53 protein-coding genes and 1 pseudogene (2 of these 54 running past the window's edge) are annotated in these 56,932 nt (G+C 59.5%); 20 read left to right on the plus strand and 34 right to left on the minus strand.

What is annotated here, in order from left to right; translation table 11 throughout:
• Positions 1-514 carry the beginning of an ABC transporter permease gene (locus tag THS5294_RS16135; protein WP_058124540.1) on the minus strand. It extends 1,118 nt beyond the left edge of the window, so the window shows 514 of its 1,632 coding nt (coding positions 1-514); the start codon lies at positions 512-514; its stop codon lies off the left edge, out of view.
• A gap of 116 nt (positions 515-630) precedes the next feature.
• Positions 631-2,829 carry a catalase/peroxidase HPI gene (katG, locus tag THS5294_RS16140; protein ID WP_058124541.1) on the minus strand — a complete coding sequence of 733 codons (2,199 nt, stop codon included), beginning with the start codon at positions 2,827-2,829 and terminating at the stop codon, positions 631-633.
• A gap of 131 nt (positions 2,830-2,960) precedes the next feature.
• On the opposite strand from katG, the gene THS5294_RS16145 reads away from it, so the two are divergent.
• A complete protein-coding gene (locus THS5294_RS16145) occupies positions 2,961-3,851 on the plus strand; it encodes a hydrogen peroxide-inducible genes activator (RefSeq protein WP_058124542.1) in 891 nt (296 codons plus the stop codon).
• Here THS5294_RS16145 and THS5294_RS16150 read toward each other — a convergent pair.
• From THS5294_RS16150 to THS5294_RS16160, 3 genes are read right to left on the minus strand one after another with little or no spacing between them, the layout of a single operon-like run.
• Positions 3,848-5,215, minus strand: a complete 1,368-nt coding sequence (locus tag THS5294_RS16150) for an MATE family efflux transporter (RefSeq protein WP_058124543.1) — start codon at positions 5,213-5,215, stop codon at positions 3,848-3,850. The two genes, THS5294_RS16145 and THS5294_RS16150, sit on opposite strands and share 4 nt — an antisense overlap.
• Entirely contained in the window at positions 5,212-5,949 is a 738-nt protein-coding gene (locus THS5294_RS16155) for an amino acid ABC transporter permease (protein WP_038004530.1), read from the minus strand. Before THS5294_RS16155 ends, THS5294_RS16150 begins: the two co-directional genes overlap by 4 nt.
• Positions 5,950-5,958: 9 nt before the next feature.
• Complete coding sequence (locus THS5294_RS16160; RefSeq protein ID WP_058124544.1) at positions 5,959-6,705, minus strand: amino acid ABC transporter ATP-binding protein; 747 nt, start codon at positions 6,703-6,705, stop codon at positions 5,959-5,961.
• Between the two features lie 125 nt (positions 6,706-6,830).
• Between THS5294_RS16160 and THS5294_RS16165 the strand changes: the two genes are divergently transcribed.
• Both THS5294_RS16165 and THS5294_RS16170 read left to right on the plus strand, forming a co-directional pair.
• On the plus strand, positions 6,831-7,610 hold the full coding sequence (locus tag THS5294_RS16165) for a transporter substrate-binding domain-containing protein (RefSeq protein ID WP_058124791.1): 780 nt from the start codon (positions 6,831-6,833) through the stop codon (positions 7,608-7,610).
• 133 nt (positions 7,611-7,743) lie between these two features.
• On the plus strand, positions 7,744-8,388 hold the full coding sequence (locus THS5294_RS16170; protein ID WP_058124545.1) for a glutathione S-transferase family protein: 645 nt from the start codon (positions 7,744-7,746) through the stop codon (positions 8,386-8,388).
• Between the two features lie 72 nt (positions 8,389-8,460).
• On the opposite strand, the gene THS5294_RS16175 is transcribed toward THS5294_RS16170, so the two are convergent.
• Positions 8,461-10,866 carry a heavy metal translocating P-type ATPase gene (locus THS5294_RS16175; protein WP_058124546.1) on the minus strand — a complete coding sequence of 802 codons (2,406 nt, stop codon included), beginning with the start codon at positions 10,864-10,866 and terminating at the stop codon, positions 8,461-8,463.
• 71 nt (positions 10,867-10,937) lie between these two features.
• On the minus strand, positions 10,938-12,044 hold the full coding sequence (locus THS5294_RS16180; protein WP_058124547.1) for a THUMP domain-containing class I SAM-dependent RNA methyltransferase: 1,107 nt from the start codon (positions 12,042-12,044) through the stop codon (positions 10,938-10,940).
• Positions 12,045-12,187: 143 nt separating this feature from the next.
• Between THS5294_RS16180 and THS5294_RS16185 the strand changes: the two genes are divergently transcribed.
• Both THS5294_RS16185 and THS5294_RS16190 read left to right on the plus strand, forming a co-directional pair.
• Entirely contained in the window at positions 12,188-13,198 is a 1,011-nt protein-coding gene (locus tag THS5294_RS16185) for a TAXI family TRAP transporter solute-binding subunit (RefSeq protein ID WP_038004542.1), read from the plus strand.
• 61 nt (positions 13,199-13,259) lie between these two features.
• A complete protein-coding gene (locus THS5294_RS16190; RefSeq protein ID WP_058124548.1) occupies positions 13,260-15,359 on the plus strand; it encodes a TRAP transporter permease in 2,100 nt (699 codons plus the stop codon).
• On the opposite strand, the gene THS5294_RS16195 is transcribed toward THS5294_RS16190, so the two are convergent.
• Both THS5294_RS16195 and THS5294_RS16200 read right to left on the minus strand, forming a co-directional pair.
• The gene (locus THS5294_RS16195; RefSeq protein WP_058124549.1) at positions 15,316-15,828 is read right to left on the minus strand and encodes a DUF2478 domain-containing protein; all 513 of its coding nucleotides are present in this window, start codon (positions 15,826-15,828) and stop codon (positions 15,316-15,318) included. The two genes, THS5294_RS16190 and THS5294_RS16195, sit on opposite strands and share 44 nt — an antisense overlap.
• A gap of 25 nt (positions 15,829-15,853) precedes the next feature.
• A complete protein-coding gene (locus tag THS5294_RS16200; protein ID WP_058124550.1) occupies positions 15,854-16,495 on the minus strand; it encodes a DUF3047 domain-containing protein in 642 nt (213 codons plus the stop codon).
• Between the two features lie 281 nt (positions 16,496-16,776).
• On the opposite strand from THS5294_RS16200, the gene THS5294_RS16205 reads away from it, so the two are divergent.
• Genes THS5294_RS16205 through THS5294_RS16220 form a run of 4 tightly spaced genes read left to right on the plus strand, consistent with a single transcriptional unit; the run spans position 16,777 to position 19,397 of the window.
• A complete protein-coding gene (locus THS5294_RS16205; protein WP_038004549.1) occupies positions 16,777-17,280 on the plus strand; it encodes a type III secretion system chaperone family protein in 504 nt (167 codons plus the stop codon).
• A 27-nt stretch (positions 17,281-17,307) separates the two neighbouring features.
• Entirely contained in the window at positions 17,308-18,102 is a 795-nt protein-coding gene (gene proC / locus THS5294_RS16210; RefSeq protein WP_058124551.1) for a pyrroline-5-carboxylate reductase, read from the plus strand.
• 3 nt (positions 18,103-18,105) lie between these two features.
• On the plus strand, positions 18,106-18,444 hold the full coding sequence (locus tag THS5294_RS16215) for a tRNA-binding protein (protein WP_038004554.1): 339 nt from the start codon (positions 18,106-18,108) through the stop codon (positions 18,442-18,444).
• Positions 18,444-19,397 carry a 2-hydroxyacid dehydrogenase gene (locus tag THS5294_RS16220; RefSeq protein ID WP_058124552.1) on the plus strand — a complete coding sequence of 318 codons (954 nt, stop codon included), beginning with the start codon at positions 18,444-18,446 and terminating at the stop codon, positions 19,395-19,397. The genes THS5294_RS16215 and THS5294_RS16220 overlap by 1 nt, the downstream gene beginning before the upstream one ends.
• Here THS5294_RS16220 and THS5294_RS16225 read toward each other — a convergent pair.
• From THS5294_RS16225 to bchE, 6 genes and pseudogenes are all read right to left on the minus strand, one after another.
• Positions 19,394-19,975 carry a thymidine kinase gene (locus THS5294_RS16225; protein ID WP_058124553.1) on the minus strand — a complete coding sequence of 194 codons (582 nt, stop codon included), beginning with the start codon at positions 19,973-19,975 and terminating at the stop codon, positions 19,394-19,396. The genes THS5294_RS16220 and THS5294_RS16225 overlap by 4 nt on opposite strands.
• Positions 19,976-20,052: 77 nt before the next feature.
• Complete coding sequence (locus THS5294_RS16230; protein ID WP_058124554.1) at positions 20,053-21,162, minus strand: beta-ketoacyl-ACP synthase III; 1,110 nt, start codon at positions 21,160-21,162, stop codon at positions 20,053-20,055.
• Positions 21,163-21,321: 159 nt separating this feature from the next.
• Entirely contained in the window at positions 21,322-24,645 is a 3,324-nt protein-coding gene (gene carB / locus THS5294_RS16235) for a carbamoyl-phosphate synthase large subunit (protein WP_058124555.1), read from the minus strand.
• Between the two features lie 131 nt (positions 24,646-24,776).
• A complete protein-coding gene (locus THS5294_RS16240; RefSeq protein ID WP_058124556.1) occupies positions 24,777-25,673 on the minus strand; it encodes a YihY/virulence factor BrkB family protein in 897 nt (298 codons plus the stop codon).
• 37 nt (positions 25,674-25,710) lie between these two features.
• Positions 25,711-26,307, minus strand: coding sequence for a bacteriochlorophyll 4-vinyl reductase (gene bchJ / locus THS5294_RS16245; RefSeq protein WP_058124557.1), 597 nt, complete (start codon positions 26,305-26,307; stop codon positions 25,711-25,713).
• Positions 26,307-27,926, minus strand: a pseudogene (bchE, locus tag THS5294_RS16250) (magnesium-protoporphyrin IX monomethyl ester anaerobic oxidative cyclase). Before bchE ends, bchJ begins: the two are co-directional and overlap by 1 nt.
• Before the next feature lie 240 nt (positions 27,927-28,166).
• On the opposite strand from bchE, the gene aspS reads away from it, so the two are divergent.
• Entirely contained in the window at positions 28,167-29,942 is a 1,776-nt protein-coding gene (gene aspS / locus THS5294_RS16255; protein WP_058124558.1) for an aspartate--tRNA ligase, read from the plus strand.
• A gap of 69 nt (positions 29,943-30,011) precedes the next feature.
• On the opposite strand, the gene THS5294_RS16260 is transcribed toward aspS, so the two are convergent.
• Positions 30,012-30,710, minus strand: a complete 699-nt coding sequence (locus tag THS5294_RS16260; protein ID WP_058124559.1) for a response regulator — start codon at positions 30,708-30,710, stop codon at positions 30,012-30,014.
• 154 nt (positions 30,711-30,864) lie between these two features.
• Between THS5294_RS16260 and mce the strand changes: the two genes are divergently transcribed.
• Together mce and THS5294_RS16270 are read left to right on the plus strand one after the other, a co-directional pair.
• Positions 30,865-31,269 carry a methylmalonyl-CoA epimerase gene (gene mce / locus THS5294_RS16265; protein ID WP_058124560.1) on the plus strand — a complete coding sequence of 135 codons (405 nt, stop codon included), beginning with the start codon at positions 30,865-30,867 and terminating at the stop codon, positions 31,267-31,269.
• A complete protein-coding gene (locus THS5294_RS16270; RefSeq protein WP_058124561.1) occupies positions 31,269-31,565 on the plus strand; it encodes a DUF1467 family protein in 297 nt (98 codons plus the stop codon). The genes mce and THS5294_RS16270 overlap by 1 nt, the downstream gene beginning before the upstream one ends.
• Here THS5294_RS16270 and THS5294_RS16275 read toward each other — a convergent pair.
• From THS5294_RS16275 to THS5294_RS16295, 5 genes are all read right to left on the minus strand, one after another.
• Positions 31,519-32,217, minus strand: a complete 699-nt coding sequence (locus tag THS5294_RS16275) for an EI24 domain-containing protein (protein WP_058124562.1) — start codon at positions 32,215-32,217, stop codon at positions 31,519-31,521. The genes THS5294_RS16270 and THS5294_RS16275 overlap by 47 nt on opposite strands.
• Complete coding sequence (locus THS5294_RS16280) at positions 32,214-32,810, minus strand: nitroreductase family protein (RefSeq protein WP_058124563.1); 597 nt, start codon at positions 32,808-32,810, stop codon at positions 32,214-32,216. The genes THS5294_RS16275 and THS5294_RS16280 overlap by 4 nt, the downstream gene beginning before the upstream one ends.
• Before the next feature lie 18 nt (positions 32,811-32,828).
• Entirely contained in the window at positions 32,829-34,181 is a 1,353-nt protein-coding gene (locus tag THS5294_RS16285; protein WP_072936593.1) for an MATE family efflux transporter, read from the minus strand.
• 168 nt (positions 34,182-34,349) lie between these two features.
• Positions 34,350-36,980, minus strand: coding sequence for a type I DNA topoisomerase (gene topA / locus THS5294_RS16290; RefSeq protein WP_058124565.1), 2,631 nt, complete (start codon positions 36,978-36,980; stop codon positions 34,350-34,352).
• A 77-nt stretch (positions 36,981-37,057) separates the two neighbouring features.
• Complete coding sequence (locus THS5294_RS16295; protein ID WP_058124566.1) at positions 37,058-38,644, minus strand: SulP family inorganic anion transporter; 1,587 nt, start codon at positions 38,642-38,644, stop codon at positions 37,058-37,060.
• 169 nt (positions 38,645-38,813) lie between these two features.
• On the opposite strand from THS5294_RS16295, the gene THS5294_RS16300 reads away from it, so the two are divergent.
• Genes THS5294_RS16300 through THS5294_RS16310 form a run of 3 tightly spaced genes read left to right on the plus strand, consistent with a single transcriptional unit; the run spans position 38,814 to position 40,945 of the window.
• A complete protein-coding gene (locus THS5294_RS16300; protein ID WP_370736588.1) occupies positions 38,814-39,725 on the plus strand; it encodes an S-methyl-5'-thioadenosine phosphorylase in 912 nt (303 codons plus the stop codon).
• The gene (locus tag THS5294_RS16305; protein ID WP_038004590.1) at positions 39,722-40,393 is read left to right on the plus strand and encodes a DUF2927 domain-containing protein; all 672 of its coding nucleotides are present in this window, start codon (positions 39,722-39,724) and stop codon (positions 40,391-40,393) included. The genes THS5294_RS16300 and THS5294_RS16305 overlap by 4 nt, the downstream gene beginning before the upstream one ends.
• Positions 40,394-40,405: 12 nt before the next feature.
• Entirely contained in the window at positions 40,406-40,945 is a 540-nt protein-coding gene (locus tag THS5294_RS16310) for an adenine phosphoribosyltransferase (protein WP_058124567.1), read from the plus strand.
• A gap of 182 nt (positions 40,946-41,127) precedes the next feature.
• On the opposite strand, the gene THS5294_RS16315 is transcribed toward THS5294_RS16310, so the two are convergent.
• The 11 genes from THS5294_RS16315 to coxB all read right to left on the minus strand — a co-directional run bounded on the left by THS5294_RS16315 (position 41,128) and on the right by coxB (position 50,995).
• Complete coding sequence (locus THS5294_RS16315) at positions 41,128-42,543, minus strand: FAD-binding oxidoreductase (RefSeq protein WP_058124568.1); 1,416 nt, start codon at positions 42,541-42,543, stop codon at positions 41,128-41,130.
• A gap of 41 nt (positions 42,544-42,584) precedes the next feature.
• Complete coding sequence (locus THS5294_RS16320) at positions 42,585-43,427, minus strand: MBL fold metallo-hydrolase (RefSeq protein WP_058124569.1); 843 nt, start codon at positions 43,425-43,427, stop codon at positions 42,585-42,587.
• 63 nt (positions 43,428-43,490) lie between these two features.
• Positions 43,491-44,075, minus strand: coding sequence for a GNAT family N-acetyltransferase (locus THS5294_RS16325; RefSeq protein WP_038004598.1), 585 nt, complete (start codon positions 44,073-44,075; stop codon positions 43,491-43,493).
• Complete coding sequence (locus THS5294_RS16330; RefSeq protein ID WP_058124570.1) at positions 44,075-45,337, minus strand: M16 family metallopeptidase; 1,263 nt, start codon at positions 45,335-45,337, stop codon at positions 44,075-44,077. The genes THS5294_RS16325 and THS5294_RS16330 overlap by 1 nt, the downstream gene beginning before the upstream one ends.
• A complete protein-coding gene (thrC, locus tag THS5294_RS16335) occupies positions 45,334-46,731 on the minus strand; it encodes a threonine synthase (RefSeq protein WP_058124571.1) in 1,398 nt (465 codons plus the stop codon). The genes THS5294_RS16330 and thrC overlap by 4 nt, the downstream gene beginning before the upstream one ends.
• 16 nt (positions 46,732-46,747) lie before the next feature.
• A complete protein-coding gene (locus THS5294_RS16340; protein ID WP_058124572.1) occupies positions 46,748-47,413 on the minus strand; it encodes an SURF1 family protein in 666 nt (221 codons plus the stop codon).
• A 75-nt stretch (positions 47,414-47,488) separates the two neighbouring features.
• On the minus strand, positions 47,489-48,292 hold the full coding sequence (locus tag THS5294_RS16345; RefSeq protein ID WP_038004606.1) for a cytochrome c oxidase subunit 3: 804 nt from the start codon (positions 48,290-48,292) through the stop codon (positions 47,489-47,491).
• Positions 48,293-48,313: 21 nt separating this feature from the next.
• Positions 48,314-48,910 carry a cytochrome c oxidase assembly protein gene (locus tag THS5294_RS16350; RefSeq protein WP_072936591.1) on the minus strand — a complete coding sequence of 199 codons (597 nt, stop codon included), beginning with the start codon at positions 48,908-48,910 and terminating at the stop codon, positions 48,314-48,316.
• Complete coding sequence (locus THS5294_RS16355; RefSeq protein ID WP_038004607.1) at positions 48,907-49,095, minus strand: cytochrome c oxidase system small membrane protein; 189 nt, start codon at positions 49,093-49,095, stop codon at positions 48,907-48,909. The genes THS5294_RS16350 and THS5294_RS16355 overlap by 4 nt, the downstream gene beginning before the upstream one ends.
• Positions 49,096-49,099: 4 nt before the next feature.
• On the minus strand, positions 49,100-50,038 hold the full coding sequence (gene cyoE, locus THS5294_RS16360; protein ID WP_058124573.1) for a heme o synthase: 939 nt from the start codon (positions 50,036-50,038) through the stop codon (positions 49,100-49,102).
• 63 nt (positions 50,039-50,101) lie between these two features.
• On the minus strand, positions 50,102-50,995 hold the full coding sequence (gene coxB / locus THS5294_RS16365; protein ID WP_058124574.1) for a cytochrome c oxidase subunit II: 894 nt from the start codon (positions 50,993-50,995) through the stop codon (positions 50,102-50,104).
• Between the two features lie 168 nt (positions 50,996-51,163).
• Between coxB and tldD the strand changes: the two genes are divergently transcribed.
• Positions 51,164-52,594 carry a metalloprotease TldD gene (gene tldD / locus THS5294_RS16370; protein WP_058124575.1) on the plus strand — a complete coding sequence of 477 codons (1,431 nt, stop codon included), beginning with the start codon at positions 51,164-51,166 and terminating at the stop codon, positions 52,592-52,594.
• Between the two features lie 128 nt (positions 52,595-52,722).
• Positions 52,723-53,892 (plus strand): DNA-processing protein DprA, encoded by a 1,170-nt coding sequence (gene dprA / locus THS5294_RS16375; RefSeq protein ID WP_082645062.1) that lies wholly within the window; start codon positions 52,723-52,725, stop codon positions 53,890-53,892.
• A 3-nt stretch (positions 53,893-53,895) separates the two neighbouring features.
• Here the strand turns inward: dprA and THS5294_RS16380 are convergent, their stop codons facing one another.
• Positions 53,896-54,501 (minus strand): flavin reductase family protein, encoded by a 606-nt coding sequence (locus tag THS5294_RS16380; protein WP_058124576.1) that lies wholly within the window; start codon positions 54,499-54,501, stop codon positions 53,896-53,898.
• 76 nt (positions 54,502-54,577) lie between these two features.
• On the opposite strand from THS5294_RS16380, the gene THS5294_RS16385 reads away from it, so the two are divergent.
• Genes THS5294_RS16385 through THS5294_RS16395 form a run of 3 tightly spaced genes read left to right on the plus strand, consistent with a single transcriptional unit; the run spans position 54,578 to position 56,099 of the window.
• Positions 54,578-55,048, plus strand: a complete 471-nt coding sequence (locus THS5294_RS16385; RefSeq protein ID WP_058124577.1) for a GNAT family N-acetyltransferase — start codon at positions 54,578-54,580, stop codon at positions 55,046-55,048.
• A 43-nt stretch (positions 55,049-55,091) separates the two neighbouring features.
• Positions 55,092-55,850: an EcsC family protein gene (locus THS5294_RS16390; RefSeq protein WP_058124578.1), complete on the plus strand. Its 759-nt coding sequence runs from the start codon at positions 55,092-55,094 to the stop codon at positions 55,848-55,850.
• A complete protein-coding gene (locus tag THS5294_RS16395) occupies positions 55,851-56,099 on the plus strand; it encodes a hypothetical protein (protein WP_058124579.1) in 249 nt (82 codons plus the stop codon).
• Here THS5294_RS16395 and ptsP read toward each other — a convergent pair.
• On the minus strand, positions 56,083-56,932 hold the 3' portion of the coding sequence (gene ptsP / locus THS5294_RS16400; protein ID WP_058124580.1) for a phosphoenolpyruvate--protein phosphotransferase. 1,391 nt of this gene lie beyond the right edge of the window; 850 of the gene's 2,241 nt are visible here — the last part of the coding sequence; the start codon falls outside the window, past its right edge; the stop codon is at positions 56,083-56,085. The genes THS5294_RS16395 and ptsP overlap by 17 nt on opposite strands.

The raw sequence follows: 56,932 nt of genomic DNA on the forward strand, positions 1-56,932 counted from the left end.
GGAATGTCGTTGCACTTTGGCCCATGAACGACGCGCGCGCCAAAAGGTAGACATAGGGGTATAGCACCAGTGTCAGCATCATCGCCGCCCCGCCAATAGAGCGGATTTCGGGGAACCAATAATCCCGTGGGCCCCAGCCAAACATGGTCCGTAGGGTGGTTTGCACGATGCCCGGGTGATCAAGGATATGGGTGTAGGCGTACGCAAGGACATAGGCCGGAAAGGCCAGCGGGATCACCAGTGCGATTTCGCATAAACGACGTCCGGGGAAGTCCGTCATTGTGACCAGCCACGCCGCGCCTGCGCCCAAACAGGCCGTGCCGAATGCCACGCACACAACCAGTATCAGGGTTGCGGATGCGTAGCGCCCCAACACCGTATTGCTGAGCTGTTCCAGCGTGTCGAATGAGCCTGAGAAAGCCGCGAGCAAGACCGCGACGTGCGGCAAGAGGCACAAAAGCGCGATCACACTGGCGGTGATGACAAAGAAGCGTCCGGATAGGAAAGCGGCCAAGGCGGGCTCCGTCAGATTGGGTTGTGGGGTTGATACCCCGATGCTGCCTGACAGAAAAGCTAAGAAAAAGGGCCGCCCCCAGAAGGGACGGCCCAAAAGCGTGGGATGTGGGCTGCTTAGACCAGGTCGAAGCGATCCGCGTTCATGACTTTGGTCCATGCGGCGACAAAGTCGGCGACCAGTTTAGGCTCACCATCGCTGGCGCCATAAACCTCGGCCACGGCCCGCAGTTGCGAGTTGGAGCCAAAGACCAGATCGACGGCTGTGCCGGTCCATTTGGCGGCGCCGGTTGCGCGGTCTTTGCCTGCGTAGGCGGTGTCACCGGTTTTGGTCCACTCAGTGCCCATGTCGAGGACGTTGACGAAGTAGTCGTTCGTCAGCTGACCTTTGCGGGTGGTGAACACGCCGTGATCGGAGCCGTCGTAGTTGGCGCCAATCGCACGCATCCCGCCGACCAGTGCGGTCAGCTCGGGCGCGTTCAGGCCCAGCAGTTGCGCGCGGTCCACCATCAGCTCCGCAGGGGCGCGGGTCTGGCTGGCGGCGACGTAGTTGCGCATCGCATCCGAGCGCGGCTCAAGCCAGCCGTAGCTGTGCGTGTCCGTCATCTCTTGGGTGGCGTCGGTGCGGCCCGGTGTGAAGGGCACGGTGACGTCGTGGCCCGCGTCCTTGGCGGCTTTTTCCACGGCGGCGGAACCGGCCAGTACGATCAGGTCAGCCATGGACACCTTGGTGTCGCCCTTGGCATCAAAGTCCGCTTTGATCCCTTCGAGGACGTCCAAAACCTTGGACAACTCAGCAGGATTGTTGACTTCCCAATCCTTGGCAGGTGCCAAACGGATACGTGCGCCATTGGCCCCACCCCGTTTGTCTGACCCGCGGAAGGTCGCGGCCGAGGCCCACGCCACACGGGTCATTTCCTGTACGCTCAGACCGGATGCCAGCAACGCGGACTTGAGGTCTGCGACGTCCGCGTCCGATACCAAGGGGTGCGTGACGGCGGGAACTGGGTCCTGCCATGGCTGTGGCTCGGCGGGTACAAGGGGGCCAAGGCCGCACTCATAGGGGCCCATGTCGCGGTGGGTCAGCTTGTACCAAGCGCGGGCAAAGGCGTCCGCAAATGCGGCTGGGTCCTTGTGGAACCGCTCCGAGATTTCGCGATAGGCGGGATCGGTACGCAGAGCCAAGTCAGCGGTGGTCATGATCGGCGCGTGACGCTGTGCGGCGTCGTGTGCGTCGGGCACGATGTCACCGGCGGCTGGGTCTGTTGGGATCCACTGATGTGCGCCAGCGGGTGAGGACGACAGTTTCCACTCATACCCGAGCAGAATGTCGAAGTAGTCGTTGTCCCACACGATGGGGTTCCGCGTCCAAGCACCCTCGATGCCGGAGGTGATTGTGTGCACGCCCTTGCCGCTCTCGTAAGAGTTTGCCCAGCCGGTCGCCATGGCTTCAAGGGGGGCACCCTCAGGCTCTGCGCCAACGTATTGGCCGGGATCGGCGGCGCCGTGGGCTTTGCCGAAGGTGTGACCACCTGCAACCAAGGCGACGGTTTCTTCGTCGTTCATGGCCATTTTCAGGAATGTCTCACGCACATCGTGGGCCGATGCCTGTGGGTCCGGGTTGCCCATGGGGCCTTCGGGGTTCACGTAGATCAGGCCCATTTGCACGGCACCCAACGCACCGATCAGTTCGCGTGGGTCGTTGTAACGCTCGGTGTCGTCGCCCAGCCATTCGGTCTCGGGGCCCCAGTAGATGTCTTCCTCAGGCTCCCAGATGTCTGCGCGGCCACCGGCGAAACCAAAGGTTTCAAACCCCATGGATTCCAGCGCGACGTTGCCTGTCAGGATCATCAGGTCGGCCCAGCTGAGGCTTGCGCCGTACTTTTGCTTGATCGGCCACAGGAGGCGGCGGGCTTTGTCGAGGTTACCGTTGTCGGGCCACGAGTTCAGCGGTGCGAACCGCAAGTTGCCTGCCCCCGCGCCACCGCGACCATCGCCGACACGGTAGGTCCCGGCAGAGTGCCATGCCATTCGGATAAAGAAGGGGCCGTAATGGCCGTAGTCTGCGGGCCACCATTCTTGGCTGTCGGTCATCAACGCGTGCAGATCGGCGCGAACGGCGTCCAGATCAAGCGTTTTGAACGCTTCGGCGTAGTTGAAATCTGCGCCCATGGGATCGGGCGTTTTGCCCTGCTGGTGCAGCACTTTGAGGTTCAACTGGTTTGGCCACCAATGCTGGTTCGCGGTCGAACCGGTGGCGCTTGTGTTATGCATCACCGGGCATTTGCCGGCGCTGTCTACGGGGGCTCCATCCATGGAAACTCTCCAAATCTGTTGGTTAAGGGTGACGGCGTACGTGCAGCAAACATGCCGTCTTGGAATTATTCTAACATCCGAGTTAAATCAGGGGAACTTGTTTTATCTGATAGTGATGATAAGAATTTCTGATGATGAATTTGACACTCAAACAACTCAGATATCTGGATGCCCTCGCCGCACAGGGGCATTTTGGCCGCGCCGCTTCGATCTGCGCGGTGTCACAGCCCGCGCTGTCTATGCAGATCAAGGAGTTGGAGGGTAGCCTTGGCCTTGCACTAGTGGAACGCGGCGGGCGGCAGGTACGATTGACGGAATTTGGGGCGCGGTTTGTGGCCAAAGCCCGCGAAGTGCTCGCACAGGTCGAAGACATGGGTGAGATGGCGCGCGCTGCCCAAGACCAACTGATGGGCCGTTTGCGGCTGGGCGTGATTCCCACCATCGCGCCATATCTGTTACCGCAGGTCATGACCGCGCTGGGCCGTAGTCATGCTGGGCTGGACCTGCATGTACGCGAAACGCAAACGCATCGGCTGTTGGCGGACGTTGAGGCTGGGTTGCTAGAGGCGGCGATTGTCGCCCTGCCAGTGTCTGAGCCGGGGCTGACAGAAGTCGCGTTGTTCGATGAGCCCTTTGTTCTTGTGCGACCCGGGTCTGAGGCAGGTCGCCCTGTGCCGGACGCCCGCGCTATGGCAGAAATGCGGCTGCTGCTGTTGGAAGAGGGGCATTGTTTCCGCGACCAAGCGCTTGAGTTTTGTGGCCTCAGTGGTGTGGGGCGTGAGGCGTTGGACGCCTCATCGCTGTCGACGTTGGTGCAAATGGTGGATGCCGGAATTGGTGTGACGCTTTTGCCGGAAATGGCGGTGCGGTTGGAAACGCGCTCCACGCAGGTGGACGTCACGGCCTTTGCGGGTGCGCAGCCACCGACCCGGACCGTCGGGATGGTCTGGCGCCGGTCCAGCCCGCTTGCCGCGCAGCTGCATGACATTGCGCAGGTGGTGCGCGCTGCAGCCCTAAGCTAGCTGCGCGCAGGCACGCCGAACAATCCGCCCATATGCTGGGCTGCGACCCGTTGCACCACGATCAACGCGATCACCCAGCCTGAGGCGACCGCCGTCGCGATGCCGAACCACACACCCCAGACATCAAAACCCATGACACCCACGAACAACCAGATGAATGCGGCGACGCCAAACCCCTGGCGGTAAAGGCTGATCCACAGCGTGTAGACCGGTTGTTTTAGCGCCTGAAGGATCGAGTTGATGGAAAACAGCATCATGTAGATGGGGAACAGGATCGCATCGACTTTCAGGTAACTTGCGCCGACCGCGATGACCTGTGGATCGTCCGAAAACAGGGATACAAAGTAGGCCCCGCCAAACCACAGCGTCGGCGTGGCGATGACGGTCATCGCAAAGCCCAGCTTCCAGCAGTAGAACAACGCGTCGCGGACGCGGTTGTGGTGTCCGCCGCCAAAGTTTTGCCCGGCGATGGGCAAGAGCGCGCCGGTCATGCCCAAAACAGGTAAGAGCAGGATCTGTTCAATCCGCAGGCCGACGCCATAGGCCGCAATCGCGCTTTCGCCAAAGCCCTTGAGCGCGAATTGCACAACGAAGCCTGAGATGAACATCACCATCATCGCGGTGGAGGAGGGCAAAAGCTGCGCTGTGATCGCCCGAAAACGGCCCATATCGGGGGCAAAGGCTGCGCGGGTGATGCCTTCGAAAATCTCAAGCTGTGAGACGCGGTAGAGGATCCAGACCATCACGCCGGTTTGGCTGAGCACGGTCGCAATCGCGATGCCGTTAAATCCAAAGCCCAGTGTGAACATCAGCAGCGGGTTGAGGACGATGTTTGCCACGAAGGCGACCATCAACGCCCGCTGCATCGAGACCGTATCGCCATGCGCCTGAAGGATGCCGTTCGCCCCATAGGACATGAAAAACCCGGGCAGCGAAAAAATCAGCACGTAGAAATAGCCCATTGCCGCATCGCGGTAGCCGCCCGGTTCGGACACGATCGTGATTAGGGCGGGACCTATGAAATAGGCAACGCCCATCAAGATCGCGGTGGCGATGATCCCGTAGGTAATGCCTTGCGCGGCGGTGGCGCGGGCGTCTTCCGTATTCTTGGCGCCCTTCGCGTTTGAGACAAGCGCGCTCATGGCGGAGCTGAGGCCAAAGCCGATGGCCATAAAGATGAAAAACGCTTGGAAGCCGATGGCCAAACCGGCCTGCGCTTCGGTCGAAAGCATCCCCGCGTAAAACACGTCCACCACGTTATAAAGCGTGGCAAACAGCATCCCCATGGCCGCAGGCACCGCCAACCGCCAAAAGTGGCCCGACATGGGGCCCTCGGTCAGGTCGTATTCGCGACGGTTCTTCATTGCTCGGCTGCTTGCATTTTACGCTCAAGCCAGCGGACACCCGCAGAGACGATGAGGATCAAAATCAAATACTCCACCACAAGGATCGTATAAATTTCGAGCGGTCGATAGACGCTCACGGACAACTCATTCGCCTTGCGGGTCAGTTCCTGCATGCCAATGACCGACACAAGCGACGACATTTTGATCATATAGACGAATTGATTGCCCAAGGCGGGCAGGATGCGGCGGATGGCTTGGGGCAAGATCACATAGCGCATCGTATCGCGGTAGTTGAGCGAGATGGACTGCGCGGCCTCATACTGGCCCCGCGCAACGGACTGGATGCCCGCGCGGAAAATCTCGGCTTGAAAGGCGCTGTCTGATAGGGCGAGCGCGAGGACCCCGGCCCAAAAGATCGTCAGGTTGATGCCCGACACGACAGGCAGCCCATACCAAACCCACAAGATAAGCACGAGGATCGGAACGGCACGGACCAGCTCGACATAGGTGCGATTGACCCCGCGCCAGCCGCGGTGTTTCGACAGGCCGGGCAGGGCAATCAAAAGCCCTATGACCACGGAAAAGCAGATCGCCGTCAGCGAAAGGGCGATGGTCCAATACGCGCCAGACGCCAGGAATTTGAGGTTGTTCCAACCGGTCGTCGTGGTCGGATCAATGATGTACCAGCCCCAGTTGGCGCCACCACACCCGGTCAGCAACAGCAGGGGAACGAGTAGGAAAATACGGTTCATGACGCGCCCCTAATGGTTGAGAATTTGATTGAGGAAGGTGGCAAAGCGCGCGGATTTTGGTGCCTTGAATACCTGCTCTGGGGGGCCGATCTCAACGATCTCGCCCTTGTCCATAAACACCATGGTGTCGGCGACTTTGCGGGCAAAGCCCATTTCGTGGGTTACCACGATCATCGTCATGCCAGAACGGGCCAGCTCAACCATCACATCCAAGACTTCCGCGATCATTTCCGGGTCTAACGCAGAGGTCGGCTCATCGAAGAGCAAAATGCGCGGCTCCATGCACAGGGAGCGGGCAATAGCCACGCGCTGTTGCTGGCCGCCCGACAGTTGGCGGGGCAGTTTGTTGGCCTGATCAGGGATGCGCACACGTTCAAGGTACAGCATGGCGCGGGCCTCGGCCTCTTCCTCGCTGAGCCCTAATGCGCGCCGTGGCCCTAACGTGAGGTTTTCGAGCACGGTCAGGTGCGGGAACAGGTTGAACTGCTGAAACACCATGCCCACGGTGCCGCGAATGTGATCGAGTGTTTTGTCGCTCAGCGTCACACCATCCACCACGATATCGCCGGCTTCATGTGCCTCAAGGCGGTTGATGCAGCGGATCAATGTGGATTTGCCCGACCCTGAGGGGCCACAAACCACCACCCGCTCGCCTTCCTTTACGCAAAGCGAGACGTCCTTGAGCGCTTGAAACTCATCAAAAAACTTGGAAACGCCCTGCATCGAAATGAGGGGCGCCGTGTCGGCATCGGGCATGGAAGGTCTTTCTGGCTAGTGTCAGATTTTTACAAACTATAGTGTCATAAAAATTAGACACCACTGGGCATTTCTTTCCTCGAATGGCAAACTATGTCCCAATCATCAAACAGGAAGGTATCCCGATGACTTTTTTCAAAACCACCGCGACGATTGTCGCACTGGCCGCGAGCACCGTGGCCGCGCACGCACAATCCGTCTTGCAGGAAATCCTGTCGGAGGGCGTGCTAAAGGTCGGCACAACGGGTGACTGGAACCCGATGACCATGCGTGACGTCGCCACCAACAGCTACACGGGTTACGACATCGACGTGATGACCCAGCTCGCCGCCGATTTGGGCGTTGAGGTCGAATTCGTGCCCACCGATTGGAAAACACTGGTCGCTGGTGTGACCGCCGGTCAGTACCACATCACGGGCTCCGCGTCCGTATCGCCCGCCCGCGCCAAGGCGGCAGGCTACTCCAACAGCTATTTCTCGCTGGCGACTGTGCCGCTGACGCTCAAAGAAAACGCCGGCCGTTTTTCTGAGTGGGAAGATCTCAATCAGGCAGACGTCAAAGTTGCGGCGACCTTGGGCACCACCCAAGAGCAGCAGGTCAAAGCCTTCTTCCCGAATGCTGAGCACCGCATCGTTGAGGCCCCTGCACGCGACTTCCAAGAAGTCCTCGCAGGCCGCGCTGACGCCAACATCACGTCCAACGTTGAGGCTAACAAGCTGGTCGCACAATACGAGCAGCTGATGATCGTGCCCGTGTCCCAAGGCCGCGCGCCCACACCCATCGCGATGCTGATGCCACAGGCTGATCAGGTCTGGATCAACTACGTCAACACATGGATCACGCTCAAGCAAGAGCAGGGTTTCTTTGACGAACTGGGCGTGAAATGGCAGCTTCTGGCTGAGTAATGCACGACCAACCGCATAAAAAGGCCGTCCTTTGGGGCGGCCTTTTTTGTGCAATCTACTGTAACGACATCGCCCACGCTGGGACGCGGGCAAAACCGCGCTAACTCTGCCCAAACACAGGCCCGGAGGCTCCATGCTCACAATTTATAATGTCCCCGTTTCGACCTACACCGCCAAGCTGCGGGTCACGCTGCGCCACAAAGGCCTTGCGTGGGAAGAACTGCCACCACCCGGCGGCTACGGGTCGGCAGAATACAAAGCCATCGTACCCTCTGGTAACATCCCCGCCATGGTGCATGAGGGCTTTATGCTCGCCGATAGCGAAGCTATCGCAGAATACCTCAACGAAGCCTTTCCAGAGATCCCAATGCTGCCCACTGATCTGCGCCAACGCGCCAAAGCGCGCGAATTCGGACGGCTGCACGACACGCGGCTCGAACCCAATGTGCGGGCGCTTTTCCCGCAGGTTGCCTATGCCACGCGCGACATGGACGCGGTCCAAACCTGCGGCGCGGCCCTCAGTCAAAGCCTCAAAGCACTCGACCTTTTGCTCAGCCACTCCCAACTACCCACGGATCAATTGTGGCTGTGCGATGCAGGCTTCGCCATTACGTTCGCATGGATTGATGCAATGGAAACCGCGCTTGGCGTACCCGTCGATTGGCCCGCCCCAGTGCGCGCTTACCAAACGCGCCTAAAGGGGTTCAGCGCCGTCTCAGATGAGTTGGAATTTTACCGCCCCGCAATGGACGATTACCTCCAAAAAGCACGGCCCTGAACTCGGGCAAAACACTCTTTGGTTTCCAAATATCCCGGGGGAGGCGCGGCAGCGACGGGGGCAGCGCCCCCTTCACGCCCGGCGCAATCTCAGCGCGTTGGTCGCCACAAAGACAGAGCTTAACGCCATCGCGCCACCCGCCAACATCGGCGACAGCATCACGCCCCAAACGGGGTAGAGTGCCCCCATCGCCACTGGTATTAGCGCAGTGTTGTAGGCGAACGCCCAAAACAGGTTTTGCCGAATGTTGCGCATGGTTGCTCGGCTTATGGCCACGGCACGTGCCACCCCGCCCAAATCGCCAGACATCAAGACGACATCCGCAGCTTCCATCGCGATATCCGTCCCGGTCCCGATGGCAAGGCCCACGTCCGCCAAGGCGAGGGCCGGTGCATCGTTGATCCCATCGCCTACAAAGGCCAATGGCCCGTCCGCGCGCAACCGCTCTAATGCAGCGGTCTTGTCTGCGGGCAGGCACTCTGACACCACAGTGTCGATCCCAAGCGTCGCGGCAACCGCATCCGCGGTAGAGGCTGCGTCGCCGGTGATCATTGCAACCCGTAACCCCATCGCTCGCAATGACGCGATTGCGGCTGGTGTGCTGTCTTTGATGCGGTCCGACACTCCGATCGCTGCCACCAATTGGCCATCTATAGCTGCATAAAGGGGCGTTTCTGCGGGGCTGAACTGCGCGTCAATATCTAGTGGTATGCCTAGTTCAGCCATAAAGCGCGCCGCACCCACATGCATTGTTTTTCCGTCGACCAAGGCGCTCGCGCCCATGCCGGGGGTGGCTTTGAACTCAGTTGCTCCAAGCAGGGGCAAATCATCCGCTGCGCGGCAGATCGCTTGTGCAATGGGATGCTCGGATTGGCTCTCTACGGCGGCGATCTGGGCCAAAATCGCGCCTCGGTCCAGCCCCTCACGTAGGGTGAGGGTCGTCAACTCCGGGCGGCCCTCCGTCAGGGTGCCGGTCTTGTCAAAGGCAATCGTCTTCACCGTCTCAAGGCGTTGCAGCGCCTCGCCCTTACGAAACAAAACTCCCAGATCTGCGGCGCGGCCCGACCCGACCATGATGGATGTCGGCGTGGCCAGTCCCATGGCGCAAGGGCAGGCGATGATCAGGACCGATACACCCGACACGAGCGCCAGCCCCAGCGCAGGATCCGGGCCGAACATCAGCCATATCCACACGGTCAACGCCGCCAACCCCATTACTACGGGCACGAATACCCCTGTGACCCGGTCCACCAAGGCTTGCACTGGCAGTTTCGCGCCTTGGGCGGTTTGGACCATGTCGATGACCTGTGCCAATACGGTGTCGCGTCCCACGGCGCGAGCCTCCATCACCAATGCGCCGGTGCCGTTGACCGTGCCGCCAATGACCTGCGCGCCGGGTGTTGCGTGCACTGGCACCGGCTCGCCTGAGATCATGCTTTGATCCACAAAGCTGTCGCCCGATACAACGATGCCGTCCACGGGCACGCGCTCTCCGGGGCGGATGTGCAAATGGTCGCCGACTATGACGTCCGCAAGGGGGCGTTCAACGGGGCCTGCGTCGGTCTCGACCCGGGCGGTTGCCGGGCGCAGGCCAATCAGCCGGGTGATAGCCGCTCCGGTGCGGCCCTTGGCGCGAGCCTCTAGGGTGCGGCCCAACAGGATCAGGGTGCAGATCACCGCCGCTGCCTCAAAATAGACGGCTTGTGTCCCCTCCGGCAGGACGCTCGGCGCGAACAGGGCCACGGTGGAAAACCCCCACGCCGATGCGGTGCCAAGGGCGACAAGCGCGTTCATCTCGGGGGCGCCGCGCAACAGGCTGGGCACGCCCAGTCGAAAGAACACTGAGCCGGGGCCGGCCAACACAGCTGTCGTCAGCACGAATTGGATGAACCAACTGGTGCGCATGCCGATGGTTGTGTGAATCCAGTGATGAAAGGCGGGTGATAGGTGACTGCCCATTTCGAGGATGAATACCGGCAGGGTCAAAATGCCTGCGATTAAAGTGGCGCGTTGCAGTGCGGTGCTTTCGGCGGCTTTCCTATCAATCTGGGGGATTGCATCGTTTGCGACCTCGGCCGCGTATCCAGCATCCGTCACCGCTTGGGCCAATTGGGCGGGTGTTGCAACGCCCTCTGCATAGGTGACCTGTGCGGTTTCGGACGCAAGGTTGACGCTTGCCTGTGTGACGCCAGGGACCGCGCGCAACGCGATCTCAGCACGACCAACGCATGAGGCGCAATGCAATCCCGTGATCGTAAGCTTGGCCTGCGATGTGGCCGCAGGATAGCCCGCCGTTTCGAGGGCGGCGTGTGCGGCTTGGATCGCATCAAGCCCCGCGACTTGCATGTGTGCAGTTTCGGAGGCGAGGTTCACCTGCGCCGACGTGACACCCGGAACTGCCGCTAATGCGGCCTCAGCGCGCCCCACGCAAGACGCGCAATGCAGGCCGGTGACGGAAAATGTGACAGTGTGGGACATGGGTGCTCCTCCCCATTCAGATAGGAACAAAACCCTCTATTTGCCAAGGCCCGCCGCGTGCGGCGAAAGCGTCAGGGCAGGGGATCTGTGCGGTACAGTTGCACCTTGAGGCCGCCGTGCGCGATCGGCCCCTCGGTCGGTAAGAGCGGCAGACCAGTTGCCTTTGCCAAGCCACCGTCAGAGGTGATGATGCCAACCCGCCAGCCGCTAAACCGTTCCAACAGAGTTTTGCCAAGCGCCCCATAGAGCGAGAACAGCAGTTTGCGTTCACCGATGCGCGCACCATAGGGCGGGTTGACGATCACAAGGCCGGGGGGCGTGTCGGGCGGGGTCAGGTCGCTGACAGCGGCACGCGTGAACGTCACGCCGACGCCTGCGCGCGCGGCATTGTCTGTGGCCATCTTGATAGCGCCTGCATCCCGGTCGGAGCCGCAGAATAGCGTGTCGGGGTCGGCTTTATGGTCTTGGGCCTTTGCGCGCATCGCGGCCCACGTTGCGGCGTCAAAGGTGGCAAGCTGTTCAAAGGCAAAAGTACGACTGCGCCCCGGTGCGATACCTGCCGCAATCTCGGCGGCTTCAATCACAAAGGTGCCGGAGCCGCACATAGGGTCCACCACGGCCTCACTGCCCGTGAACCCACATTGCCACAAAAACGCCGCCGCCATGTTTTCGCGCATGGGGGCCTTGCCCACGCCGGCCTTGTGGCCGCGTTTGTGCAGGCTTTCACCGGAGGTATCGATGCTGATAGTGCATAGGTCGTCAAAGATGCGGACCTTGAGCACGACCTCAGCCTCAGCCGAGAGGGTGACGCCCGCGCTTTCGGTCAAGGCGCGCTCGACCCGCTGTCGTGCGGCATTATCGTGATAGATCTTGGATTTGCGGCAGGTCACTTCGACGCGCACAGGCACATCGGTGCGCAAAAATGCCGCCCAATCGAATTTGCGTGCACGTTTGTCCAACTGCGCAAGGTGGAATGCCCGAAAGCTGCCCACTCGCGCCAAAACCCGGCCCGCGCTGCGCAGCCACAGGTTAGCCCGCCATACATCGGGCCAGCTGCCCTCAAACGTGACGCCGCCCGGAACGATCTGCGCCCCGGTAAAGCCCAATTCGGCCACTTCGGCGCACAAAGTGTGTTCTAGCCCCGGTGTGGTCGTCGCAAAGATTTCAAAATTGCCCATCCCGCGTCCCTAGCGCCAAATGCCCGCCGCAGCGAGCCGAAAAAATATAGGCCCATGTCGGTATGTTGTGGGAATTTCTGTCGGAACGTTTATCTTTTCGGGACCCCCACGACGAGGGTGGGGCAAAAAATGGGAGAGATCTGATGAAGATGTTTACGAAAGCGGCCTTCGCGGCGGCTGTTTTGGCCGTCGGTGCCATGGGAACAGCAAAAGCCGAAGAAGCCAACTATGTGCTGTCGACTGCCTCCACCGGTGGCACCTACTATCCCGTCGGCGTGGCCCTTTCCACGCTGGTGAAGGTCAAGCTGCAGCCAAAGCAAAAAATCGGCATGTCCGCGATTTCGTCGGCAGGTTCGGGCGAAAACGTCCGTCTGATCCGCGAAGGCGAAGCACAGTTCGGCATTTTGCAGGGTCTGTTTGGCTACTACGCGGCAACGGGCACCGGCCCGCTGGCAGAAGTCGGTCCCCAAGAACATCTGCGCTCGGTTTCGATGCTGTGGCAGAACGTTGAGCAATTCATCATCGCCGCTGATGCGGCTGAGAGCGGTACGCTGTCGGATGTGACGAAACTGTCGGGCGCGTCCATGGCTCTGGGGCGTCAAAACTCCGGCACCATCGGTTCCAACGCCGCTCTGATGGCCGGCTTGGGCATCGACATCAACGAAGCGTTCGATCTGGTGTACGCAGGCTACGGCCCTTCGGCTGAGGCGCTGCAAAACGGTCAGGTCAAAGGTATTTCGACACCCGCAGGCGTGCCCACTGGCGCCGTCAGCCAGCTTATGGCATCCGCAGGTGACAGCGTGAAATTCCTGAACGTGACACCCGAGGAATTGGCCGCCGCAGACGGCGGTCGTAACCTTTGGACGCCCTACACCATCGCGGCTGGCACCTACCCCGGTCAGACCGAGGACATCCAGACCATGGCGCAGCCTAACTTCTTGGCCACGCATGCCGATCTGCCCGAAGAGCACGTCTACATGATCACCAAGACCATGTACGAAAACCTGCCCTTCTTGCAGGCGATCCACCCTGCGACCAAAGCGATGGCAATTGAATCCGCCATCGCCGGTCTGCCAGTGCCGCTGCACCCCGGTGCGCAGCGCTACTACGAAGAAGTCGGGATCGAAATCCCAGCGCGCCTGATCGCGCAATAAGCGACCTTGGGGCCAGCGAAACGAACCGCTGGCCCTTTTTCTATTCCGGGGAGGGGATACGATGGCTGACGCAACACCAGTGGACCGCGAAGAGGGCGGTTTGACACGGGAATATACCGGCTTTGCAGGCGTGCTTTTGGGGGTTCTATGCGCAGGCATCGCATTGGTTCACCTGTATGTGGCGCTTGATCCCTTTATCTCGGAGTTGCAACGCAACGCCTTTCACTATGCGGGCTTTGGGTTCTTGGCCTGTCTGTTGTACCCGCTGGCGTCCAACCCAGTCGTTCGTGCGCTGGATATCCTGTTCGGCGTCCTGATCGCAGCCTCTGCCATTTATTTATCCCTCGCGGAGAACGCGATTTATGACCGTGGGGTTAAGCTCATCACGTTGGATTGGATCGCGATTGGCATCTGCGTCGCGGGCGCGGTTGAACTGACGCGTCGCCTGACAGGGATGATCATCCCCACGCTGATCGTGCTCGCGCTGACCTATGTCGGCTGGTGGGGCTCACTTATTGGGGGGGTCTTTTCGTTTCCGGGGCTCAGCTGGGAAACAGTCGCGTTCCGCTCAATCTATGGGGATGATGCGATGTTCGGCACGATTGCGCGGATATCCTCGACCTATGTTTTCTTGTTCATCATCTTTGGCGCGTTCTTGCTGCGGTCTGGCGCGGGTGAGTTCGTAATCGACCTTGCGCGCGCGGTTGCGGGCAAGCTGGTCGGTGGCCCAGGGATTGTCGCGGTGATCGCGTCTGGGCTGACGGGTACGATTTCGGGCTCTGCAGTTGCGAATACGGCGTCCACCGGGGTGATCACTATCCCGCTGATGAAGAAGGCTGGGTTTAAGCCCAAGTTCGCTGGCGGGGTCGAGGCCGCGTCCTCTACAGGTGGGCAGTTGATGCCGCCGATTATGGGGGCTGGGGCGTTTGTGATGGCCAGCTTCACGCAAATTTCATACGAGACGATTGTCGCTGTCGCGGCGCTTCCGGCGCTTTTGTATTTCCTCTCTGTGGCGTTTTTCGTCCGGATTGAGGCCAAGCGCATGAACCTCGCCCCAATGCCATCGGATGGCCAAACACTTGGCTCGGCCTTTCGCAAAGGCGGCGCGAGTTTTGTCATCCCGATCACCCTGCTGATAGGCATGCTGGTCGCGGGCTTTACGCCCACCTATGCTGCGGTTTTCGGCATTGTGGCCGTGATCGCGTCCAGCTGGCTGACGCAAAACCCAATGGGCCCCAAAGCCGTGTGGGAGGCATTGGTTCTCGGCACAAAGAACATGGTTCTAACGGCGGTTTTGTTGTGCGCGGTTGGCTTGGTTGTGAACGTGATCACCACGGCGGGCGTGGGCAATACCTTTAGTCTGATGATCGCAAGCTGGTCGGGTGGGAACATCCTAATCGCGATTTTCTTGATCGCGCTCGCATCTTTGGTTTTGGGCATGGGGTTGCCGGTGACGGCGGCCTACATCGTGCTCGCCACGCTATCGGCGCCCGCGCTGGCGGGGATGATTTCGGACCGATTTGTGATTGATGCCTTGGTCGCGGGAACGTTGGCAGACCCGGCAAAGGCGATCCTGATGATCGGCGTGCCCGAGGCGATGATGGCATTGGCGGGACCGATGGACCCTGCGGCTGCAAGCGCGTTGGTTGGCGGCTTGCCACTAGAGCTGGCGGCCCCTTTGCGCGACTTGGTTGTCCCGCAGGATGTGGCCGTGACCGCGATTTTGTCGGCGCATATGATCATCTTTTGGTTGTCCCAAGACAGTAACGTGACGCCGCCTGTGGCGCTGGCGGCCTTTACTGCGGCCGCGATTGCGCGCGCACCTGCGATGGCCACCGGCGTGGCTTCGTGGAAGCTGGCGAAGGGGTTGTATATCGTACCCGTCCTGTTCGCCTACACGCCGCTTTTGTCGGGGGATTGGGGGGCGATGCTGACGGTGTTCGCATTTGCTGTCTTGGGCATCTATGCACTTGCCGCAGCACTTCAGGGCTGCATGGAGGCACCCTTGGGCGTGGTGTGGCGCGCGGTGGTGGTTGTGGCAGGCGTGGCCTGCCTCTGGCCCTCTGATATCCGCGTTCAGTTGGTTGGCGCGGCGGTCGTTATCGTGAGCTTGATCATCAACCTGCGGGTTGCGAAATCTGTGCCTCAGCCCACGCCATAAGCGCATCAAGATCGGGGGCGACTTCAACTGCGAGGCCCCCGGTAAACTCCTGAAATGCGGGCAGATTGGCCCCGTTGAGACCACACAAAACGGGCAGGTCGGCGGCCATAGCCTCTCCGATCAGGGGGCGAAATCCGCGGCCCTGCGCCTCATGCTTGCCGAACTTGTTCACGAGCAATAGGTCCGCGCTGTCGAGCGCTTGGGACGTTGCGGCCACCGCTTGTTCCAACGCGGCAGGGTCCAAACGGCAGCCGCGTGCGCCGACCCCGAGGGATTGCGATATCCGCAGTACTTCGCCGGAATGCAGCACCGTAAGGTCCATGTCACATTTACGCTCGGGGCCGCAGTCTACGTTACGTTGCACAACGCCTGCGCAGGTGACGCCGCGCGCGCTGAGCCGCTGGGCCAGTTGGGCCAGCAGCAGGTCCATATCGCCCTTTCCGGGCATCATCGTATAAGCAAGTGTCATTGGCGCAGTGTGCACCTTAGTGGCGCTAGTTCAACGTCAGATTGCTGAGTTGGGCGCGAATAAATGTATCGGTGTCGTCCGCGTCCGCCGTAACCCCCACACCGATCAACACACCTGGCCCGGTGCCAAACGCCGCGCGGTAGTCAGAGGCCAGATCCACGGTTTCGGTGTGCTGGCCCGTGCCCGCACCCCGGCGCACGAGGGTGCGAAGGCCGGGGTGATAAGGGCTTTGCATGACGGTCCCACGGGTTTTGTCGCCGCCCCAGACGTACACAAGGGCGGTTGTGTTTTTATCCCGCAGCAATCGAGCCGCGCGGTTTGGGTTAACATTCTCGGCGTTTTCGGCGGTGGTATAGACGAAATAGAGCGCGATATTGCGATCATCGCCGCCCTTTTGAGCCAAGTCTGTGGGCGGCACGCTTTGTTGTACCGTCCACGCCCAGCTTGCGGCCTGTGCACCGCGCAAACCCTCAGGCACAGCGCGCCACAAAAGCGAGACCGTTCCATCCGACACAATGTCCAATGCGCTGCCCTTCTGGGCGTAGTCATTTGAGAAAAGGCGGAGAAAGCCTTGCTCACGCCAAGAGCCGTCAAAGGGGATTTGTGTCGCTGCCGCAGGCAGGGTGAGGGTGCAGGCCACGAGGGTGGCGATGATGGAGTGTCTCATGTGGGCAGTTGAGCAAGGTGCGCGGCATAAGGGAAATCACAAGGCTGTGGGTAGTTTTGATCAGCTTGTGGATCGTTTGCCGCTTAGACATGCATTTTGTCCAACACACCGCATATAGTTGTGGACAACCCCAAGACACACCAAATTAAGTCTTTACAGACTCACCCCTCGGCGGGCACCATATTTTGTATAGAGGGGGCAAAGCCGCCCTTTCCTTAGATTTCGACCCCGTCCCTTGTAGTGACCTTGAGCAAGGGGCCAAGGTAAAAGAGGTGCAGCCCATGAGCGCGTCCGAGCAATTTTACGAGACCGATGAGCTTCACCCTATCGACGTGGTTGAGACGCTTGCTGCGCACCACGAGTGGGAATTTGACCGCACCACTGACGATCAGATATCGATGTCGATTGAGGGTCAGTGGCGCACATACTCGATCACGCTGGCATGGTCCGAGTACGATGAAACGCTGCGTCTGATCTGCACGTTTGAGATGGAGCCGCCAGAGGCCTCGCTGCCCGGGCTGTACGAGTGTTTGAACCTGTGCAACGACATGTGCTGGACGGGCCAATTTTCGTATTGGGAGCCGCATAAATTGATGGTGTACCGCTACGGCCTGACGCTGGCTGGGGGCGCGTTTGCGTCGCCTGATCAGATCAACCGCATGATCGAGGCTGCCGTCACCGGGTCTGAGCGGTTTTACCCCGCGTTTCAGCTGGTCTGCTGGGCGGATCGCAAGCCAGAAGACGCGATGCAAGTCGCCATTGCGGAGGCCTATGGCCGCGCCTAAGTTGCCACCCCAAGAGGGGGGCTTAAGATGGATTTCACAAACGTAAACGCGCGCGGCCTTGTGCTGTTGGGCTGTGGTAAAATGGGCTCAGCAATGCTGGCCGGTTGGCTGGCGGACGGCCTGTCCCCTTCCGCGGTGCATGTGATTGATCCGGCCCCTTCGGACTGGCTACAGTCCCAAGGCGTGGCCCTGAACGGTCCGTTGCCGCCATCCCCTGCGATTGCCATAATCGCGGTAAAGCCGCAGATGATGGGGCAGGCGCTGCCGCAACTTCAATCTCTTGAAAACACCCTGCTTTTGTCGATCGCAGCGGGTACATCTATCGCCGCATTTGAGCAGCATTTCCCAGGCGCCGCCATTGTGCGCGCCATGCCCAACACCCCTGCCGCCATCGGTCAGGGCATTAGTGCGATGGTCGGAAATGCCGCCACAACTGCGGATGATCTGGATCTGGCTGAGGGTATTTTGCGCGCCGTTGGCGAGGTTGTGCGCCTTGACGCTGAGGATCAAATTGACGCCGTGACCGGGCTGTCCGGATCGGGCCCCGCGTATGTGTTTCACCTGATCGAAGCTATGGCAGCGGCGGGCGTGGCGCAGGGATTGGACCCTGAACTGGCCCTTAAACTCGCGACGCATACCGTGGCCGGAGCGGGAGCGTTGGCCATCGCATCGGATGAAGGCCCCGCACAATTGCGCATCAATGTGACCTCGCCCAACGGGACGACACAGGCCGGGCTAGAGGTTTTGATGCCTGAATTGCCGGAGCTGATCGCGCGTACCGTTGCCGCCGCGACCTCTCGTTCCAAAGAGTTAAAGGGGTAGGGCATGACCGACCTCAGCTTTGATGACTTTCTGAAGGTTGATATTCGCGTGGGGCAGATCGTGCGCGCGGAACCCTACCCGGAGGCTCGCAAGCCGGCGATTAAGGTTTGGGTCGATTTCGGACCTGATATTGGTGAGAAAAAAAGCTCTGCCCAGATTACCAAACACTACGCGCCGGAGGATCTGCCGGGCCAAAAGGTGCTGGCGGTCGTTAACTTCCCACCCCGTCAGATCGGAAAATTCATGTCCGAAGTACTTGTGCTTGGGGTGCCGGATGAGGACGGAGAGGTGGTTTTGCTAACCCCCGATAAGGACGTGCCAATTGGCGGAAGGATGTATTGATGAAGCTGCTGATTTCACGGCGTTTGCCCGAAACGAATATGGCTGAAATTGAGGGTGACGCGCGTTTTGACGTGACCACCCGGACGACGACACAACCGATGTCGCGAGACGAATGTGTGGCCGCTTTGGCGGACTACGACATCATCTTGCCGACCCTAGGTGACCTGTTTTCTGCCGAAGTTTTTGAGGCGGCCAGTGCCATCCGGTGCAAATTGTTGGCGAATTTTGGCGTGGGCTACAATCATATCGACGTCGCCGCTGCACGTGCGCATGGGATAGAGGTGACGAACACGCCGGGGGCCGTGACTGATGCTACGGCGGATATCGCGTTAACCCTTATGTTGATGACCGCTCGACGCGCTGGTGAAGGCGAGAGGATGCTGCGCGCCGATGGTTGGGACGGCTGGCACCCCACTCAGATGTTGGGGTTTCACCTTAGCGGTAAGCGGCTCGGGGTGATTGGAATGGGCCGGATCGGACAGGCCATCGCGCATCGCTGTCGTGCGGGTTTTGGCATGGACGTAGTCTATTATAATCGTTCGGAAAAAGCGGTTGAAGGCGCGCAGCAACTTCCGAGTGTTGAGGACGTATGTGCGCAGGTTGATGTTGTTGTTATGGCCGTGCCAGGCGGGGCGGAGACGCATCATCTAATGAATGAGGCGGTGTTTGCCGCGATGCAATCACATGCGATTTTTGTGAATATCGCACGCGGGGATGTGGTGGACGAAGCAGCCCTTGTGGCCGCACTTCAGGCCAAACAGATCGCTGGTGCAGGGTTGGACGTTTACGAATTTGAACCAAAGGTTCCCGCCGCCCTCAAAGCGATGGAAAACGTTGTTTTGCTGCCGCACCTGGGCACCGCAGCGTTGGAAGTACGTGAGGACATGGGGCGCATGGCATTGGCCAACGTGATGGCGTTCACAGCCGAAAGACCGGTGCCGAATGCAGTCTAACTGTTTGTAGCTTCGCGAAAATGTCGTCGGCAGAGAGACACGTAACGATCATTGCCGCCGACCTCAATTTGCGCGCCTTCAGTTAGGGCGCGACCATCAGCATCGGTGCGGATCACCATCGTGGCCTTGCGCCCGCAGTGACAAATCGTGCGGACCTCGCGCATTTCATCCGCAAGAGCGAGAAGCGCTGCCGAGCCGGGAAACAGCTCACCACGAAAGTCGACGCGCAGTCCGTAACACATCACCGGGATGCCTAGATCATCCACTGCGCGCGCAATTTGCCAGACCTGTTCGCGCGTCAGCCATTGGGCTTCATCTACCAACACACACGCGCAGGGCCCTTGTGCGAGCCTGTCTTGAATTATCTCAAATATGTCAGTCGTTTGATCGTAGATATCGGCCTTCGCTTCGATCCCAATACGGGAGCCGATGACGCCAACATCCCCAGCACGATCATCAAAATTCGCGGTCAGCAGATAGGTCTGCATACCGCGTTCAATGTAGTTGTATGATGCCTGCAACAGCAAAGTCGATTTGCCGGCATTCATGGTGGAATAGTTGAAATATAGCTTGGCCATATGGGTTTATCCGTGGCCGAGGGGCAAGGTTCAAGGGGCTTTTACCCCCGCTTCACCCTCATTAACGCAAAGCCATTTTAGTGCTTGGTTAACACGACTGATCCCACGGAATAGCCCGCGCCAAAGGAACAGATCAGCCCGCGATCACCCGGTGCCATATCGCTTGAGTGTTTTGAAAACGCGATGATCGAGCCTGCTGATGATGTGTTGGCATAATCCTGCAGGATATTTGGCTGCTCAAACGGTTCAGGCGTGCGGCCAAGAACCTTTTTGCCGATGAAGTCGTTCATTGCTTTGTTCGCCTGATGCAGCCAAAGCCGCTTGAGATCAGCGGCTTGCACGCCTTCATCTGCCATATGCGCTTTGATGTGCGCCGAGACCATGGGCAGCACTTCCTTGAAGACCTTGCGGCCGTTTTGCATAAATTGCATGTCCCGCCGATCCTCCATTTGATCGCGTGTGCGACGGAGAAACCCGTTGTTGTTGCGAATGTTGTTCGAGAATTCAGTCGCGCAACGGGTGCTGTCGATCCGAAAGCCAGAGGTTGCGTCGGCCTCAAGCAAGAGCGCAGTTGCGACATCGCCAAAGATGAAGTGGCAGTCACGGTCTCGCCATTCGAGGTGTGCGGAGCAGATTTCAGGACAGATGACCAAGGCTTTGGAAACACTGCCTGATTTAATCATATCTGCCGCAGCTTGCAGCCCAAACGTGGCCGATGAGCAGGCGACGTTCATGTCAAATGCAAAGCCCCCGGCGCCCAGCAGTTGCTGGATCTCGATCGCGACGGCTGGATAGGCGCGTTCGTGGTTCGATGCCGCGCAGATCACAAGGTCTACGTCTGCGGCGTCAGTCCCGGCCATTTTGAGCGCCGTGCGTGCCGCATCTATCCCCATTTCGGCCATTTGACCGGGTGCGTCGTCTGGCCGTGGGGCGAGCTTTGGAAACATGCGGGTAGGGTCGAGAACGCCCTCTTTATCAACGACATATCGTTGATTGATCCCCGAAGCGGATGTGATGAAATCGGCGCTGGAGTGTGCGATTGCCTTTACGGTGCCAGCCGCGATTTCTTCTGCGTGTTCTTCATTCTGGGCATCGGCGAACGCGTTAAAGGCCACCACCAATTCATCATTGGTAATGATCTGCGAGGGTGTGAAAACCCCGTGTCCGGTGATGGAAACTGTCCGCATTTGCCCCCTCCGCTTGTGTCCTGATCAACTGCGAGGAAAGGGAGGGGCAGGTCAACAAAGACGCTACGGAAGAGCGATGTTGACGCTAGGCGCTTGGCGGTTTTCTGGGGCACCCCGCACGTCGAGGGATGCCCAAAAGTATTAAAAGACGCGGCGCCTCTACTGCAGCGAGCGGACCCCAACGTCCCCTTCGTCCCGCGCTTTGATCGCGAGAGCAGCGGCGTGGCTGCCAGCGAGCGTGGTGTAGTAGGGGATTTTGTCCATCAAGGCGACGTTGCGCATAGAGCGTGAGTCTTCAACGGCTTGCGCGCCTTCGGTCGTGTTCATGACCAAGTCGACTTCGCCATCTTTCATGACGTCGACGATGGTGCGCCCGCCCTCATAGGCCTTGTTCACACGGGTCGACACAATGCCGTGGTCCGCGAGGAACTTGGCCGTTCCGTCCGTCGCAAGGATCGTGAAATCCTTCTCCGCAAGGACGCGAGCGGTTTCGACCAGTTGCTCAGTCTTGTCTTCGGGTTTGATCGACATGAACACGGTGCCTGTTTTGGGCAGCTCAACGCCTGCGCCCATCTGTGCCTTCAGGAACGCGCGCGGGAAGGAGCGATCCCAGCCCATAACTTCGCCTGTTGAGCGCATTTCTGGCCCCAAGATTGTATCGACACCGGGGAAGCGGGCAAAGGGAAGCACGGCTTCCTTGACCGAGAACCACGGTGTGTTGGGGTCAGCCAATGTCATCGGATCGGGCAGGGGCAAGTGTTCGCCGGTCGCCGCGTCATCCGCGTAGGGCGCGCGCAGCGGGAAGTTCGAGAGCGGCTCACCTGCCATCAGGCGCGCGGCGATTGAGGCAATCGCGCTGTCCACGGCTTTGGCCACGAAAGGCACCGTGCGGGATGCCCGCGGGTTAACCTCAATCAGGTAGATATCGGTGCCTTTGACCGCGAACTGGATGTTCATCAGGCCAACAACACGAAGTGCCAGCGCGAGATCAACGGTCTGGCGACGAATTTCATCGAGGATGTTAGCGGACAGCGAATGCGGGGGCAGCGAACACGCGCTGTCACCGGAGTGAACGCCAGCTTCTTCGATGTGCTGCATGATGCCTGCTACGTGAACGTTTTCACCGTCAGACAGAGCATCCACATCCACTTCAATCGCGCCGGACAGATAGCTGTCCAGCAGGACGGGGCTGTCACCGGACACAACCACTGCTTCGGCGATGTACCGCTCTAGCTGGGCTGTGTCGCGGACGATTTCCATCGCGCGGCCACCCAGCACGTAGGAGGGGCGGATCACCAGTGGATAGCCAAGCTCTTCGGCGCGGATACGGGCTTCATCGTCGCTGGATGCAATCGCGTTGCGCGGTTGTTTGAGGCCCAGACGGTTCACAAGTTCTTGGAAACGCTCACGGTCTTCTGCAAGGTCAATGGCATCAGGCGTGGTGCCCAGAATGGGAATGCCCGCTTCATTCAGCGCATTCGCCAGTTTTAGCGGGGTTTGACCGCCGAACTGTACGATCACACCGTGTAGCGTGCCGTTGTCTTGCTCAACCCGCAGGATTTCCATCACGTGCTCAAACGTCAGCGGCTCAAAATACAGGCGATCCGAGGTGTCGTAATCGGTCGAGACCGTCTCGGGGTTGCAGTTGATCATGATCGTCTCGTAGCCCTGATCGCTTAGCGCGAAACAGGCGTGACAGCAGCAATAATCGAACTCGATCCCTTGGCCGATACGGTTGGGTCCACCGCCTAGGATGACAACCTTTTTGGCGTCGCTCGGGCGGGCCTCACACTCTGGCTCACCCATAACAGGTGTCTCATAGGTGGAGTACATGTAGGGCGTTTGAGCTTCAAACTCAGCGGCACAGGTATCAATCCGTTTGAACTGCGCGGTCACACCAAGGTTAAGACGCGCGCGGCGGACGTTATCTTCGGTCCGGCCGGTTAGCTTGGCGAGACGGGCATCGGTAAAGCCCATCATTTTGAGCGCGCGCAGAGGGGCTTCGGTCACGGGCAGGCCGTTTTTGCGGACCTCCGCCTCAGCATCGACAATCTCACGGATGCGGTCGAGGAACCATGGGTCAAACGCGGTGACCGCTTGGATTTCATCGTTCGACAGACCTTCGCGCATGGCTTGGGCGATCACGCGAATGCGGTCGGGTGTTTGGCGGGACAACTCACGCTTGATCCCAGCTACGTCCGTGCCGATGTCGATTTCGTCAAAGCCAGTGAGGCCCGATTCCATCGAGGCCAATGCCTTTTGCATCGACTCGTGGATCGTGCGGCCGATGGCCATTGTCTCACCCACGGATTTCATCGCCGTGGTTAGCAGCGGCTCAGAGCCGGGGAATTTTTCGAACGCGAACTTGGGGATTTTCGTGACGACATAGTCAATGGTCGGCTCGAATGAGGCGGGCGTGACCTTGGTAATGTCGTTGTCCAGCTCATCCAAAGTGTAGCCCACGGCCAGCTTCGCGGCGATCTTGGCGATAGGGAAACCCGTCGCCTTGGAGGCCAGCGCCGAAGAACGCGACACGCGTGGGTTCATTTCGATCACGACCATGCGGCCGTCGGCGGGGTTTACTGCCCACTGAACGTTGGAACCGCCTGTCTCAACACCGATTTCGCGCAACACGTTGATCGAATGCGTGCGCATCAGTTGGTATTCTTTGTCGGTCAGCGTCAGGGCCGGGGCCACTGTGATGCTGTCGCCGGTGTGGACGCCCATGGGGTCCACGTTTTCGATGGAACAAACGATGATGGCGTTGTCGGCGGTGTCCCGCACAACTTCCATCTCATATTCTTTCCAGCCCAACAGGCTCTGATCCACAAGGATTTGTGCCATGGGGGATGCTTCAAGCCCGCTCCGGCAGATGGCTTCGTAGTCGGCGCGGTTATAAGCAACACCGCCGCCTGTACCACCGAGCGTAAAGGCAGGGCGAATGATAGCAGGCAGGCCAATGTGCTCCAGCGCGTCGAGGGCCTCGGCCACGCCAGCGGCGATATCGTACTTGCCGTTATCCTTCTTGGGGGCGGCGACGATGGTGGCTTTGGGGTTTTCGATGCCGAGACGGTCCATCGCCTCACGGAAGAGTTTACGATCCTCGGCCATTTCGATGGCTGCACGCTTGGCACCAATCAGCTCGACGCCGAATTTTTCAAGTACACCCATATCGTCCAACGCGAGCGAGGTGTTCAGCCCGGTCTGGCCGCCCATCGTGGGCAGCAGCGCGTCGGGGCGCTCTTTCTCGATAATCTTGGCGACAACTTCGGGGGTAATCGGCTCGATGTAGGTCGCGTCCGCAAGGCCCGGGTCGGTCATGATGGTCGCGGGGTTCGAGTTCACGAGGATGACACGGTAGCCCTCTTCGCGGAGCGCCTTACAAGCCTGAGCGCCGGAGTAGTCGAACTCGCATGCTTGCCCGATCACGATGGGGCCTGCACCGATGATCATGATGGATGAAATATCGGTACGTTTGGGCATGGTGGGCTCTCCGGACGAAGTTGAGGCAGCGGTGGCGGCAAATTGACTGCGTTATAGGCATGGGTGGAATGGACGCAAGGGGGGAACGCGCGATTTGGCTAACAGCCTGTGCGTGTATGCGGGCGGATGGGCTAGGGCTGCTCGTGGCTTGGCGCGGGGTGGGATGTTTGGTCCGATGATTTGGGCGCATTCCACAGCGCATTCACCTCAGCCCCCAGCAGGATAATGAACGCCGAAAGCCAAAACCACGTCAGCAGTACGGTCACGCCCCCAAGCGCGCCAAAGCTTTGGTTATAAGACGCAAAGTTGCCCACATAGAACGCAAAGACCGCAGATCCCGCCAGCCATAGCACGCAGGCGACGCCAGCCCCGCGCAGCGATGCACGTGTTGCAAAGGGCTGCGTTGGGCCAAAACGGTAAAGCCCGGTCAGCCCTGCAAGGATCACAATCACCATCAGCCCCCACACCAAGACCGCGCCCAAGGGGCCAAATCCGATCACCGGCCCCAAAAGTGCGACCGCGGCTGGTACCAACAATGTAGCAGACAGGCCCAGCACCGCCCCAAGAATCAGCGCCACCGTCAGGCCCAAGCGTGTGGCGGTCTTGGCGACAAAGCTGCGTGTCTCTGTTGTCTCATGTGCGGCGTTCAACCCCTGCATCAGTCCTGCAACCCCGCGAGAACTGGAATAAAGAGCCACGCCTAACCCAACCCATGCCGCGACCTCTAGCCCCAGCCCATCACCGCCAGCCACGGCGGTGGCTTGGCTCATCACAATGTCGATCGCGTCTTCGGGTATGATGTCGGTGAACAGGTCCACTTGGGCCAAGATCTGTTCCGGCTCAATCAACAGTCCACCCAAGGCAAGGCCCGCCGTGATCGCGGGAAACAGCGCTAGCAGCCCGTAAAACGCCACACCCGCTGAAATCAACGCAATACGATGCTCTGCCAGCCGCGTGTTGAGGGCCCAGACAAACAAAGCCCCGCGTTTCAGCCGATCTAGTGTGGCGCGATCAAACATATCCGCCATGGTTGCCCGATCCGTTCGCGCCGCTCAAGCGGAGTGTTCATGCCGTCGGGGTAATTTCGAACCGACAAGCGGGGTGGTGGTTGGCGCAACATTCCAATTCGTGGGCCGCATAGTCCGCGCGCACAAGGCGCTGATACAGCCGGGTGAACACTGCCGCATGCCAGTGACACAGCGGAGCATCCGCGACCTCACCCCGCACAACGGGGTTGTCGGCGATTTGCAGGCGGATAGGTGCATGGCTGATCACATTGAAACGCCCCGAGCCGGTAAAGGTCCAGGCGTGATGCTGGATCGAATTCGTCAATAACCGCGCCGCTATCCGGTGGGGCAATCTCGGCAACAGCCAGACGATCAGCGGTGGAATGCGGTGGGCGATCACATAGTCGGCGGTGCGCATGCCCGCCTCGGTCGCGATGGATTTGGCACGTTCTGGCAAATGGGTCCGGATCGCTTGGTGCAGGGCCGCGGCTCCGGCTTCGGGGATTAGCCCGGTGTCGGGGGGGAGCGCGTCAATCCCTGCGGCCTCAAGCATCGCGTTGGTCAGCTTTTTGCCGCCCTCAGCCTCCAACACCGGAAGCATCTGCAATATTGCGTTTGGCCCGATGCGTCCGGGTGTCGATGCGCTGTGCGGCATCACAGCAACTCCTTGGCTTGCTCCGTGCCGCCGCCGCAAGCGGGGATAACCAACTCCTTGGTGTCGAGCGCCTTTTTGCGGGCCCGCTTGGCAGAAGCGATATCCGCCGTGCTGAGCCAGTCATCCATTTGCGCGGGAGCAATCGTGCGGGTGCGATCAAAGTTGAAATTCACGCCCTCTTTGGATTGCGGCCCCCAATAGTTGGCTTTCCCAAGGTCGTAAAACGTGCGTGCAAACCCTGCCTTGGCGAAAGCCTTTAGGCAGCCGAGTAGATATTTGCGCCGATATCCCGTGCCGCGCCATGGATAGTGCCAAAGCGCCTTGCGTGAATAAAACCGACGGTAATTGTGCATCACACGGTCCAATAATGTCGCGCGGTCCATGGCATCTGGCGCCATGATGGGGGTCACGAAATTATACTTAGAAAAGTCGAAAATCTCGACCTTGTCCTTCATTTCCTGAAACAACGGCGTAAAGGGCCAGGGCGTATACATTGCCCAGTTCGCCAGATCAGGCTGCCAGTCCCACGCCATCTGAAACGTTTCCTCAAGCGTTTCGGGCGTCTCGTTGTCTAAGCCGACAATGAACTGTGCCTCGGTGAAAATGTCGGCCTCACGCAGCAGGCGAATGGCTTCCTTATTTTCTTCAACGCGGGTTTCTTTGTTGAATTGGTCCAGTTTTAGTTGCGCTGCGGCCTCAGTGCCCAGCGATACGTGGACCAGTCCGGCTTTGCGGTACAAGGGCAGCAGCTCCTTATCGCGCATGATGTCCGTGACCCGAGTATTGATGCCCCACTCCACGCGGGACGGCAGGTCGCGTTTGATCAATTCCTCACAAAATTGAATAAATTTACGCCGGTTGATCGTGGGCTCTTCGTCCGCGAGGATAAAAAAGCCGACCTGCTGCTCATTCACCAGTGTTTCGATTTCATCTACGACCTTAAGTGGATCGCGCACGCGGTAATCTCTCCAAAATTTCTATTGCGAGCAGAATGAACATGTGAACGGACAGCCGCGCGCCATGCTCGGGATGGCCACCCTGACGCCAAGGGGGATGTATTGATAGTTCGGCCAATTCAGAAGCGTCCAATCAGGCTCTAACCCATCCAAATCCTTGACGGTTGATGCCGCCTGCGTGGCGATAATCTGCTCCTGGTCTCGATAGGCGATACCATGAATGCGCTTGCGGTCTGTCTCCCAACGGCCGTCCTCAAGCGCATTCATCAGGTCAACGATGATCTCTTCACCTTCACCCCGTACAATACAATCAATCCAAGGTGCTTCCGAGAGGACCTGTTTGTACATGAACGTCGCATGCACCCCGCCAAGGATGCCAAATGCTTGCGGCACCACCTCTTTTGCGATTTGCAGAACGCGCTCGGCCACATAGATCGACGGGGTGATGGCGGTGCAGCCAACAACGTCCGGCTGCAATTCGGCAAGCCTCACGCGCAACTCGCCTTCAGACATGTTGTCGGTCATCGCGTCGAAAAAATGGATATCAGTATATCCTGCCTTCTTGAGCGACCCGGCCAAATACGCCACCCACGCCGGAGGCCACGACCCCGCGATTTCGGCGCCACCAGAACGGTAATTGGGGTGGATCAAAACAATGCGCATGGGCTGGCTCCTTGAGGTGTCAAGTAAATCTGACACATTTAACCCTCAGAAAAACTGACACAGATCAAAATTCTCAATCCAGTCAACAGCCGGCTTGTTAACCAAAATTACTCCTTTGTTCCCTAAATACCTCCCGCCGGAGGCTTCCGAGAGCCCAGATACCCCGACGCGGCTTGACATCTGGGCGCGCGCGCGGTGTATCGGCCCGACCCCGCACCCGGACATGCAACGGAGCCTGACATGCACGCCTACCGCACCCATTCTTGTGCTGATTTGACCAAAGCCAACGAAGGCGACACGGTCCGCCTCTCTGGTTGGGTACACCGTATCCGCGACCATGGCGGCGTGCTGTTCATCGATCTGCGCGATCACTACGGCATGACGCAGCTGTTGTGCGACCCCGACAGCCCCGTATTTTCAGAGGTGGAAAAGCTGCGGTCCGAGTTCTGCATTCGGATCGACGGAAACGTAAAAGCGCGTGACGCGAGCCTGATCAACCCCAAGCTGCCCACGGGTGAAGTCGAGGTCTATATCCGTGACGTCGAAGTTCTGGGTGGCGCGGGTGAACTGCCTCTCATGGTCTTTGGTGACCAAGAATACCCCGAGGAAACGCGCCTCAAATACCGCTTTCTCGATCTGCGTCGGGAAAAAATGCAGCGGAACATGACGCTCCGCTCGGACGTTGTGTCCTCCATCCGCAAGCGGATGTGGGATGATAATTTCCGCGAATACCAGACGCCGATCATTACCGCCTCTAGCCCTGAAGGCGCGCGCGATTTCCTCGTGCCCTCGCGTCTGCACCCCGGTAAGTTTTATGCGCTTCCACAGGCTCCGCAGCAGTTCAAACAGCTGCTGATGGTTTCGGGCTTCGACAAGTATTTCCAGATCGCGCCCTGTTTCCGCGATGAAGACCCTCGCGCAGATCGTTCGCCCACGGACTTCTACCAACTCGATCTTGAGATGTCCTTTGTGGAACAGCAGGACGTGTTTGATGTGATCCAGCCCGTCATCCAAGGCGTGTTCGAAGAATTTGGCGGCGGCCGCAAGGTCGACACTGTGTGGGAGCAGATCAGCTACCGCGATGCGGCCCTTTGGTACGGCACCGACAAGCCCGACCTGCGCAACCCGATCAAGATGCAGGACGTGTCTGAGCACTTCCGCGAGTCCGGCTTTGCGATCTTTGCCAAATTGCTGGAGCAGGACGGCACCGAAATTCGCGCGATCCCCGCCCCGACGGGTGGCTCGCGCAAATTCTGCGATCGTATGAATGCCTTCGCGCAAAAAGAAGGTCTGCCCGGCATGGGCTACATCTTTTGGCGCGATCAGGGCCAAGGCATGGAAGCCGCTGGTCCCTTGGCGAAAAACATCGGCCCCGAGCGTACGGAAGCCATCCGGGAGCAACTGGGTCTGGGTGTCGGCGATGCAGCGTTCTTCCTTGGCGGCAAAGCCAGCGCATTTGAACGTGTTGCAGGCAAGGCCCGCACGACCATCGGCGATGAATTGGGTCTAACGGACCAAGATCGCTTTGCGTTCGCCTGGATCGTGGACTTCCCGATGTATGAGGCTGACGAAGAAACCGGTAAAATCGACTTCTCGCATAACCCGTTCTCCATGCCGCAAGGCGGGATGGCCGCGCTCGAAAACGATCCGCTGAACGTCTTGGGTTACCAGTATGACCTAGCGTGTAACGGCTACGAACTGGTGTCTGGCGCGATCCGGAACCACCAGCCTGAGATCATGTTCAAAGCGTTTGAACTGGCGGGCTACGGCGCGGACGAAGTGCGTAAACGGTTTGGCGGGATGGTTAACGCCTTCCAATACGGCGCCCCACCGCACGGCGGTTGTGCTGCCGGGATCGACCGGATCGTGATGCTTTTGGCGGATGAGGCGAATATTCGCGAAGTTATCTTGTTTCCAATGAACCAGCGGGCCGAGGATCTGATGATGTCGGCGCCGTCCGAGCCTTTGCCAGATCAGCTGATGGAGTTGGGTCTACGGGTTATTCCGCAAGACTAGGTTCACCTGTACAGGCTATTCAAAAGCGTCCGTCCTCAGTGCCGGGCGCTTTTTTCGTTTTGACCCGCGCTAAACGGCTTGCTTGTGTTCTAACCGTTTGGCGATCAAGCGGCGCAACCGCTCTCGGGCTTCGGGCGACATTTCATAGGCTTCGGCTTCGCGCAGCAGATCATCATCGTGTCCGGTGCGCGCGACGCCCTTGAGAAAGCCAGAGATAAAACTTGCAGGCACACCCTCATCGTCCATCAGCTTGGCAACATGGGCGAGGTCTTCATCCATCGCAAAGCTATCCGGCGTCACGGTGTCCGAACTTGCGGCGGGTGCGGCCCTTGGTCGGTCTTCCTCTGGGATATGCTTGAGGATTTCTTGTTGAAACACCGCAAGGCTTTCGATCGGTTTGGGCAAAAAACCATCCGCTCCGACCTCAATTGACGCAAATTCCGATTCTTCGCGATGATTGCCAGAGGTCGCCAAGACAATCGGGGGGCGTTGGTTGGCGTGATCTAACGTACGGATCAGTTCGAGCCCTGATCCATCAGGCAGCCCGAGATCAATAATGGCAACGGTCGGTCGGTAGGTGGTCAGATGCCGCCGTGCTGCGGCCAAAGAATCTGCCCGCCGGATCCGTGCGCCGGATCGCAGGCACAACAGTCGCAGCGCCTCTGAGGCAAATCGGCTGTCTTCGACGATCAAGACAGTCACACCTAGAAGGGGCCGCAAAGGGGTGGGGCGCGGCACGTTAAGTTTCAGGTCTGAGAGGTCATCCATTGGTTTTCTCCGAATCCTTTGGACCCAGAAAACGCCTTTAGGCCTAACAACCGGTAAACAAGCGCCAGAAATCCTTGCTGGTGCGCGCAAGCGGGGTCTTGTTCAGGGGACTGTGGGGGGCCATAACCTGATCAAAGCTATAAGGAGTTTTCCCATGATCGGTCGTTTGAACCACGTCGCCATTGCCGTGCCGGATCTAGAGGCCGCGGCCGCCCAGTACCGCGATGTCCTTGGCGCCAAAGTGAATTCCCCGCAGGATGAACCTGACCATGGTGTCACGGTTGTTTTTATCGAGCTGCCGAACACCAAGATTGAGCTGCTGTATCCTTTGGGCGAAAACAGCCCCATCCAAGGGTTTTTGGATAAAAACCCATCTGGCGGCATTCATCATATTTGCTACGAAGTTGACGACATCCTTGCCGCCCGCGACCAGTTGCAGGCCTCTGGCGCGCGTGTTCTCGGCTCGGGTGAGCCTAAAATCGGGGCCCACGGCAAGCCTGTCTTGTTCCTACACCCCAAAGATTTCACCGGCACCCTAGTGGAATTGGAACAAGTCTGATGGGCGTTTTTAGCGGAATTGTTCTGTATGCGGTGATCTGGTTCATCACGTTGTTGATCGTGCTGGTGATCCGTCAGCCCTCGCAGGCGGAGGATGGACCGGTGGTTCCCGGCACACATGCTGGTGCGCCCGCCGACCCGCAATTGCGCAAACGCTTTCTCGTGACGACGCTCATCGCGCTTGCGCTGTGGTTACCGCTGGTTGTTACGATCCTGTCGGGGGGCATCACGCTGGCCGATATCGACCTGTTCACGCGCTTTGGCGGTGGGGGCCAACCCTATGGTACAAGTGAGTAAAGGCCGCAGCGCCGATCACCGGGACCAATAAGTTCAGCACAGGCACCGTCAACGGCACAGCCATGATCACGCCCAAGGCCCAGATCGAAAACCGATTGCGGCGGCGAAATGCGTTCGCCTCCGCGCGTGGTAATCGGCGCAAGGCTACCATTTGCGCGTATTCACGCCCCAAAAGCACACCATTCACGCCCCAAAATATCAGGGGCGCAAGGGGCGCGAGTATCAAATACGCCAACAGTGCCAACAGGTTTACCCCAAGGATCAGTGCCAAAAAGCCAATTGAGTCGCGAATGGCTGTGGCGAGTGGTGCCCCTGATGCCGGGGGCAAACCGGGATAGTGGCGATCTTCAACCGCGTCGGCGATCCGTTCCAGAAAGATGCCCGTAAAGGCCGAGGCCACAGGGACCATCAAGAACACGGACAAGACCATCACCACCGGAACAGAGGCCCATCCCGCGGCCTCGGCTAGCCAAGTCACCTCACCGATCCAAGGCAGGCTGACAGACGGCCCGATGAGCCACTGCACCCCTTTGATGAACAAAAAACTGAAGCCAACCAGTAGGGCCAAAGCGAGGCCAATGCCTAACACCAAGACATTGCGAAACCGGGGATCCGGTAGCTGACCAATCGCCTTGGTGACGTCGCTTATCATTCGCTCAGCCACGTGGTAATGGCGGCCAAATCCGGGCGTGGCCGTTCAGGTGGGCGCGCACCTTCACTGCCCAAATAGACGTATCCTGCAACCCACTCATGCGCGGCAAGGCCCAAGCCTTCGCTCAAAAAATCTCGGTCCGTGGCCATCCAATTCGTCAGCCAAGATGCCCCCCATCCAGCTGCAAGCCCCGCGGTTAGCAACTGTTGGCACACCGCGCCCGCACTGAGGGTTTGCTCAATTTCCGGAATTTTCTCCGACGCTTTGGGGGATGCCACAACCGCAACGCAAAGATGCGCATTCGCGAACTGCGCGCTGGCCTTATCTAATTTATCCGCGTCCATGCCCTTCGCCACGCCGATACGCCGGGTCAGGGCCCCCAGTCGCACGCAGGCGTCCCGCTCCAACACGCAAAACCGCCACGGCTCTAGCTTGCCATGATCGGGTGTGCGGGCCGCGATGGTCAGGAGTTGCTCAACGACGGCGCGTTCGGGCACTGGCGCCACAAGCGTCTTCGCAGGGCGGGAGCGACGTGTCGCAAGGAACTCAAGAACATCGGGGTGCGGCTGTAGCGCGGGCATTTGATCGGGCATTGGCTCTCCTTATGGCTTTTATGTCGGAGCGTTTGGCGCGGGCGTCAAGCGTTTGACCTTCCAAAAGAACCGCCAACTCACGAGGAGGGCCGCAAAGGCGAGGCCTAGACCGTAGCCGATCCATATTCCTTCGGGGCCCCAGTCCAGAAAAACGCCAAGCCCATAGGCAAGCGGCAGGGCGACGCCCCAGTTGCCCAACAAAGTCGCTGCTACAGGCACACTGTTGTCTGTCATGCCCCTGGCCGCGCCTAGCATGGTACCTTGTATACCGTCCGCAATCTGTGTGGCGGCTATGATCCAAAACAGCGTTGTGGCCAAGGCCACGACCGCCGGATCAGCGGACAGCGCTCCGGCGATTGGACCTGCGAGTATCAGAAGGCCAAGCATCACAGTCACCATCCATCCAACGCTAAGGCTCAGGGCGGCCACACCAATGCCCCTGATGCGGTGATCCTGCCCCGCGCCTAGCGCTTGGCCCACCACAATCGAGACTGCAATCGATATGCCGAGAGGCACCATATAAAGGACGGTCGCGACGGAATTAACGATTTGGTTCGCCGCCAGCGCGCCCGCTCCAAACCAACCCACCATTAGACCGACGCAGGCATAAACCGCCCCCTCGCTGAAATAGCCTGTGGCGATCATCCCGCCTGCACGCAGCTGACGTAGGACTTCGGATCGGGTTAGGGCAACGACACGCCGCGCGCTGGCAAACGCCGGCTCAAAGCGCCACAAGGCCCAGGCTACTCCCAATGACGCACTTTGTGATAACAGGCTGGCATACGCCGCCCCAGATAGGCCCAAGCCGTCCCAGCCACCAATCCCATAGATCAGCAACCAGTTGGCGGGCACGTTTAGGGCAACCGCGCCAAAGGCCACGCTCACTCCAAGCCAAGGTGCGCCCACCGCATCAAACAAACCTTTAAGCATGTAAAACAGCGTAAACGGGACAAGTAAAACGGCCATAGCCTGCCAATACCCTCCCGAAAGGGCATCCAACACCTCAGGGGGCTGACCGAGCCATGCCAACCCAGGCCTCAGCGCAAGCATCAGCCCCATACCCAAGGCCCCAGCGCCCGCGCCGATCACAAGTCCCGCCAAAGTCGCCTCAGACAAGCCGTCCGCATCATCCGCCCCGAACGTCTCAGACATCCTCACGGAGGTGCCGGAAACAAACCCATAGAGACAGGCAAAAAAGATCACTTGAATTGAGACGGTGATCGACGCTGCCGCAAGCGCGACAGTTCCCAAAGGCGCGATCATGATCGTATCGACGACCCCGATTAGCATGGAGGCCGCAAGCGATATGATGATCGGCGTGCTCAACCTTGCCAATGCGCGGATATCTAGGACTATGCTTGGGTTAGACATGCGTCCCCTCGGGCACATGCAGCTTGCCCCAATATGATCCGACACAGAGCAGCCATTGCCGAATAGCCCGTACCAGACTCCTTTGTTCCCGAAATACTCCGGGGGAGCCCGAAGGGCGGGGGCAGCGCCCCCCAAAGCACCGTAATGCGCCGTAGGCGCGCAATTCGGTTACTTCGTTTCGGTCTTAGCGGCTGGTTTTTTCTTCGCAGGCGCTTTCTTTTTTGCCGCTGGTTTCTTCGCTGCCGGCTTTTTCGCCGCGGTTTTCTTGGCAGCAGGCTTTTTCTTTCCGGTCTTGGCCAACCGCTCTTCCAAAAGCTGCACAGCTAAGTCCATCGTCACGTCTTCTGGCTCAGTGGTTTCGGGAATGGTAGCATTCACCTTCTCCCACTTCACGTAAGGCCCGTATTTGCCCTTCATGATGTTCACCGCGCCGCCGCCGTCGGGATGCTCACCCAGTTCCTTCAAAGGTGTTGCCGCAACCCCCCTCGCACCGCGAGAGGCCACTTTTTCCGCCAGCAATTGCACCGCGCGGTTCATGCCCACGGTCCAAACCTCATCCAGCCCTTCGAGGTTGGCATTGGTGCCGCCCCGGTTGGATGTGCTGTCAGCGTGCTTCAGGTATGGACCATAGCGACCGATATTGGCCCAGACTGCGACACCATCTTCGGGGTGCTCCCCGATCAGGCGCGGCAGCGCGAGCAACTGCACACCCTGCTCAAGGGTCAATTCCTCAGGCGCCCATTCCTTTGGAATAGACTGGCGCGGGGGCTTTTTGTTTTCTTCCGTGACTTCACCACGCTGGACGTAGGGCCCAAAGCGGCCCTTAAAGATCCGGATTTCGTCGTCGGCGTCGCTGCCCAACAGCTTGCCCTCGGGCGGGATTGCGGATGGGTCTTCCATGCCGGGGGGGCCAAAGGGCCGGGTATAGCGGCACTCAGGGTAGTTTGAGCAGCCGATAAATGCCCCGCCCGCGCGCGCTGTGCGCATGGACAAACGGCCAATTTCGCAGTTCGGGCACTGGCGCGGTGGCTTGCCGTCGCCTTGGTCAGGAAACAGGTGCGGTTCTAGCACCTCATTGATTTTCTCAAGGACTTCGGTGATGCGCAGTTCTGCGGTTTCATCAATCGCGGCCTTAAAGTCGCGCCAGAACCGGTTCAGCACATCTTTGTACTGCGCATTACCGGCGGACACTTCATCCAGCTGGTTTTCCAGTTCAGCCGTGAAATCATAGCCCACATATTTGCGGAAGTAGTTGGACAGGAACACTGTCACCAACCGGCCTTTATCCTCGGGGATCAGGCGGTTTTTCTCCTTGATAACATAGCCGCGGTCTTGGATCGTGGTCACAATCGAGGCGTAGGTCGAGGGGCGTCCAATCCCCAATTCTTCCATGCGCTTAACCAGTGTCGCCTCAGTGTAACGGGGCGGAGGCTGGGTAAAGTGCTGCTCGGGGGTGATGCTTTCCTTCTTGGCAGGCTCACCCTGTTGGATTGAGGGCAGACGCTTGTCGTCGTCATCCACGACTTCGTCATCGCGGCCTTCCATGTAGACCTTCATAAAGCCGTCAAACAGCACCACCTGACCCGAGGCGCGCATCTCAACCTGAGCATCATCAGAACCGATGATTGCGGTGGTGCGCTCAAAGCGGGCGGCTTCCATCTGGCTGGCCAGTGTCCGCTTCCAGATCAGATCATAGAGTTTGCGCTGATCCGGCTCCGAGACTTTGATCTCATCGGCGGAACGGGTCATATCCGTGGGGCGGATACATTCGTGTGCCTCTTGGGCGTTCTTGGCCTTGTTCTTGTACATGCGCGGGCTGCCGGGCACGTATTCCGCGCCGTAGCGGTCCTTGATCGCGTCACGGGCGGCGTGCACGGCCTCGGGCGCCATGTCGATGCCATCTGTTCGCATGTATGTAATCAGGCCCGCTTCATACAGGCGCTGAGCCGTGGACATCGTCTGCCGTGCGCCAAAGCCGAACTTGCGGCTGGCTTCTTGTTGCAGGGTCGATGTCATAAAGGGCGGGCTGGGATTACGTGTGCCGGGCTTGGCCTCGACACTCAGGATGCTCAGATCGCGCGAGGTGATGGCCTGCACGGCCATTTCCGCATCGGTGCTGTTGCCAAGGCTGAACTTATCCAGCTTTTTACCGGCAAACGACGTGAGGCGTGCCTCAAACGTCTGACCGCGCGGGGTTTCGAGTACGGCTTTTACGGTCCAGTATTCCTGAGGCTTAAAGACCTCGATCTCCATCTCACGCTCAACGATAATGCGCAGACAAACCGATTGCACACGTCCGGCGGATCGGGACCCGGGCAGTTTGCGCCACAAAACGGGCGATAGGTTGAACCCAACCAAATAGTCCAGCGCGCGACGGGCGAGGTAGGCCTCAACCAACGGTTGGTCCACTTCGCGCGGATTTTGCATCGCTTCGGTGACAGCTGTCTTGGTGATCGCGTTGAACACAACGCGGCTGACCTTGGTGTCCTTTTTGATGGACTTCCGCTTGGTCAGGGCCTCTTGCAGGTGCCAACTGATCGCCTCACCCTCGCGATCAGGGTCGGTCGCGAGGATCAGTTCGTTGTCGTCTTTTAGGGCGTCTGCAATGGCTTTGACGTGTTTTTTGCTGTCAGAGGCGACCTCCCACAGCATCTCAAAACCCTCGTCGGGCAGGACCGAACCATCCTTGGGCGGCAGGTCCCGCACGTGGCCGTAACTGGCCAAGACGGTGTAATCCTTGCCCAAATACGTGTTGATTGTCTTGGCTTTGGCCGGGGATTCAACAACAACAACGGGCATGGGGGCTCCTAATCAGGGCGCGAAAAGTGTTTGCGCCGCGCAACATGTGGTGCCTCGGGGGGTAGAGTCAACTGCGTCTAATGTCCACCGCCCAAGATACCGGTCCGCACCGAATAGTTTGCGGCGATGGCGTAATCGGGGTCATCATCGCTATCGACCATCAGGTGCCCGGCCTTGTTCAGCAGTGCATGGCAATCGCGGGTCAGGTGACGCAACTGGATGCGTTTCCCGGCGGCTTCATACTTGGCGGCGACATTTTCGATGGCTTCCAACGCGGATTGGTCGGCCACGCGCGAGCCCGCGAAATCGACCACAACCATGCCGGGGTCATTCTTGATGTCGAACATCTCAACAAAGCCTGTGGCTGAGCCAAAGAACAATGGCCCCTGCACTTGGTAGACCTTGGCACCTTCGGGAGTTTCGTAGGTTGTCGCATGGATACGGCGGGCGGTTTGCCATGCGTAGGGGGGGGCCGAGACGATCACGCCAACAATAACCGCCACTGCAAGGTCGGTGAGCACGGTTACAACCGTCACCAACAGGATCACCACAGCATCCGTTAAGGGCACTTTGCGTAGGATTTTGAGAGAGTTCCAAGCGAACGTCCCGATCACCACCATGAACATCACACCCACGAGGGCCGCGAGTGGGATTTGTTCAATCGCAGGGGAGGCCACGACGATAAACGCCAGCAAAAACAGGGCCGCCGCAATGCCCGCAATCCGTGTGCGCCCCCCGGATTTCACGTTGATCATGGATTGGCCGATCATTGCGCAGCCACCCATACCGCCGAAAAAGCCGGTCACTGTGTTGGCCACGCCTTGGGCAACACATTCTTGGCTGGCTCCGCCGCGCTGGCCGGTCATTTCACCCACAAGGTTGAGGGTCAGCAGGCTCTCGATCAGGCCAATCGCAGCAAGGATCAGCGCGTAAGGCAGGATGATTTGGAACGTCTCAAGGTTCAGCGGAACCATGGGGATATGGAACTGCGGCAGACCGCCCTCAATCGAGGCCAGATCGCCCACACGTGGTACGTCAATGCCAAGGCCAATCACCAAAGCCGCGACAATACCAATACCGGCCAGCGGAGCCGGGATCACCTTGGTCAGGCGCGGCATCAGGTAGATGATTCCCATCGTCAGCGCGACAAGACCCAGCATGACAACCATCTGATTGCCGGGCATCCAATTGCCCTCAGCGGTTTTGAATTGGGTCAACTGCGCAAGGAAAATCACGATCGCGAGGCCGTTCACAAAGCCTAGCATTACCGGGTGCGGCACCATGCGAATATATTTGCCCCAGCGCAGCACGCCTGCCGTTATCTGCAACAGGCCCATCAAAACAACGGTCGCAAAAAGGTATTCGACACCGTGTTGCGCGACCAAAGCGACCATGACCACGGCCAAGGCCCCTGTCGCGCCCGAAATCATGCCCGGACGGCCACCGATCACAGCGGTGATCAAGCCCACAAGGAAGGCCGCATAAAGGCCGACAAGCGGGTGAACCCCTGCCACAAAGGCAAATGCCACGGCTTCGGGCACCAGTGCCAGCGCCACTGTCAGGCCCGACAAAAGGTCGGTGCGAATCTGCGCCGGAGTGAGGGGCGTGCCGCCGGAGGGTGTTGCAAAACGGGGCGCAAGCGCCGCCAAGAGGGTGCGTGACATAGAGCGAAAACCTATGGGAATGATAGTCTGGAGTGATCTCTTGGCGCCCGCCTAACACACAACACCCAAAAAACACAACGTTTGCGTGCGCAAGCGGCGAGCGCGCGGTGCAACGGGGGCTGTGCGGTGTCTTGCAAGGGACGCGTTGCAATGAGATCCGCTCTGGGCGATGTTCCACGCGATTTTCGACACTGTGAAAGGCTGCCAGATGATGGGACAGGCAAAGATCGGCATTATTGGCGGCTCGGGTGTTTATGACATCGATGGGCTGGAAAATGCGGCTTGGGTCACGGTCGAAACGCCGTGGGGTGCGCCGTCTGACGCGCTTTTGACCGGGCGGCTTGATGGGATTGAAATGGTGTTTTTGCCCCGTCACGGGCGGGGCCATGTCCATTCGCCCAGCACTGTGCCGTACCGTGCCAATATCGACGCGCTCAAGCGGCTAGGGGTCACGGATGTGATCGCCGTGTCGGCCTGTGGGTCCTTTCGCGAAGACATGGCACCGGGCGATTTTGTCATGGTGGATCAATTCATTGACCGAACGTTCGCGCGGGAAAAATCGTTCTTTGGGACCGGCTGTGTGGCGCATGTCTCCGTCGCGCACCCTGTTTGTGAACGTCTGCGCCAAGCGTGTCTCGCTGCGGGCCGCGCACAAGGCGTGACGTGCCATGATGGGGGTACGTACCTCGCGATGGAGGGGCCGCAGTTTTCCACCGTTGCCGAAAGCAAAATGTACCGCGACAGTTGGGGTGCGGATGTGATCGGGATGACGAACATGCCCGAGGCGAAACTCGCCCGTGAGGCAGAGCTGTGCTATGCCTCAGTCGCGATGATCACCGATTTTGACAGTTGGCACCCCGACCACGGAGCCGTGCAGATCAGCGATATCATCGCCACGCTGGGGGCCAATTCGGCCAACGCTCGCGGGCTTGTGGCGCGTCTGCCTGCGATGTTGCGGGCGCGGGATGTCTGTGCCCATGGCTGCGATCACGCACTGGAACACGCCATTATGACCGCCCCGGACAAGCGCGACCCTGCGGTTTTGGCGAAGCTTGATGCGGTTGCGGGACGCGTGCTGTGAGGCATTGGCTAGCCGCGATCCTCGTTTGTTTGACGTGTCCGGCGGCCGCGCAGGAATTCATTCAAACTGACGCCCTGCTCAGCGATGACGCGTTCTACCGGCTGGTGGCCTGCGCAGCTCCGCCCGGTGCGGATTGTAGCAAGCCGATGATCTACTGGCCGCAGGAAAAGCGCAGCGCCCTGCGGGTTGGTTTCGTGACCAAAACACCGGCCCTCGCGCCTTGGCAGGAGCGGATTTATACCCGCGCGCTGATCGAAGCCGTCGCGGAGATCAACAAAGTCGGCGGCGGTATTCAGTTGCGGGTGGCGGCCCCCTCCGATGACAGCGCGCCGGATATTGCGATGCACGTGCTGGATACCCGTCCGGGTGAGGTGATGGAGAACACTGGCGTGCCTGTTCTGGAGGGGCGCGTTTTGTCCTTGGGCCAAGTCATGGTCCGTGCCCGCAACAGTTGGATTGACCAAGCGGTGATTTCCATGTCAGTGGACACCCCGCGGCGGGCCATTGCGTCTGTGGTGCTAGAGGAAGTTGTGCAGGCGCTGGGCCTGATGACGGACATCCGCTCACCGGTGTATCGCCGCTCAGTTTTTTCTGAGGATAGCAACTCGGGTACGCGGTTGCGCGGTCAGGATGCTATGGCCATCCGCCGGCATTATCCTCCTACGTGAAAGGCACGTTTCATGGCCAACCATAAGCATGTGCGGGATTATATCCGCACGATCCCCGATTTCCCGCACGAGGGAATTTTGTTTCGCGATGTGACGTCGCTGTTTGCTGATCCGCGCGGGTTGCGGTTGGCAGTGGATCAATTGCTGGCCCCCTACGCGGGCGAGAGGATTGATGCTGTCGTCGGGCTAGAGGCGCGGGGCTTTATCCTTGGCGGCGCGGTGGCGCACCAGTTGGGTACGGGGTTCGTGCCCGTGCGTAAGGCGGGCAAACTGCCCGGCGCCGTACATGCCCAAGATTATGAGCTGGAATACGGCTCGGCCACAGTCGAAATCCACCAAGATGCGTTGGAGCCGGGTGCGCATGTCCTCGTCGTTGATGATCTGTTAGCTACGGGCGGCACTGCAAAGGCGGGTATCAGCCTCATCGAAAAGCTGGGTGCCCAAGTCATTGGCTGTGCTTTCGTGATCGACCTGCCGGAACTGGGCGGACGCAAACTGCTTGAGGGAATGGGCATGGATGTCCACACCATCTGCGATTTCGACGGGATTTAACGATCTGCAAAAACGCGCGCGTTTTCTCGTAATGGTAACGCTTCGTTAACCAATAATGCGCTAACGTTTACGGGTGGCAGTCACCCAACTGCCGCTGCTTGCCCCATCCTAGACACGCTCCGCTGTTCCCCCCGCGGAGCGTGTCGCTTTTTGAGGGGCAATATACGGATCATTAGGAGCTGTTAACGCTCTGGCAGAACCGCACCGGGGTTCATAATGCCCATCGGATCAAGGGCTGCCTTGATCGCGCGCATCGCCACCAGTTTGCCGGGATCTCCGTACCGCTCTAGGTCCGCGACCTTCGTGCGCCCAACCCCATGCTCCGCTGAGATTGATCCGCCCATTTCGTGGACAAGGTCATGTACGCAGGCCTTGATCGCGGGGCGTAGGTTGTCATGGTCTGATCTGGATTTGCCGTGCACCGGAAAGACGTTGTAGTGCAAGTTGCCATCGCCAAGGTGGCCAAAGCAATTGATCCGCCAATCCCCAAGTTCAGCCAGCCGGCCTGGCGCCTCGGCGATAAAGCCGGGGATGGCCGCGATGGGCACGGATATATCATGGCTTGAGACGGAGCCGATCCGGCGATTGGCTTCCGGGATTTGTTCGCGAATGGCCCAAAACTCGGCGCGTTGGGTTTCTGATTGCGAAATCACCCCGTCGCTGACCAGCCCTCCGTCAAACGCCTCGGCAAACAGGGCCTCCAGCGCGTCTTGGGCCACAAGCGTGCCAGAGGTGCCCACATCAATCAGGACCATCCATTCCGGCGGGGTCTCGAACGGGGCGCGCACATCTGGGCCAACCTCTGCAAGGAAATCAAGCCCCATACGGTGCATCAATTCAAAGGCAGAAATCGCCTCACCCAGATGCTTCCGCCCAAGCGAAAGCAGCTCAAGCGCGGCCTTTGGGCCGGGCACCGCCAAAAGTGCAGTGGCCTGCGATGATGGGCGCGACACCAGTTTGAGCGTGGCCGCCGTGATAATGCCCAGCGTCCCCTCGGAGCCGATCAGAAGGTGGCGCAGGTCATACCCTGTGTTGTTTTTGCGTAGCGCCGACAGCCCGTGGTGAATCGTGCCGTCGGGCAGAACCGCCTCAATCCCAAGCACCAGATCGCGCGTGTTGCCGTAGCGCAGGACGTTCACGCCGCCTGCATTGGTTGCAAGGTTGCCGCCGATGCGCGCGGACCCCTGTGAGGCCAGCGAAAGGGGAAAGAGCCGATCCGCATCAGCGGCAGCCTTTTGGATCGCCTCAAGGATGACACCGGCCTCAACCACCATGTTAAACCCATCGGGATCAATATGGCGGATGGCTGTCATCCGCTCCATCGACAGGATCACCGGCATCGGGCCGTCGGGGGCCATTTGTCCGCCCACCAGCCCTGTGCCGCCGCCATATGGCACCACGCCCACCCGCGCGTCATTACAGATGCGCAAAACCGTGGCGACCTCGTCCGTAGTGGCAGGGGCAATCAGCAGCCCCCCCGCAGAGGCGTAGCGCCCACGCGGCTCCTCCAGATAGGCGGGTGTTAGTTCGCGAAAGCAGGCGGGGGGCAGGGCTGCGCGCAACGCGGCCTCGGCGGTATCAAAGGGATGCAAGGTCATGTGTGGGGAACTACGCAGCTCGTTAGGGAAGGCCAGTGTGTTTAGTCGTTTGTTGGGGCGTTCAGCCACTGGGGCATCAACACGCGCACTGTGGGCTGTGAGGGTAGGTTCCGCAAGGAGACTTCCATGCTGTGCGCACCATCGCGTTCAATCACGAAGCCCTCTGCGGCCATGCCCTCCAGAAAACGGTCAAGCGATGAGAGTGAAAACCAATGCATCGGAATGACCAATGAGGACCGAAGGCGGGCCACAATCGCCGTCATTGTTTCGAGTGGCACAGTAAAGCCGCCGTCGATAGGGGCCATCACCACGTCCAAACGTCCGATCGCGGCGTACTGAGCGGCGTTGGGTTCATGGTGCAAGTGGCCAAGGTGCCCGATGCACAGGCCACCGACTTCAAACACAAAGACCGAATTACCGTTTTCAATTCGCCCATTGTCAAATCGGTTGCGGATATCGGTCGAGACTGAGCGGACCAAGACTTCACCCAGATCAAGGTGGTGGTCGGCGGACATGCCGCGCGTCTCCGACCAGCCACGCAGAACATGGGGGATTGCAGGGTCCGGAAAGTCGGTGAAGTGCGTTGTGTGCGCGCGGTTCATCGTGACGACGTCCGGGATCATGGGGGTAGCCCCAATAAAGCCGGAATAATCCGTGACCAGTCGCAGCCCGCCGTGAGTTTCGATCAGGAACATCGCATGGTCTATGAAATGAATACGGGTGGTGAATTCGTCGGGCAGGGGTGTGCCGTAGGCGGCCTTTTGGATGTATTCCAAGCCCGGTGCCGCGTCAGCGATGGCGATGCAATGACTGGGCCTGCGGTCTTGCGCGGCGGCGGTAAACGGCAGGGCAAGCAAAAGGCAGGTCGCGAACAATCTCAGCATCGGGGCACTCCTCTTTCCAGACGAAAAGATAGAGCGGTGCTGCCCACAGGCAATTGCAGGTCGTTAACCAGCGTCTGTGCGGCCCCGCCGGTCATGGCGCAGGTTGGCATAAAGCACATGGGTGCGCCAACGGTTCGCGATTTGTAGATAGCTCTGCGCAACGCCTTCGTACTTGAACCCACAATGTTCGAGCACCCCGCGCGACGGGGTGTTTTCGGGCAAACATGCGGCCTCAATCCGGCTCAGGTCGAGGGCATGGAACGCGTGATGCACAGTCGCCTTAATCGCCTCGGACATATAGCCTTGGCGGGCAAAGGGTGCACCGATCCAATAGCCCAAGGTGCCCGATTGCGCGGGCCCCCGGCGGATATTGTCCAGTGTGAGGGCGCCCATAAGCGCCCCGTCTTGGCGGCGTTCAAGGAATAGGGCCATGGCCGAACCGCTCGTCCACGCGCGCTGGGCCCAATAGATGCGGTTGGTGAACGCCTTGCGGGTCAGGTGATCAGCGGCCCAAGCCGGCTCCCACGGTTGTAGGAAGTCGGCCGACTGCGCGCGCAAACCCGTCCAGGCACGAAAGTCACTGTGCGCAGGCAGGCGGAGCGTCATGCGCTCAGTCTCGATCCTGACTTTCCGCGTGCGGCCCAGCATTAGGCGATCAGCCGCTCCACGAGGGCGTCGCGGTGTGGCATGTCACCGACGGGGCCATAGCTTGCGATCGCTGGTGTGGCCTTGGCGCAAAGGGCGGCGGCATGGGCGCGAACAGCGGCGGCATCCACAGCGTCGATTTTGGCCACGGATTCCTCAAGCGGCGGCACCCGGTCCCAGATCGCGACCACACGGGCCAAACGTTCCGCACGTGACGAGGGACTTTCGAGACCCATCAGCATGCCCGCCTTCATCTGTGCGCGTGCGCGATCAACTTCAACGGCCGAGATGTCGTCGCCTGCGCGCTTCAACTCATCAATGATAAGGTGGGTCAGGCCGGCCACATCCTCAGCGCCGGTGCCCGCATAGACCGTCATCATACCGCTGTCGTTAAATGCGCCGACTTGAGCAAAAATCGTGTAGCACAGGCCGCGTTTTTCGCGCGCCTCTTGGAACAAGCGGGATGACATCCCGCCGCCCAAGGCAGCCGCATAAATCTGCGCGGTGTAGATTTCATCGTCGCGGTAGCCGGGTTGTTCAAACGCGAGAGCCACATGGGCTTGTTCTAGCGTTTTGACTTGTTGGAACGCGCCGCCCTTGAACTGAGCGGGCTGTGCCAACCCTGCGGTGCCCGGCGTCAGGTGGCCAAAGGTCGCCTCGGCCAGCCGCACCAATGCGTCGTGATCAACCGCACCGGCGGCCGACAGGATCATCTGTTCGGGGCCGTAGTGTTCGTTCACAAAACCCGACAGGTCCGTGCGACCAAAGGCCTTTACCCGCTCGGACGGGCCAAGGATCGTGCGGCCAATCGGTTGCTCGGGGTAGGCGGCCTCTTGCAGCCAATCAAAGATAATGTCGTCGGGCGTATCCAGCGACTGCCCGATCTCTTGCAAGATCACGCCGCGCTCAACCTCAATCTCACGCTCGTCAAAGGTGGGGTTCAGCAGAATGTCCGAGATTAGGTCAACGGCCAGTGGCACATCATCCTTGAGCACGCGGGCATAATAGGCCGTTACCTCACGGGAGGTGTAGGCGTTGATGTAGCCGCCTACGTCCTCAATTTCCTCGGCGATTTGCAGCGCGCTGCGCCGTGCCGTGCCCTTGAACGCCATATGCTCTAGGAAGTGGGCGATGCCGTTCTGCTCCAACCGCTCATGGCGGCCCCCAGCGCTGACCCAGATACCAACGGCCGCAGATTGCAGCCCCGGCATGTATTCCGTTACAACGCGAAAGCCGTTGGAAAGGCGGTGAACTTGCGTGCTCATTGATGGGTTCCTACGCTGATCCGATCGCGGATCAGCTCTTCGAGGTCGGTGAGATCATTCTCGACGCGGGTCACGCGTTCAGGCCGGTCAAACAGATCGGCCATGCGGGGCGGTAGCGCGGGGTGGTGCCCGGTCGCGTCTTTGACGGCGGCGGGGAATTTCGCAGGGTGCGCGGTGGCCAGTGTGACCATCGGCGTGGCGCCTTGGTGGTCTTCGGCGACCTTCACACCAATGGCCGAGTGGGGGCAAAGCACCTCGCCCGTGCGGGCCAAGGCATCTGTGATCATCGCAGATGTATCTTCCTCTGACACACGGCCCGAGGCGTAGATATCGCGCAAAGTTTCAAGCGCACCTTGGGAGACATGGAACCCCCCCGCCTTTAGCTCCGCCATCAATTGCGAAACGGCCGCGCCATCGCGGTCATATGCGTCGAACAATGCGCGCTCAAAGTTGGAAGACACCTGAATGTCCATCGACGGGCTGATCGAGGGGATCACGCTGTCGGTCACATAACCGCCAGTCATAAGGCAGCGGTGCAGGATGTCGTTTTGGTTCGTCGCCACGACCAGTTTTTCGATGGGCAGGCCCATGCGCTTGGCGATGTAGCCCGCGAAGATGTCGCCAAAGTTGCCCGTGGGCACCGTAAAGCTGATGGGGCGGTGCGGCGCACCAAGCGATATCGCGGAGGAGAAATAGTATACGACCTGCGCCAGAACCCGGGCCCAGTTGATGGAATTCACGCCAGCCAACCGCACGCCATCGCGGAAGTCGAAGTCGTTGAACATATCCTTCAGGCGCGCTTGGCAATCATCGAAATCACCCGTTAGTGCGAGGGCGTGGACGTTATCCTCGGTCGGGGTGGTCATCTGACGGCGCTGCACCTCAGAGACACGGCCATGGGGATAGAGGATGAACACATCCACATTCGACAGGCCACGAAACGCCTCAATCGCGGCAGAGCCAGTGTCGCCTGAGGTCGCGCCGACGATAGTCACGCGCTTGCCACTGCGGCTCAGGGCTTCTTGGAACATCTGACCGATCAGCTGCATCGCAAAGTCTTTGAACGCCAGTGTTGGACCGTGGAACAGTTCCAGCAGGAAATGGTTCGGCGCCAGTTGCACAAGGGGCGCGCGGGCATCATGCCCAAAGCCCGCATAGGCCTTGGCGATCAGGTCCGCAAAGACTTCGTCCGTGAAGGTATCACCGACGAAGGGGCGCATGACCCGAAAGGCGATTTCTTCATACGACAAGCCCGCCATTGCCGCGATATCACCATGGCTGAGCGTTGGGATTGTCTCGGGGACGTACAGCCCGCCATCCCGGGCAAGGCCCGTCAGCATCGTGTCTTCAAAGCTCAGAGCGGGGGCGTTGCCGCGGGTTGAGATATATCGCATCACACAGGCCTGTTTTTCATGGTTTCCGCCTCATACGCCACATCCAAAGGAGTGTCATCCCCAACCACACAGCCGCGAGGCCGAACCACGTGATCGCGTAGCTCAGGTGGTCGTTGGGAATGGTGCCGCTGTCGACGGGATAGGGGGTGAGGGCACGCTGGGTCGGTGTGGTTTCGCGCGCAATAATCAGCGTAGGCTCCGCACCAAGATGGTTGGCCATTGTGGGGACATTGCGGGCAAACCAAATGGCGCGGTTCGTGTCGGTTTCCGGGGTCGAGGAATTGATCTCATTGGGCCAATGCAGGTTGCCGGTGACCGTGACGTTGCGGTCCGCGCGTGTTGCATCCTTTAGCTCAAGCGGGAGGAACCCCAGATCGACCATGATGCGGCGACCGTCCAGATCCAGTGCTTGGATCACGCGGTAGCCTGCGCCGAGGCCTTTGGCGGATGCCAATACGTGGATCTCAGGGCCGGTCAGTGTACCGGAAGCGGTGACGGCAAGGTACTTATCGGCTTCTTCGGAGGGGGCGGCGGGCAGAGGGGCGGGGGCATCAAAGATGCGCGCGTCAATCTCTGCGAGGATCGCGTTTTTCCACGCGAGGCGTTCAACCTGCCACATCCCAAGGGACAGCAGAACACCACAGCCGATCAGGCCAAGAAGGACAGGAAAGATAAAGCGCATGGATGTCACCCTTTCAACGAAAAGCAGCGCGAGGTTCCCCCCGCGCTGCAAAAGCTGCGTGTTGTTGCGGCGAACCTAGAGGCCCCAGATATAGACCGCAAAGAACAGGAACAACCAGACAACGTCCACAAAGTGCCAATACCATGCAGCGGCTTCAAAACCGATGTGACGCTCGGCGGTGAAGTGGCCTGCACGGACGCGCAGGTAGCAGATGAACAGGAAGATCGTCCCGATGATCACGTGCACGCCGTGGAACCCTGTCGCCATAAAGAAGTTGGCGAAGAATTTGTCGCCGCTGAATGACCAGTCTTGGTCGACCAACAGGTAGTGGTATTCGTAGGCTTGGAAGAACGTGAACACGATGCCGAGGATAACGGCGGCCAGCAGGCCATGCTCTACGTCGCGGCGTGGGCCGCCGTGGACCAGCGCGTGGTGCGACCATGTTACCGCAGCACCCGACAACAGCAGGATCAGCGTGTTGATCAGCGGCAGGTGCAGGGGATCAACTTGGTAGAACACTGGGGGCACATAGGTGGAGCCCACATATTCGTTCATCGGATAGATCGTGTGCTTGAAAAAGCTCCAGAACCATGCGGCGAAGAACATAACTTCGGACATGATAAAGAAGATAAAGCCATAGCGCAGGCCGATTTGAACCACGGGTGTGTGATCGCCTGCGTGGCTTTCGCGGATAACGTCAGCCCACCATGCGTACATTGTGAACAGAACCGCTACAAAGCCCATGCCGAACAGGTAGGGGCCAGAGCCGTGCATCCAAAGCACCGCGCCGAATAGCATAACAAAGCCGCCCACAGAGCCCACGAAGGGCCACACCGAGGGTGGCAGGATGTGATAGTCGTGATTTTTGGCACCAGCCATGGGTGTCCCTCCGGTCTTCTTTTAGTTTGTCTGTGTCTGCGGTGTGAACGTCGTCACACCGGCGAATTCTTCGGGCATGTCCGTCACGTGGAACGTGTAGGACAGGGTAATTTCGGAAATGCCTTTGGCTTCTAGGTCGTCCACCATGTCGGGGTCCACATAGAATGTCACGGGCATTGTGATCCGCTCACCGGGCATCAAGACCTGCTCTTGAAAGCAGAAGCACTCGATCTTGGCGAAATACAGACCAGCCGCGAATGGGGCCACGTTGTAGCTGGCGGTGCCGGCCACAGGCTTATTCGTCGGGTTGTAGGCCTCATAAAAGGCGAGGCCGGTTTCACCGATGCGAATTTCCATCTCACGCTGGACGGGTTTGAACTCCCACGGCATATCGCTTGCCTTGGAGGCGTCAAAGCGGACGTTAATCGTCCGATCCAGAACTTCGATGTTGGAGCCGTCCGAGATAGCGGTCGTGCCGCCATAGCCGGTCACGCGGCAAAACAGATCGTACAGAGGCACCGAGGCCCAGCCGAGCGAACCCATGCCGATAACCACCGCAGTCGTTTGTGCAACGACACGGCCATTGTCTGACAACCCTCTGAACCAGCTCAGGATCATTGCGTATCCTCTACCGTGATTGCGGGGCGCGATACATGGTCGAACGCTTCGGCGAATTCACCGTTCGTGACCTTAACAACGGTTAGGCCAAAGACGATGCCCACAAGCCCGATCAGAACAGCCAAAAGGCCGAAGTTCCGGCCGGAGCGGCGTTCGTGCAGTTCGTGATCTTTGTGAAATGCCATTGTCTTACCAGCCTCCCAAACCGGCGAGCTTTAGCGCGGCCTCTGCCAAGAGGACCCCAAAGTTCGCAAATAGGTACAGGATCGAGAATTTGAAGACTTTCTTCTCAACGGCGTATTCGTCGCCCTCAGAAGTGGCTTCGTCGCGGCGCCAGATGTCCCACGCGCCCTTGAGGAAGATCGCGTTGAGAACCGTAAACACCACCAGTGTCATCGGACCACCAACCGAGGACAGTGCTGTCCAGATGGCGACCGGGGCCAGTGCCACAGTGTACCACCAGATGTGGCGGCGCGTTTCTTTGCGGCCATGGGTCACGGTCAGCATCGGCACTTTGGCTTGGTGGTAGTCGGACTTCATGAACAGTGCCAGCGCCCAGAAATGGGGCGGCGTCCACATAAAGATCAGGCCAAACATCAAAGCCGCTTCGATAGAGATAGAGCCTGTCGCGACAACCCAACCGATCATCGGAGGGAACGCTCCAGCAGCGCCCCCGATCACGATGTTCTGTGGTGTCGAGCGTTTGAGCCACATGGTGTAGACCACGGCGTAGAAAAAGATCGTAAAGGCCAGCAGGCCTGCAGCCATCCAGTTTGCCGTCAGGCCCAGCATCACAACGGATAGGACCGACAGAAACAGGCCAATGGCCAGAGCTTCGCGTGCCGTCACTTTGCCAGCTGGCACAGGACGCTTCGCGGTGCGTTTCATGACGCGGTCGATATCCGCGTCGTACCACATATTCAACGCACCGGACGCGCCGGCGCCTACAGCGATGAACAAAACAGCGGCAAAGGATTCGAACGGATGCAGCGCCGTTGGTGCGACCAGCACACCAACCAAGGCGGTGAACACCACCAGTGACATCACGCGGGGCTTGAGCAGGGCGAAATAATCGCCGAACGAGGCCTCGGGGCTTTCTACTTGGGTAGTGTAGCTTGCGTCACTCATGCCGGCGGGCTCCCATCCGGGGTTAAATGGCGCGGCAGCTTTTGCCGCCGCGCTTAGAGCAGTTTACCAGGCGTAGGTATCGCCTTCTTTAACCATCGCGAGCCATTCTGCGTAAGCGTCCTCAGAGACGACTTTGACAGTGATGGGCATGTAGGCGTGGTCTTTGCCACAGAGTTCGGAACACTGGCCGAAGTAGATACCTTCGCGCTCGGCGGAGAACCAAAGCTGTGCAAGGCGACCCGGCACACCATCCTGTTTCACACCGAAGGCAGGGATGGTCCATGAGTGGATCACGTCACCAGCGGTCACTTGCATGACGACGGTTTTGTTCACAGGCACCACAACCGCGGTGTCCGTGGCCAAAAGCCATTCATCGCGCGAGTAGCCATACTCTTCCAGCATGCCTTCCATCGCGGGCGACAGAACGAAGGGCTGTGCGCCAGCTTCTTCGGCAGCATCAGTCATGGTGGCGGGGTGGCCAACCATGTAGCTGTCGAAGGACACGTCTTCGTCCACGTACTCGTAGTTCCAGTACCACTGTAGGCCTGTCACTTTGATGTAGATGTCACCTTCGGGGATGGTCTGCTGTTTGAACAGCACTGGCAGCGAGAAACCACCGATAAGAACCAGAATACCAACCGGAATGATTGTCCAAGCGACTTCCAGTGTGGAGTGGTGGGTGAAGGTCGCGGGCTTGTCGTTCCGCTTTTCGTTGTAGCGCACGATGACCCAGATCAGCAGCGCCGTCACAAACAGCGAGATCACAGTGATGATCACCAGCAGGAACATGTTCAGCCACTGCAAGTCACGGGCGAGTTCCGTGGAAGCAGGTTGCATCCCCATAGCGCCTGGCGTCGGCGAACCGATGATAGGCAGATCCTGTGCGTGGGCTTGGAGCGCGACAAGGCTCGCGCCGGCGGCGGCCGTGAGGCCGGCCATTTTATTGGCTAAAGTCATTCAAATCGTCCTGTTGTCCGGGTTCCCGCTGTCTTGAACGGTCGTTGCAGGAATCCCCGTTGCGTCCTGCGGTGTGTGAACCATATCTTAGAGGGCAAATGCAAGCCGCCCGGCGCCAATCCAACCATTGATTGAATCTCGGGGTGTAGCGAAATCAAGGAGTTAGCCGTGGCAGCCGTAAAAAGTGAGACATTTCGTCCCTTCGAGTCCAAAGTTGATTTGGATCAAAGCCTTTCCCTGCTGCGTGAAACGCTTGTGGGCGCCGATGACGGAGAGCTGTTTTTCGAGCGTCGTCGGTCAGAGGTTTTGGTGTTTGATGACGGTCGGGTAAAGAATGCCAGCTATGACGCGTCCGAGGGCTTTGGCCTGCGGGCGGTGCGCGGTGAGACTGCGGGCTACGCCCATTCGACAGAGATTTCCGAGCAGGCCTTGCGCCGCGCCGCTGAGACCGCGCGTCTGGCCGTGGGTGCGGGCGGCGGGACCCTTGCAGACGCGCCGCAAGCGACCAACCAGCGGCTCTATACAGATGAGGACCCGATGGCAGGGGCTGCGTTCAACGTAAAAGTCGACACCCTGCGGGAGATCGATGATTTTGCACGGGGGCTGGATGCGCGCGTGGTTCAGGTTGCAGCCTCCATGGCGGCTTCAATTCAAGAGGTTGAGATTTTACGCCCCGAGGGCACGCATGTCCGTGATGTACGTCCCATGGTGCGCCTGAACATCAGCATCATCGTAGAGCATGAAGGCCGCCGCGAAACCGGATCGGCCGGTGGCGGTGGTCGTGTGGGGTTAACGGGCCTGATCGGGCGGGACCATTGGGAAGGCGTTGCCCGCGAAGCGCTGCGCGTAGCTGTGGTAAACCTGAGCGCAGAACCCGCCCCAGCCGGGGTGATGGACGTGGTGTTGGGGGCGGGCTGGCCCGGCATTTTGCTGCATGAGGCCGTGGGTCATGGGCTTGAAGGCGACTTCAACCGCAAGGGCACATCGGCGTTTGCGGGTCTGATGGGCGAACGTGTTGCGGCCCCCGGTGTCACCGTGTTGGATGACGGCACCATCCCGGACCGCCGCGGTTCTATCACCGTGGATGATGAAGGCACGCCAAGCGCCAAGAACACCTTGATAGAAGATGGCATCCTTGTGGGTTACATGCAGGACCGTCAAAACGCCCGCCTGATGGGGGTTGAGGCCACGGGTAACGGGCGACGCGAAAGCTATGCGCACACCCCGATGCCGCGCATGACCAACACCTATATGCTCGGCGGAGACGCCGCCCCCGCAGACATCGTTGCGGACCTAAAGGACGGGATCTACGCGGTGGGATTTGGCGGCGGACAGGTGGACATCACCAACGGCAAGTTCGTGTTTTCCTGCACCGAAGCCTATCGGGTCAAAGATGGAAAGGTCGGCGCGCCGGTAAAAGGAGCCACGTTGATCGGCGACGGCGCGACGGCGTTGAAGCACATTCAAGCCATCGGGAACGACATGGCGCTTGATCCCGGCATGGGAAATTGCGGCAAGGCGGGCCAATGGGTGCCCGTGGGCGTCGGGCAACCGACGCTCAAGATTGGTGGGCTGACGGTGGGCGGGTCGCAGACGTAAGCCCCCGTTCCGCTGCCTGCCTCGGCGCCGTTGCTTATGGTGGCAGTCGTCGGATTGATCGCATTTCGCCGCCGGGCGCCTGTGTAACCTTCATAAAGAATTAACCATGCCCGCCTAGTTTGGCGAGCATGAATTACGACACCCCTGAGTTTTTGTCCTCTGCTGACACGGACGGCTTTTCTGAGCCTCCGCGTCCGTTCTTTGCCCAGCCCGTTACGAGCGTTGAGGATAAATTCGCGCGTCTGCGTTTGATCCGGTCCCGTAGGGTGGGTCCTGCCACGTATCGCCGCCTGATGGCCGAGCATGGCAGTGCCGCGGCGGCTCTTAGTGTGTTGCCGGACGTGGCCGAAGAGGCGGGCGTCAAGGGTTATCAAATCTGTCCCGAGGGTGTCGTTCGGGCCGAAATTAAGGCCGCGCAAAAGATCGGTGCGCGGCTGTTGTGCCTTGGTGATGCTGAGTATCCAGCAGAGCTTGCGGAGGTCGCGGATGCGCCGCCAGCGCTGTGGGCGTTGGGCGACAGGGGGCTGTTGACCAAGCCCAAGGTCGCACTGGTGGGTACACGCAACGCATCGTCTCTGGCCGGGCGAATGGCGCGCAAATTGGCCCAAGACCTAGGGGCGGCAGGCGTTGTCACTGTTTCAGGCATGGCGCGCGGCGTCGACACAGCCGTGCATCAAGCCAGCCTAGAGACCGGCACCATTGCGGTGCTCGGTGGTGGCGTCGATGTGATTTATCCGGTTGAAAACACAGCGCTTGGTGACACGATTGCGGCACAAGGGTTGCGTCTGTCTGAGGCACCCATGGGCCATCAACCACAGGCGCGTGACTTCCCAAGGCGCAACCGGATCATCTCGGGGCTTGCGCCCGTTTTGGTCGTGGTTGAGGCCGCTCTCAAATCAGGCTCTATGATCACGGCGCGGGCGGCATTGGATCAAGGGCGCGAGGTTCTTGCCGTACCGGGCCACCCGCTGGATACGCGCACCTCGGGCTGCAACGCGTTGTTGCGCGACGGGGCAACTTTGGTGCGCAGTGCGGAGGATATCCTAGATATACTCGATACAATGACCGCACCGTCTGAGCCCGCGCAAAGTGCGCTGCCGTTCGAGGTCCCGACGGCCACGCACATCATCCCGCCGGATCAAATCATAGCACTTCTGGCAATTACGCCTGTGGCCGAGGATCAACTAGCTCGTGACCTCGGGATGGAGTTGTCTGCCTTTAGCGCGCTGGTCGCACCGCTGGAGCTATCAGGGCAGATATCACGCGCGCCCGGGGGGCTTTTGTCACTTGCTGGTTGATGCTCAATCGTCCGGGCGGGTCAGTTCGAACACTTCGCGGATCACGGCGTAGTCCCGATAGCCCATGCGTGTTAGCGGTTGAAATTGTGTCACGTCGAACCGACCATTAACCACGCAATCGTCCCGCATGTGGACGCCCACGACCTCTCCTATCACCATGACGTTATGCGCGCCCTCAAGGGGGACGATCTGGCGAACCTGACATTCCAACGCGGCGGGGGCATTAGCCACGCGGGCACATGCGATTTCGGAGCATTCGGTTTTCGCCGCACCACTTTTCGCGAATTCATCAATGTCTTTCGTAAAACCCTCGGATGAGATGTTCATCACGTCTCGGTCGCTTTGGGCCACGATGTTCACGCAAAATACACCCGTTTCGCGGATGTTGGCGACACTGTCCTTGGTGCCGTCTTGATCGGGCTTGGCTGAGGTTGATGCGAACATAACCTGAGGGGGTACGTAGGCAATTGCGTTAAAAAACGAGTAGGGTGCGAGGTTGTCTGTGCCATCCGCGCTGCGCGATGAAATCCACCCAATCGGGCGCGGGGCGACGATCGCGTTGAATGGGTTATACGGTAGGCCGTGGCCGTCGGCGGGGCGATAATACATGGCAATCCTCCGGGTTGTTTGCCCCCCAGCTAACCTCATGCTACGCCCCTGACCAGAGGCAGCGAACGGATGACGCGTGGAGTTACGGCAGGAAACCCCCGAGGACCGGTGGGAGGTTGAGGCGCTCTTTGATCTGTGCTTTGCGCCCGGTCGCACGGCACTGTCATCCTATCGCTTGCGCGAGGATGTGGCTCCGGTCGGGGCCCTGTCGCTTGTGGCCGTGGATGACCTGAACATCATTGGCGGCGCGATCCGCTACTGGCCCGTCATGATCGGTGATCATGAGGCCCTTTTGCTGGGTCCTGTCGCGGTACACCCGACCCGACAAGGTGAGGGGCTTGGCGCATTTTTGATCCAAGATTCGCTTGAGCGCGCATGGGCGCTGGGCCATGCCCGCGTGCTGCTGGTAGGGGACGCCGCCTATTATCGGCGGCTTGGATTTTCGGTGCTGACGGGTGTTGAGATGCCGCCGCCAACCAACCCAGACCGAGTTTTGGGGGTTGGCGACTGGGCAGGTGTGACGGGGATTGTTTCGCGCCACCCGTAACGTGCAGCTTGCCGGACACACCGCTTGCGCCCATATTCTGTGCATGAACAATATCATTGTCGCTGATCAAACCCATGCGCGTCTGGCGCGTCTTGCAGCCCGGCACCGTAATGCTCGGGGTGTTGGTATGCAGCTTGTGGGGTTGCTGGGGTCTCAGGCTGAAAATCTGCTGGAACGTCTGCCTGACCCGGTCAAAACGGGGCTTGAGGGCGCGACCGCTCGGGCGCTTGAAAGTGCGATGGATGTCGCGAGCGCAAGTCGCACCGCACGGTTGCCCGATACTTCCGACTGGCTCACCCGCGCGATCACATTGGGCACCGGTGCCGTTGGTGGCTTGGGTGGGTTACCGTCCGCGCTTGCGGAATTGCCCGTAACGACGACCGTTCTTTTGCGCGCCATTCAGGGCATCGCCCAAGAACATGGAATCAACCCCCAAACTCCGGAGGGCAGAGCGGCTTGTTTGCAAGTGTTCGCCGCCGCCGGGCCGCTTGAGGCTGATGACGGCACAGACCTTAGCTTTCTCACACTGCGGTTGACCCTATCGGGTGGCGCGGTCAGCAAGGCGATTGCGGCTGTGGCCCCGCGCTTGTCGTTGGTTTTGGGTCAAAAGCTGGCCGCGCAATCCGTGCCATTGTTGGGGGCAGCGGCCGGGGCCGCGACGAACTATGTGTTCACCAGCTATTACCAAGATATGGCGCGGGTGCAGTTTGGTTTGATGCAGCTGAGCCAGGAAACAGGACGCCCGGTTGAGGCATTGGTGGATGATCTGCGCGCGCTACTGTCCGCGCCACGCGCCCGCTAAATGGCGCACGCGCACACGGTCCTTCACTCGATCAACTATGACGGCGACACGATTTGCGTGGATGTGTTTCGACGCCCTGATGGCACCTTTGGCTTTGAAGAATTTCGCCGCGACCCAGAAGACGGGCGCGGGTGGTTCCCAATCGGACATTATGGCCACGAAACGTTCAGCTCTGTTGAGGCCGCACTTGATGCAGCCACCGCGCATGTTGGCTGGTTCGATGCGAGCCGCCTTACCCCCGGCGCTTGAGCCAATCCATCACGGCAGGACGTACGCTTTGCGCCCCGGATGTGCGGGCGGCGTCAATCACGGCGCGCGCCTCATCCAGATCCGTGCGCCGCAGCAAATGCTTGACCGGGCCGATTGAGGCCGGACGCATCGACAGTTTGCGCAGGCCCATCGCGGCAAAACACATCGCTTCAATCGGGCGACCCGCATCTTCGCCACAGAAACTGACAGGTGTGTTGGTCTCGGCGCAGCGGTCCACGATTTGCTCAATCAGCGATAGGAAGCTGACGTTGAGCGTATCGTAACGCCGCCGCACACGTTCGTTTTCACGATCCGCGGCAAAGAAGAACTGCTTGAGGTCATTGCCCCCGATAGAGATGAAATCGGCCAGTTCAAAGAACCGCCTTGGCGCGAAGGCCATGGACGGGGTTTCGAGCATCGCACCGATCTTGAGGCTTTCGGGTAGAACGTGGTTAAGGCTTTTTTCGCGGTGCATTTCCAGCAAGAGCGCCTCGCGCGCGCTGATAAATTCTTCGAGCTGGGCGATGAAGGGGAACATCACCGTCAGGGGGCGCCCTTCGGCGGCGCGGATCAGCGCCTGAAGCTGCATCCGCATCACGCCGCGTTTATCAAGTCCCACGCGGATCGCCCGCCAGCCCATGGCAGGGTTGGGTTCCTCGGTGGGTTTCATGTAGGGCAGCACCTTGTCGGAGCCGATATCCAGCGTGCGGAACGTGACCTCTTTACCGCCCGCCGCGTCCATCACGCGCTTGTAAAGGCTGGCCAACTCACCACGCTTAGGAACGTTGCTGCGGGTCAGAAATTGCAATTCCGTACGGAAAAGCCCCACGCCC

It is taken from the genome of Thalassobacter stenotrophicus (assembly GCF_001458315.1).
Classification (GTDB): Bacteria; Pseudomonadota; Alphaproteobacteria; order Rhodobacterales; family Rhodobacteraceae; genus Thalassobacter; species Thalassobacter stenotrophicus.

Bases quoted from the DNA above. Each gene is read 5' to 3' on its own strand.
- katG (WP_058124541.1), bottom strand. From the start codon at position 2,829: ATGGATGGAGCCCCCGTAGACAGCGCCGGCAAATGCCCGGTGATGCAT.
- THS5294_RS16145 (WP_058124542.1), top strand. From the start codon at position 2,961: ATGATGAATTTGACACTCAAACAACTCAGATATCTGGATGCCCTCGCC.
- THS5294_RS16150 (WP_058124543.1), bottom strand. From the start codon at position 5,215: ATGAAGAACCGTCGCGAATACGACCTGACCGAGGGCCCCATGTCGGGC.
- THS5294_RS16155 (WP_038004530.1), bottom strand. From the start codon at position 5,949: ATGAACCGTATTTTCCTACTCGTTCCCCTGCTGTTGCTGACCGGGTGT.
- THS5294_RS16160 (WP_058124544.1), bottom strand. From the start codon at position 6,705: ATGCCCGATGCCGACACGGCGCCCCTCATTTCGATGCAGGGCGTTTCC.
- THS5294_RS16165 (WP_058124791.1), top strand. From the start codon at position 6,831: ATGACTTTTTTCAAAACCACCGCGACGATTGTCGCACTGGCCGCGAGC.
- THS5294_RS16170 (WP_058124545.1), top strand. From the start codon at position 7,744: ATGCTCACAATTTATAATGTCCCCGTTTCGACCTACACCGCCAAGCTG.
- THS5294_RS16175 (WP_058124546.1), bottom strand. From the start codon at position 10,866: ATGTCCCACACTGTCACATTTTCCGTCACCGGCCTGCATTGCGCGTCT.
- THS5294_RS16180 (WP_058124547.1), bottom strand. From the start codon at position 12,044: ATGGGCAATTTTGAAATCTTTGCGACGACCACACCGGGGCTAGAACAC.
- THS5294_RS16185 (WP_038004542.1), top strand. From the start codon at position 12,188: ATGAAGATGTTTACGAAAGCGGCCTTCGCGGCGGCTGTTTTGGCCGTC.
- THS5294_RS16190 (WP_058124548.1), top strand. From the start codon at position 13,260: ATGGCTGACGCAACACCAGTGGACCGCGAAGAGGGCGGTTTGACACGG.
- THS5294_RS16195 (WP_058124549.1), bottom strand. From the start codon at position 15,828: ATGACACTTGCTTATACGATGATGCCCGGAAAGGGCGATATGGACCTG.
- THS5294_RS16200 (WP_058124550.1), bottom strand. From the start codon at position 16,495: ATGAGACACTCCATCATCGCCACCCTCGTGGCCTGCACCCTCACCCTG.
- THS5294_RS16205 (WP_038004549.1), top strand. From the start codon at position 16,777: ATGAGCGCGTCCGAGCAATTTTACGAGACCGATGAGCTTCACCCTATC.
- proC (WP_058124551.1), top strand. From the start codon at position 17,308: ATGGATTTCACAAACGTAAACGCGCGCGGCCTTGTGCTGTTGGGCTGT.
- THS5294_RS16215 (WP_038004554.1), top strand. From the start codon at position 18,106: ATGACCGACCTCAGCTTTGATGACTTTCTGAAGGTTGATATTCGCGTG.
- THS5294_RS16220 (WP_058124552.1), top strand. From the start codon at position 18,444: ATGAAGCTGCTGATTTCACGGCGTTTGCCCGAAACGAATATGGCTGAA.
- THS5294_RS16225 (WP_058124553.1), bottom strand. From the start codon at position 19,975: ATGGCCAAGCTATATTTCAACTATTCCACCATGAATGCCGGCAAATCG.
- THS5294_RS16230 (WP_058124554.1), bottom strand. From the start codon at position 21,162: ATGCGGACAGTTTCCATCACCGGACACGGGGTTTTCACACCCTCGCAG.
- carB (WP_058124555.1), bottom strand. From the start codon at position 24,645: ATGCCCAAACGTACCGATATTTCATCCATCATGATCATCGGTGCAGGC.
- THS5294_RS16240 (WP_058124556.1), bottom strand. From the start codon at position 25,673: ATGGCGGATATGTTTGATCGCGCCACACTAGATCGGCTGAAACGCGGG.
- bchJ (WP_058124557.1), bottom strand. From the start codon at position 26,307: ATGCCGCACAGCGCATCGACACCCGGACGCATCGGGCCAAACGCAATA.
- aspS (WP_058124558.1), top strand. From the start codon at position 28,167: ATGCACGCCTACCGCACCCATTCTTGTGCTGATTTGACCAAAGCCAAC.
- THS5294_RS16260 (WP_058124559.1), bottom strand. From the start codon at position 30,710: ATGGATGACCTCTCAGACCTGAAACTTAACGTGCCGCGCCCCACCCCT.
- mce (WP_058124560.1), top strand. From the start codon at position 30,865: ATGATCGGTCGTTTGAACCACGTCGCCATTGCCGTGCCGGATCTAGAG.
- THS5294_RS16270 (WP_058124561.1), top strand. From the start codon at position 31,269: ATGGGCGTTTTTAGCGGAATTGTTCTGTATGCGGTGATCTGGTTCATC.
- THS5294_RS16275 (WP_058124562.1), bottom strand. From the start codon at position 32,217: ATGATAAGCGACGTCACCAAGGCGATTGGTCAGCTACCGGATCCCCGG.
- THS5294_RS16280 (WP_058124563.1), bottom strand. From the start codon at position 32,810: ATGCCCGATCAAATGCCCGCGCTACAGCCGCACCCCGATGTTCTTGAG.
- THS5294_RS16285 (WP_072936593.1), bottom strand. From the start codon at position 34,181: ATGTCTAACCCAAGCATAGTCCTAGATATCCGCGCATTGGCAAGGTTG.
- topA (WP_058124565.1), bottom strand. From the start codon at position 36,980: ATGCCCGTTGTTGTTGTTGAATCCCCGGCCAAAGCCAAGACAATCAAC.
- THS5294_RS16295 (WP_058124566.1), bottom strand. From the start codon at position 38,644: ATGTCACGCACCCTCTTGGCGGCGCTTGCGCCCCGTTTTGCAACACCC.
- THS5294_RS16300 (WP_370736588.1), top strand. From the start codon at position 38,814: ATGTTCCACGCGATTTTCGACACTGTGAAAGGCTGCCAGATGATGGGA.
- THS5294_RS16310 (WP_058124567.1), top strand. From the start codon at position 40,406: ATGGCCAACCATAAGCATGTGCGGGATTATATCCGCACGATCCCCGAT.
- THS5294_RS16315 (WP_058124568.1), bottom strand. From the start codon at position 42,543: ATGACCTTGCATCCCTTTGATACCGCCGAGGCCGCGTTGCGCGCAGCC.
- THS5294_RS16320 (WP_058124569.1), bottom strand. From the start codon at position 43,427: ATGCTGAGATTGTTCGCGACCTGCCTTTTGCTTGCCCTGCCGTTTACC.
- THS5294_RS16325 (WP_038004598.1), bottom strand. From the start codon at position 44,075: ATGCTGGGCCGCACGCGGAAAGTCAGGATCGAGACTGAGCGCATGACG.
- THS5294_RS16330 (WP_058124570.1), bottom strand. From the start codon at position 45,337: ATGAGCACGCAAGTTCACCGCCTTTCCAACGGCTTTCGCGTTGTAACG.
- thrC (WP_058124571.1), bottom strand. From the start codon at position 46,731: ATGCGATATATCTCAACCCGCGGCAACGCCCCCGCTCTGAGCTTTGAA.
- THS5294_RS16340 (WP_058124572.1), bottom strand. From the start codon at position 47,413: ATGCGCTTTATCTTTCCTGTCCTTCTTGGCCTGATCGGCTGTGGTGTT.
- THS5294_RS16345 (WP_038004606.1), bottom strand. From the start codon at position 48,292: ATGGCTGGTGCCAAAAATCACGACTATCACATCCTGCCACCCTCGGTG.
- THS5294_RS16350 (WP_072936591.1), bottom strand. From the start codon at position 48,910: ATGATCCTGAGCTGGTTCAGAGGGTTGTCAGACAATGGCCGTGTCGTT.
- THS5294_RS16355 (WP_038004607.1), bottom strand. From the start codon at position 49,095: ATGGCATTTCACAAAGATCACGAACTGCACGAACGCCGCTCCGGCCGG.
- cyoE (WP_058124573.1), bottom strand. From the start codon at position 50,038: ATGAGTGACGCAAGCTACACTACCCAAGTAGAAAGCCCCGAGGCCTCG.
- coxB (WP_058124574.1), bottom strand. From the start codon at position 50,995: ATGACTTTAGCCAATAAAATGGCCGGCCTCACGGCCGCCGCCGGCGCG.
- dprA (WP_082645062.1), top strand. From the start codon at position 52,723: ATGAATTACGACACCCCTGAGTTTTTGTCCTCTGCTGACACGGACGGC.
- THS5294_RS16380 (WP_058124576.1), bottom strand. From the start codon at position 54,501: ATGTATTATCGCCCCGCCGACGGCCACGGCCTACCGTATAACCCATTC.
- THS5294_RS16390 (WP_058124578.1), top strand. From the start codon at position 55,092: ATGAACAATATCATTGTCGCTGATCAAACCCATGCGCGTCTGGCGCGT.
- THS5294_RS16395 (WP_058124579.1), top strand. From the start codon at position 55,851: ATGGCGCACGCGCACACGGTCCTTCACTCGATCAACTATGACGGCGAC.